Consider the following 57,671-nt stretch of genomic DNA (forward strand, 5'->3'; position numbering starts at 1 on the left):
CCAGTAGTTTCATTCGTTCACCCGTATCAGTGTATTGTCAGTCCATAATTCCATGTGTACTTCATGATCTAATAATTCGAGTTCATACGCATATTTAAAATACAATGCTAGACCTTGTTGCTCTTTTTCTCCAAAATCATACCATAATTGCTGAAAATAATGTTTCCAATACGCATGATCGCCGCCCATTTTTTGCTGAGCTTCTTGAATCACTGGATTCAGATCAGCGATAGAACGTTGTTTACTTTTCACTAATTGTTGCGCTGTTTCGGTTACAAACTCAGGATATGTAGCTGCAAATTTCTTGTTAACAGCCCATACAGCAAAAGTCATACTGAGTCCTGTCCATGACTTCCACTCTTGCCCTAAATCGGTCACAATATAACCTGTTTCTTTTTGTGCCGCTGCAATAGCATGATCGCCAATCAATAATGCTGCATCTGCTTGTTCCATCATTTCATCCAAACTTGGATCCATCGAAATATATTCTGGTGTCAATTGATAACGTTTATGCAGAATAATTTTGAGTAGATTGATCGAAGTAGCTGACGTATTGGTCAGTGCGATCGTTCCATTTCCCAGTTCCGCAATAGGCTTTCTGGAAAACAGAAGAATCGATCCGACTGCATTTTTAGCACTCACTGATAGATCAGGCAATAACCAGAAATCAGATGAACGCGTACCATAAGCAAATGAGGACACAGGGGTAAGATACAATGTTTCTTCTAACAAACCACGATTCAAGTTAGCAGGAAGATCGCTATGAATCTCTGCGGGCAAGGATAGAGCCGACGGATCAAAATGATGATACACCGGCCAATCGTTTGTATATTCTATTTTACCAATTTTGAAAGGCTGTTCAAAACTTTTCACGACCATTCCCCCATCGTTCAAATAATTGATGTTCGATGTCCAGAATATCGAGCACCTTGCCAACCATGAAGTCGACCGTATCATCCAACGTTTTCGGACGATAATAAAAAGCAGGCATAGCCGGAACAATACTCACGCCCATACGTGCTAGTTTTAACATATTTTCTAAATGTATCGCTTGAAGCGGAGTCTCTCTTGGTACTATAACCAGTTTACGCTCCTCTTTAAGCACCACATCTGCTGCTCGTGTCATTAAGTTAGCAGACATTCCTCCTGCGATATTCGCCAGAGTGCCCATCGAACAAGGAACAATGATCATTGCTTTGACCCGAAATGATCCACTCGCTATCGTAGCTCCGATGTCTGCAAAGGAATGATAGACTAATTGTGCTGACCATGTACTGAAATACTGCTCTAGCATTTCTTCCCGGCTTGAGGCTTCCCAGTCCATCTCTTCTTTAAGTACGCGCCAACCCGCATTCGAGATCACTAGATGAACAGTATAACCGAGGGATAATAATACCTCGGTTAGTCGAATGCCATATATCGAACCACTAGCACCTGTAATTCCTACAATATAGCGTTGATTCGCTGTATGTTCTGTAGAATTTACCACCACTGTTTCACCACCAGATCGATCAATGTAAATACAAATACGATCAGACTCAGCGTACTATTTAATGTAAAGAATGAAGTCTGCAAACGACTTAAATCTTTAGGTGTCAAAATATAATGTTGATAGAATAAGATAGCAAGTGCAATTACAGCGCCGGCGAAATACCACCAACCCAATCCTGCCATAATACCAATCGCAATCAGACCGACTGCTGTAATCACATGGAATCCTTGTGCAATTTTGAGCGCTCTAGCAATACCAAAGCGACTTGGAATCGAATATAACCCTTCTTCACGGTCAAATTCTTCATCTGCACAAGCATAAATCACATCAAAACCAGCTGTCCAAAATGTAACTGCAATATAAAACACAATCGCTGTCCAGCTAAAATGACCGGTTACTGCAATCCATCCACCTAATGGAGCTAGACCCAGCGTCATACCCAGTATCACATGACAAAGCCATGTAAAACGTTTGGTGTAGGAATAGATCACCAGCATGAAGATAGCAATCGGTAATAATTTCAACGCTAACGGATCTAACTGTGTCACTGCCCAGAAAAAGATCACTAATGAAATCAGTGTAAATAATACCACTTCACTTGAACGCAACAGACCTGCTGGAATCGCACGCATCATTGTACGTGGATTTTTGCCATCAAATACCTGATCTATGAGACGGTTAAGACTCATCGCAGCTGTACGTGCTCCGATCATCGCTAACAAAATCCATCCAATCTGTGACCATAAAGGCAAATGACCATTAATCACATAGGATCCTAAAATTGCTCCCATAAAAGCAAAAGGCAACGCAAATAGCGTATGCTCTATTTTAATCATTTCTAAAAATACTTTAAATTTCTTAAACATTCTACTTCTCCTTGATCCCAATATGAAGTGCCGCAATACCACCTGTTAAGGGGTACGCCTGAACATTATCTAGCCCAACATCTCGGAAAATTTGCGCCAGTTCTGCACGTCCCGGGAACAGCTTGAGTGAATCAGGCAGCCATTTGTATTGCTCGTAATGTTTGGCTACAAGTTTGCCCATAAGTGGCAATAAGTTTTGGAAATAGAAATAATACAGCCCTTTAAATGGTTGCCATGTGGGTTTGGATAATTCTAAACAAACTACCATACCCCCAGGTTTCACAACACGCTGCATTTCTTTTAACACTTGAACCAGATCTGGTACATTACGTAATCCGAACCCTATTGTGACATAATCAAAAGAATTATTTTCGTATGGAAGATCCATTGCATTCCCTTGAGTCAACGTAATATTATCTTTCCAACCATCACGGTTGATTTTGTGCTGACCAACTTGCAACATATTTGGACTGAAATCTAACCCTTTGATTTGACCCGTACCGCTAGCTTCAGCAATACTTAGTGTCCAATCACATGTTCCGCAACACACATCCAGCGCCGAAGTCCCTGGTTGCACGTTCATCTTTTTCATTGTAAATTTGCGCCATGCTTTGTGGCGACGGAAACTGAGCAAATCATTCATCATATCGTATTTTGGAGCAATAGACTCAAAAACAGATTGTACAAATTGCTCTTTAGGTTTGACAGCTTCTGGTTTACTCACGATACAATCACCTCATTTTAAAGTAACTACTTTGGGAATATTATGATTTTAACTAAAAGACTTAGCGATTTTTAGTCGATGCTATATCCTGATAAGCCTCTGTCAGCTGTACAATTTCAGTCTGCAATTCAGCATAACCGGCTTGCGCTAGACGTTGCTTAATATCTGTCAACACAGCATTTAATTCTGAACGAAGATGTTCATTGATCTGATACGTCTGGTTCCATTTATTCCAATGGTCTGTAGTGACGGCATCACTCATCAGATTCTCTTTATTTTGCTCTTGTACATGTGCAAGCACTTTATACAGAGCATAGCTACCAAAAGGCCCTTGTTCTCCATGTGCGCGTGTCAATTCATTAGCTAGTATCTCTGCACGACTAAAATCAACCAATAATGCTTGCCATAATTCAGCTACTTCTGTAGGAATATACGGTGTAAACAAAATAAACAGCTCCATTTTAAGCTGTGTCAGCGACTCTACATATTGCTCTGCTGTAAATTGTTCACTTTGAACATTGTGATACAGATTCATCTTGAGACGATTTGTTTCACAAATGGCTGCACTTAGTAATGAGATCATTTCAATCTCGCCTGCTTTGGACAACAATTCGTAAAAACGACTACTGAAAAAGTCACCTGCTAACACATTTAACTGTCTAGCACGCATCGCTTCTTCTTCTTGATGAACAGCCAGTGTATCGATCATATCATGGGTATCCATTGCCATCTGTACAATACCTGCTACAAGGGGGAATAATTCTCCACGATGTGAGACAGTATCATCCTGATCTTTCATATTCAAAAAGGCATGAAGTAAATGTACACGAGTGTCTGGAAACTCGGGAACTCCTGTATGCTTTTGAATCATATCGTATTCTGTGTATTTTCGGGATGTTTCCAACAAACGGTATGGTTTCATCTCAGCCTCCGACGCCTTTATAGTGCAAGTCTTTATTTTCACAAACATAGTATAGCCTAAAAGATATCTTTTCAGCCATTTCAGTTCATTATACCATATGTTTTTTTGACAAGACAGGGCTAGTGAAGATTTGTAAGTTCATTCATGACATAGAAAAATACTGGTTTCCTCAACCTTAATCAACTATTAAACATGAGGAAGCCAGTATTTAAGTGCATTACGTATTCAAGATTAGATGCCATATTGATTATACTTCTGTATCCATAGAGCCATGTTTAGTCATGACTTCCGCTTTACCACGCACTTTAATCGCTGATGTATTCTCTGTAAATTGAACAACCATAATTTCGCCTTTGTCCAATTTCTCTGTATGATGAAAACGAGTATCACGTCCACGAGTCAAGCCAATTACCTGTACTCCGTTATCTTTGGCTTTGATCACAATATAGTCACTATTGGTATAATTATTGTCTGGTGATTCCATAAATGTTATCCCCTTTTCGTATTCAACGTAGATCAGATATGGAAAAGACCGTGAACATGATCGTCACGGTCTTTCCTGCACATGGAATATGTAATAACTTATTTAATTCCATCTTTCAATGCTTTACCAGGTTTAAAAGCCGGGATTTTGCTAGCTGCGATATCGATCTCTTCACCTGTTTGTGGGTTACGTCCTTTACGTGCAGAACGCTCACGAACTTCGAAGTTACCAAATCCAACTAATTGTACTTTATCACCACTTTGTAGTGCACCAGCGATAGCTTCAAAAACAGCATCAACTGCTTTAGTTACGTCTTTTTTCGGCAAATCAGTTGTTTCTGATACTTGCGCGATCAATTCGGATTTGTTCATATGTTTCACCTCCTAAAGTATTTGTATCGATTGCTCCACTTGCTGCTAGGTTTTTCGTTTGCACGAAATATACGTAAACACCGCGGAATTTTCGAAAATATCACCAACTGCCTATAGAGCGCAGAAGGCGGAACAAACCTATAGTAATATACTCACCCTTTAATTTCAAGCATTTTACGCTTTTTTATCTACCAATCACTCAGATCTTCGTTTTGTTGCTCCATTTGTTTGCGAATCGCGGCTTTCAGCCGATCTTCTGGAACTTCTACCGTCAAATCACCGATCACTTTGGCTTGACATGACAATCGTACACCCTGACCGATCAAAACTCCTAATTTGCGTGTTTCGGCAGGTTCTGCTGTTGAAATACATGATTGATTCTCTTCATCATAGGGATGAGCAATATTCACTTTGCACATCAAACAAGCGGCTTTGCCATCGCAACGCACAGCAATATGAACGCCTGCTTTACGTGCGGCTGTAAGTACTGTGGTTCCTGAACTGACCTGTATCGACTTACCAGATGGCAAAAAGGTGATTTGAGCTTTGTCTGTTCTGGACATTATTTTCTCCTTTTAACCGTTTATTCCAGCTAATCTACGTATACGCTGCATAAATTGAGGATGAAATCCATTATGTTGAATGATCTGTTCAATCAGTGTTGCATGATCCTGTGATTGCTCACGAATACGCTCACTAATAGGTTCATAACGATCCGGTCGATCACGCAATAGATTAAAAATCAACTCATGGGCTAAAGGCATCAAATGAATACTACCACCTGATTCTAGCGTATATACAGGAGCAGCAGGATAAAGCACAGGCTCTACATGCACACGATAATAGGACTCTCTGGCTCGAACTTCAAATCCACCTACCAATTCGATTGTATAAGTACCTAACTGATAATGGCTTAATGTTGAGCGATAGGTTCTTGTCTCGTCAAGTATTGGTTCATCCAAAATAGAGAACTCACTCGACAATTGTTTGTGAAGCGTATCTATCCGAATCTCATCGGTATATAAATCAATATCGCGTGGAGCTTTGTCTAATTTCACACCATGCAGTAAAAGACCACAGCTTCCACCAAGCAACCATGGAGATTGCTCCTCCAAAGGTTGAAGCAGACGAACAAGCTGCTCCAGAGACGGTATCAGCTCTTTTTTCTGCTGTACCTGCTGCTGCGTTTCCACCATGATTTCCTACTCCTTCCTGTGCAAAAAGAACGAAAGGATGATATCTACCCCGTCGTTCCTGCCTATTTCTTTTTTTAGGAATGCCATTGTTGCCATGTTTCTAGCTTCATGACTTCCATTTCATTTTTGGGATTACGTCCCATTAACGTTTCTACTGCTGTACGAGGATCACTCTGCTCAAATAACACATGATACAATTGCTCAGCTATCGGCATTTGTACATTGTATTTTAAAGAGATATCCCGTGCTGCTTCAGTCGTACGTATACCTTCAACAACCATATTCATCGAAGCCATCACTTCATCGAGTGATTTGCCTTGACCTAACATATAGCCTGCTCTCCAGTTACGACTATGTTGGCTACTAGCTGTGACCATCAAGTCACCGATCCCGGCAAGTCCTGAAAAGGTTAATGGATTCGCACCCATTTCACTACCTACACGTACCATTTCAGCAAGTCCACGAGTCAACAAAGCGGCTTTGGCATTATCACCAAATCCAAGACCATCGACCATTCCTGCGCCTAGCGCAATAATGTTTTTAAGTGCACCTGCAAGCTCTACACCAACTAGATCTAGATTGGTATAGACACGGAAATAATCTTCATTCATAAATAAAGACTGTGCCGCCGCTGCTGCTTTGGCATTGTGAGAAGCAACCACTACCGTAGTCGGTAGACGTTTCACCACTTCTTCGGCATGACTAGGGCCAGATAGAACAACCACATCTGACTCTAAACAGCCTAGTTCTTCGCTGATGACAGTAGACATGCGTTTCAGTGTCTTAGTTTCAAACCCTTTGGTCGCATGAATACAGAGCATATCAGGATGGTAATAAGGCTTAAGATCACTACATACTTGACGCATTGCTTTGGAAGGGGCAACAATCACAACTGCTTTTGTTCCATCCATTGCAGCAGCAAGATCAGAAGTTGCTGTAATTTGAGTGGACAGAACTGCATCTGGTAAATACTTTGTATTGGTGTGCTGTTGATTCATCTCGGCAACTTGCTCTTCACTACGCGCCCATACGGTTACTTGTAGACCATTGTCTGCAAGCACAGAAGCAAGCGCAGTTCCCCAACTACCAGCTACTAGAACGGTCACTTTTTCAGACAACTTTGTTTCCTCCCTTGTCTGCTTTGGATCCGATTTTGTTTTCAGTGCCTTTGAATATTTTGACAATATTCGTCTGATGGCGCCATACTGCAAGCAACCAGATAATTACACTGACTGTAACAATCGGTGCAGAATATCCTTGAATCAGTAATACAATAGGCGTTAACGTAACAAAAATTAACGAACCTAATGATACATAACGAGTGATCACAATCGATGCAATAGCGAATACGCCTGCAATCAATGTTGGAACAATACATAACGTGGCGAGAACACCAATCGTTGTTGCAATTCCTTTACCTCCGCGAAAACGGAAATAGATCGGCCAGTTATGCCCCAAGATAGCTGCAATTCCGCATAAAGCAGGAACCCAGTACATCGTATGTCCGGATAGCCCGATACTGAACCAAACGCCAAGCCAAATAGCTGCCACACCTTTGAGCGCATCTAACAAAAGTACAAATATAGCAGGTCCTTTGCCTAGTACGCGCAATGTATTGGTTGCTCCGGCGTTGCCGCTTCCGTGATCACGGATATCGATTCCTTTCAGCCATTTAGCAATAAGTACGCTAAAGCTGATCGAACCAATCAGATAACTAATAATAATAGCCACGACTGATAAAATCACATGCTTCTCTCCTTAATTATCTGATGCTGATTTTCGGCGTGTAAATATTCGAATCGGCGTACCAATAAAGTCGAACGCCGCACGAATTTTATTTTCCAAATAACGCTCATACGAAAAGTGCATCATTTCAGGTTCATTCACAAAGACAATTACTGTTGGTGGCTTAACTGCAACCTGAGTTACATAGTTAATACGCATCCGTTTCCCTTTATCTGTCGGTGGAGGATTGATAGCAATCGCATCAGAGACTACATCATTTAATAAATGAGTTGGAATACGTAGTGCATGTTGCTCAGCTACTTGTTGCACAACCGGTAATAATTTGTGAACACGTTGCTTCGTCAATGCAGACAAGAATACAACAGGAGCATAACTCATAAATAAGAAATGATCACGGATATTGGATTCAAATTGACGCATGGTTTTGTCATCTTTTTCTACAACATCCCATTTATTTACTACGAAAATAGCTGCTTTTCCTGCTTCATGTGCATAACCTGCTACGTGTTTATCCTGGTCAATAATACCTTCTTCACCATTGATAACCGTTAACACTACATCTGCACGTTCAATCGCTTTCATCGCACGCATGACACTATATTTTTCTGTATTCTCGTATACTTTACCACGTTTACGCATACCTGCTGTATCAATTAATACATAACGTTGTCCGTCACGCTCAAAAGGAGTATCAATCGCATCACGTGTTGTACCTGCTACACTACTTACGATAACGCGTTCTTCACCCAAAATCGCATTGACCAACGAAGATTTACCTACGTTAGGACGACCGATTAGAGCTACACGAATTACATCATCGCCATACTCATCATCAACAGTTTCAGGCAATTCTTTCACTACAGCATCTAGCAAATCACCCATACCGCTACCGTGACTTCCTGAGATTCCGATTGGCTCGCCAAATCCTAAATTATAAAATTCATAAATATCATTCATACGACCCATGTTATCTACTTTGTTAATAGCAACAATAATCGGTTTACCTGAACGATAGAGTATTCCAGCTACTTCTTCATCGGATTGAGTCAATCCGCTTTTGACATCACACATAAATACGATAACATCTGCTTCTTCGATCGCAAGTTCAGCTTGCATCCGAATCGACTTCAGCATCATATCTTCCCCATCTAATTCGATACCTCCGGTATCAATCACACTGAATGCTTTACCATTCCATTCAGATGTTCCATAGATACGGTCACGCGTAATACCAGGCTTATCTTCAACAATAGCTAGCCGATCACCGATCATGCGGTTAAATACTGTGGATTTCCCCACATTCGGGCGGCCCACGATTGCAACTACAGGTCTTGCCATACGATCCATTCCTCCTGTTCATTCTTTCCGCTTTTCATCATAGCAAAAAACATTGCACTTGGCTAACATTATGATGAACTTTACGACTGTTTCATTTATTCCTTTAAAACCAATAATCGACGAATCCATTGCGGATTCGCCGATTGATTGAGTGACTTTTACTAGAAAGGCGGTCGCTTGACTATCAATGGACCGTCCATAAAAAGCCCGTACTATGATTTAAATAATGAAGTGAGAAAATCACTCGCTATCGTTTTAAAGTTCAAAACAGTGCAAACATTATTAAAACGTTAATGTTTGCTTAAGCGAGGAAATCACTCGCTCATGATCACTTAAATTTGCTTAATTTGTCACCAAAACGTTCGCCAAGAGTGATGCTTAATCCTTGGTTGCTTAGAGATACGTTAGGGTTGTTCAATTCTTCTTGTTTAGGAGCTCTGTCGCCACGGTTGTTGCTGCGTTCTGGTTTAGCAGATTGTGCAGGAGCTTCTTCTGTTTCTTTGATACTCAAGCTAACACGTTTTTCTTCTGTGTTAACATCAAGTACTTTAACAGAAACCGTTTGTCCTTCTTCAAGAACTTCTTGTGGAGTACCGATGTGTTTGTGAGAGATTTGAGAAATATGAACCAAACCTTCTACTCCTGGAGCGATCTCAACGAAAGCACCAAAGTTCACAAGACGTTTAACTTCACCAGTTACGATATCACCGATGTTGAATTTGTCAGAAGCTGAATCCCAAGGTCCTGGTTGAGCAGCTTTGATACTCAAGCTGATTTTACCTTTTTCAGGGTCAACACGAAGTACTTTTACTTTTACTTCGTCGCCTTCAGACAATACATCAGATGGTTTGTCTACGTGATTCCAAGCGATCTCGGATACGTGAACCAAACCGTCTACGCCGCCAACGTCTACAAAAGCACCGAATTGAGTCAAGCGTTGTACAGTACCTGTCAATTCTTGTCCTTCTTTAAGACTTTCCATCACTGTGTGTTTGTTAGCTTCGTATTCAGCTTCCAATACATCTTTTTGTGAAAGAATGACTTTGTTGTTTTCGCGATCCAATTCTTTTACTTTAACGCGCAATGTGCGTCCTTTGTAATCGCTGAAATCTTCTACGAAATGACGTTCTACCATAGAAGCCGGGATAAAACCGCGTACGCCAACATCAGCAACTACGCCACCTTTAACCACGTCTGATACAGTCACTTCAAATATTTCGCCTGATTCAAAGTTCTTTTCAAGAACTTCCCAAGCATTTTCGCTGTCAATCGCACGTTTGGAAAGAACCAATTTCTCTTTCTCATCGTCGATACTTACAACTTTACATTCTACTTCTTGTCCTACTTCAACAGCTGCAGAAGCATTGTCTACTTGTAGTGAAGAAAGTTCACGGATCGGAATGATACCGTCATATTTATATCCGATGCTTACATAAGCTTGGTTATCTTCAATTTTGACGATCGTTCCTGTGACAGTGTCACCTTTGTTCAGTGAGACGAACTGATCAAGCGCCTCCTGGTTTGTAACTTCGGTAGTTTCTTGGTTATTATTTTCTTCCGACATGTCAATGCCCTCCTCAATTCAAACCCCATTTATTTAAACCCGCAAAATGCAGGGTTCAAAACTTCATTAAACATTATTGATTTTCTTGAATTAATTGGCGTATCGCTAGCATAATCTTGTCTGTTGCTTCATCTACAGTACCTATTGCCCCTTTACCCCGATAATCATCGAGATTAATAGGTGGACCATAGACGACTTTCGTTTTGCCGAACAGCTTGTATTGACCTACAATAGCGACAGGTACTACTGCTGCATCGGTTCGTAGTGCAAAGCTTGCAGCGCCATTTTTGGCAGCAGCATCTCCTGCATTACGACTACCTTCAGGAAAAATCCCCAATACACCGCCTTCACGTAAAATCAAAAGGGATGTTTTGATCGATTCTTTGCTTACACCGCCACGTTTGACAGGATAAGCACCGAGCTGTCTAATCAATGGACCCAGAACAGGAACTTTGAATAACTCTTCCTTTGCCATAAAGCGAACTTTACGGTTTAGCAGAATGCCTACAGTAGGCGGATCCAAATTACTAATATGATTAGAACAAAGTAATACTCCACCTTGCTCGGGAACGTGCTCTTTACCTACAGCTTTAAGTCTAAATAGAAAAACATACAAGATGCGTAAAATGGTGCTACAGATGGTATATACCATGAATCAGACTCTCCCTGACTGCACACTCTGTGCCATTGCAATAATACTCTCGACCACTTCTTCAATAGGCATGAAAGTAGTATCAAGCACTGTGGCGTCTTCTGCACAAACGAGCGGAGAAAATTCACGCTGTTCATCCAATTGATCGCGCGCTGCAATTTCACGTTCAAGTTGCTCTAATGTAATACTTTCCGAAGCATTCATTTCTGCGTATCTGCGTCTTGCTCTTTCTTGTACAGTAGCAGTCATAAAAACTTTGACTTCTGCATCCGGAAGCACATGAGTACCGATATCGCGTCCATCCATCACAACGCCTTTACGCAAAGCCATTTGCCGCTGTAAAGCTGCAAGCTTCACTCTCAGCCCCTCGATTTGCGCATATCGTGAAACAATCCGGTTTATGGCAAGGCTACGAATATCTGCTGTAACGTCTACTTCATTAGCAAGGACTTTTTGACCTTCTTCATCCGGTATTAATTCAATCACCAGATTTTGTGCCTCTTGAAGCACTTCTACAGTATTTTCTGGATCGATATTTCGTTCTAACATATGCCATGTTACTGCTCTGTACATTGCACCGGTGTCCACATATACGTAACCGAGACGTTTAGCTACCAACCTGGCTATTGTACTTTTACCAGCCCCAGCAGGGCCGTCAATCGCAATGTTCATTTTCCCGCTATGTTCTAATCCTTGGCGCACCAATCGGGAATCCCCCTCAACACTTCATACTACAACTCACTAAAAAAGCAGGCATTGCCTGCGACAAGCAAATTATACCACAGTACAATATAACATGCAAAAACCATACGTCAATTAAAGCACTCTAAAATCGAATTGACGTTCAAAACAATACCTTATCATTTTTTGTCGATCCATTTCCGATATCACAGTGTACTCTGCTAAATATCTAGGAGTCAGCGATGTAGAATCAATCACACTCATCACTCTGGCTGTTAAAGGAATATGATCAATCTTGCCATTTTTCATATGAAGCAATAACCAACATTCTAGCAGATCATTCTTCTGTATTTTATTCATGATATCTGTTGTAAAAGAAAGACCACCTGCACTTACGTTGTCCGTAATAGCCACAAAGCGATGATCTTCTTTTTTGATTGCAACTTCGATTTGAGCTTTGACACGCAAATATTGCCGTCTTTGAACCACTGAAATTTCTTCTTGATGAGGTTTGCGAATACGACTGAATGAAGAGGTAGAATCGAAGCCTGTTACGATGGTGCTAAAATAATGTTTGATCTCATTATCAATCAAATAATAAGCATACAACTCTTCACCTAAGACTAATTTTTTAACAGAAGAAGACTTTTTGTGACTGAGCTGTCCAATATACAAAGAATCATCATCTACACGTCCTACGATCGCTTGATAAATCTCTGTCTGATCTCCTTCTACCGCTTGAAATTGAAAATAAATAATATCCCCCGATTGAACCGACATACCTTCTTCCTCCTTGAACAATATCCAACCATTTCTACTGATACCCTGATGTGATCAACACCGTTTATAGTTATACGAATTATACCATTTTGCGCTATAAATGATACGTATTAATTTGCCACTTTACACAAAAAAAAGCAATCAACCTTCTCTGCACTATAGCAACAGATCGATTGATTACTTTTTATGAAAATACTACAAGTTAACTTCTTCCTCACGTTTGATAAAGCGGAAAGGTGAACGGTTACTTGCTCTTGTGATCTTACTCATTCCTCCATACCAGAGAACGATCATCAACGGAATAATGTACCATAACCAATATTGGCTCATCATATGCAAAATCAAATCATATAATCCATGCCAGAAAATAGGAAGTATTAATCCTAAAGCAAGGAATATATTACGTTTACGCTTTGTTGTCGTAAATTTGGCTTTGCCGATATAATCGCCCATAATCACTCCAAATAAAGCATGTCCGGAAACAGGAAGTAATCCTCTTAATAGTAAAGACATGACTGACATGGAATTGTATAAGGCATATAGTACATTTTCTAATGTCGCAAAACCAAGTGATAGTGCGACAGTATAGAGTATTCCATCATAAGGTTCATCGAACTCTGTATGGTTATACAAAATATGATAGATAATAAACCATTTGGCGAATTCTTCGACTCCTGCTGACGTTAAAAATGAAAATACATAAGGACTATCGCCGAGTCCAAGCACCATAGTCCGTTGTATGATCATAAGCGGAAATACGATAGCTACGCCCAAGAAAAAAAATTTGATCACCAAATGGAGTGGTTCTGGTTCATATCTGTCCTTGAGGTAAAAATAGATCAACAGAGCAATACCCGGAGCTATTGCTGCCATCATGATCGAAAATAAAGACACTCGATATTCTCCCTCCATTCTTGCGTAAACCCCGTCCGACGTTGTGCCAAATGCTGATACGATTAGGAACTCCTTCCGGTCGGTTCACGCTATACATACGAAGGATATACCTGAAGTGCCTTTATATAAGGCTTAGTCGTTACGATCAAAATGTTCACAGATTGTTGCGATTGCATTTTCAGCCATGACGACTTTGCCGTATTCTTCTAAAACAGCTTCTGTTAATGATGTGGTATCACCAAACTCAGCCAATACAGCGATCAATGCAGCATGTTTTGTTAGATCTACATCAGCTGGATCCATCGTCAAAATCCATTTATCTTTATAATGGTACAGCCGTCCGGCTTCAGTGACATTTTTGGAGAGAGTATGAGCTGCTTCAATAAGAACTTCAAAATCTTTGAAAGAGTACGCTATAAAATCAGTTTCTTCAAGCGTAACTTCCATTTCATATATTTCGTCAGCCATATCTTCTTCATTGATCGTGCCCAAGTGTTGGTCATACTTGCCACGCGTCACGATAACAACCATTCCTTGTGCAGGAAGTGCAAATACTTCCACTGCAAGCGGACCGGTAGCATCAAATCCAAGCTCGCTATAAGCTTGATCCATCATTTCCGTAAAAAGATCATGGACTTTAGGAATTTCCTGCCACATGTCTTCTTTTTGAATTCCACGCTCAGTGAGATCATCAAACGTAAGGAAAATCCGTATTTTGTCTGAGCTCAATCGTTCTATTTTCATAATAGGATCCCCCTTGGAAAACATAGGTCATAACCGCTATATTAGTATAGGTTATGTCACTGCCTATTCATATCGATGATAAATATAGCAATGCTATATTAGGTATGTTACCATTTATTATCCTTAAATGCACGCACTAAAACGCTTGATTACGAATAATACATAGGGTAGACTATTTTGTCTCAAAAATGTTTCAGTGACTACCTATTTTGTTTAAAGAATAGTTTGTGCTTTTTAGGTCTTGTCCTATTTATAGCTAGATTGTAACTTATTGTTTTATATTTGTGGTTGACCTTGCACAGGGTTTAAGGATTTAATTTACATATGCGGTATTTTGCACCACCGTGTTTTTGATGATGTTATTTTCTCACAATTCAGACAGAAAAGAGCGTGAATGTATGTTTAAAAAAACAGCAAGTTGGTTGTTGTTATCTGTGATTATATTGTCTGCTTGTAGCAATCAAGCACCGGCAAATACTACAGAAACACCTACTACAAGCACAGAACAAAGTAATACTAGCACTCCAGCGGCAACAACACCTGAAAGTAGCGAGACAGCTACATCAGAGACTCCGGCAACTCCTGCGACTTCTACAGAAGGAACGACAACTGGACAATCTTCTGAAAGTACATCTGCCAAAGACAGCGAAGCTACAGCTCCTGCTGAATATACATATCATATGAACAAAAATTATGATATCGTACCTAACAAAGAATCAAAAGAAACGCCTAAAAAAGTGATTCTTTTAACTTTCGATGATGGTCCGAAAGAGAAAAAAATGATCGACAGCATGATGGATACGTTAGACAAACATAATGCTAAAGCGATTTTCTTCGTTAACGGCTATCGAATCAAAACTCATCCTGAATTGCTGAAATTGATTCATGATCGTGGTGGAATTATCGGTAATCATACACAAGATCATATCGTGCTCAAACATGAATCCAAAGCCAAAGTTACTCAACAAATCGAGGACACTCAGAAGCTGATCGAAGATACGATTGATGAATCACCACGCTTCCTTCGTGCTCCAAATGGTGCTACTAATGATACTGTGCATGCCTTAGCGAAAAAACATAATATGCTGTATATGAACTGGTCTGTAGGTTCACTGGACTGGGTAAATCAAAAAGATCCAGATGCTGTGATTTCTAACGTAATGGATCAATTACATTCAGGCAGTATTATTTTGATGCATGAATTGCCATGGACTGTCGAAGCATTGGATGAACTATTAACCAAACTTGAAGCCAAAGGATATACTTTTGTTGATCCGAATGCGATTGAGCCTAAAGCGCGTTAATATCATTCTTTTGAACAAATAATGAAAAAGCAAGAGTTACAGTGTAATAACTGTGACCCTTGCTTTTTTTGTTGGATGAATTGATGTGTTCAACATTCATGAAGTTATAAACCGGAACGACCTGCTAAATTCTGAAGCCAATACCAATTCGGCATAAATCCAGATAGCTTAATCCCCCACCATAACAACATAATCGTCAAGGCAACAAACAAGAAAATAAGATAACCATAAAAAAACTTAGCAATTTTGATTTTGCGAGATGGATAAATTGTACTTCGAGGTACATATTCTTTATCTTTTTCGTTCTCTTCTTCATCGGTTTCGCTAACTTCGCCTGTTCTAGATCGTGTCAATACCCCTTGTTCATTTACAGCTCTACGAACGGTATGTGCAGCATTCTTTTTACGACCTGCTGGTAAACGAATACGGCCTCCTGTAAGAAGTCCTTCTTCGCCACTACTGTATTTGGCTACTCTACTGGATTGTTTTGTTTCTCGTGTTGTTGCTGTATTACTATAACGTTCTAACCTACTTAGGCGCTCGCTCATTTTTCCCTCCGCAATGAAATAATTAGACCGGATATCAGGTCAATCGCAAAGTGACATAATATAGGTGCCCACAATGTTCCGGATTCAATATATATATACCCAAGTGCGTAGCTACTGACGAATACCCAAGCTGTAGGAATCCAATGTCGTAGATAACGGAAATGAATAGCTGCAAATATAATGCTAGTCCAATAAGGACCTACTGCATATTGAATAGCTCCACGGAACAAAATCTCTTCGCAGACCCCTACCAGTAGTGTAATGATAATAATATGCCAGATTGGACGATTTTTGAAGATCATTTCGTTAATTCCGCCATCGTCCATACTATTTTCAGGCAAGACTTTGGAAATAAACAGATCAACAATTAACATTAGCGCTGCAAGTCCTAATCCCCAAAAAATAAATGTAAGCTCTTGTGGTAACTTTAACAATGTGAATGGATTACGACCTTGTAACCATATCCATATCAGTCCCACAAGTAGTGTTAATCCTTGAGTTAAATACAAATTAATCAATAATAATTTATCGGTTAATTGTTCAGGTTGTACTCGTTTGATCTTAAATGAACGAAACTTGCTTTTTTTCATAATCACAATCCTTTAGCTACGTAAAATAGTGTATCTGTCTATTATATCATTTTATCGGATACAAGCTTCTATCTCTGCTCCTAATTATTTACGATTGTATTATCTCACATCTTTACGTTCGAATACATTTGTCGTTTCAGATAAAATTCATTTTGGACTTTTGTTATGACTTTCTCACTTTGCTGTATTGACATGATATGTAACCCATGTTACATTATGAAAAATTAAATGATTCTAACGTCTATGAAGGAAAAAAGGTACATGATGGTTTTCAGAGAGCCGATGGTTGGTGCAAATCGGTAAGCCAAATGTTATCTTTGAGCGATCCTGAGTCACTGTATTGAACTCAAGTAGGTACAGTCGGTTGATCCCGTTAGCGATCCGGTCAATACATTGACCATAAGGCTGATTCTTGTGAAAGAACAGCGAATTAGGGTGGTACCACGACAGCTCTCGTCCCTTTGCTACAGTAGTAGTGTGCGGATGGGTGCTTTTTTTGTATGATTTTCACTTTCATGCGGTAGTGCGTTCACTCATTGAACTCGCCAAAAAGAATGTGTACGATAGATATTAGCATAGCATAGCTGTTTTCAGCGCTGACAGCAGATGCGAGTGTTTATATAAATGACAAATAACGATTGTACAGAGACTGACCATTTTGGAGGAGGAAAGAAATTATGTTTAAGGTATTGGTATCAGACCCGATTAGTGATCTAGGAATTCAGCAATTGGTAGACGCTCAAGATATTATTGTGGATAAGCAGACTGGACTTAGCGAAGATGAATTAGTGGCTATTATTGGCGACTACGATGCTTTGCTTGTACGTAGTCAAACAACTGTCACTAAAAAAATAATGGACGCTGCCACCAAGCTCAAAGTCGTTGGACGTGCAGGTGTAGGCGTAGACAATATTGATCTGAATGCTGCAACAGAACGCGGTATCATTGTTATCAATGCACCAGACGGTAATACAATCACTACCTGTGAACATACTTTTGCAATGATGATGGCTCTAGCTCGTCATATTCCTCAAGCATATGCCAAAACCATCGGCGGTACTTGGGATCGTAAATCTTTCCTCGGGGTTGAACTTCGTAACAAAACGTTAGGTGTACTCGGTATGGGTCGCATCGGTAGCGAAGTGGCGAAGCGTGCCAAAGCATTCGGGATGGAAATTTTGGGATACGATCCATTCTTAACGCAAGAACGTGCAGATAAAATGGGTGTAACTTTAGCCAGTGTAGACGAAATTATCCGCAATGCTGATTTTATGACGGTACATACACCGTTAACGCCAGAAACAAAACATATGATCTCTACTGCTCAATTTCAGGTCATGAAAAAAGGCATGCGTATTATTAACTGTGCACGTGGTGGGGTTATTGATGAGACGGCTTTAATTACAGCTGTGAATGAAGGTATTGTAGCTGGTGCTGCTTTTGACGTATTTGAAAGCGAACCTCCTCAAGCCGATCATCCATTTTTGAGTCATCCTCAAATTATCGTAACTCCACATTTAGGTGCATCTACGATTGAAGCACAGGAAAATGTAGCGATTGATGTATCTGAGCAAGTATTGCACATTTTGCGTGATGAGCCTTTCAAAAATGCTGTTAACATGCCTCCAGTCGCAGCAAGTGTGATGAACAAATTGCAACCTTACTTCTCCCTCGGTGAGAAATTAGGTAGCTTTGCGGCTCAAATGGCAACACAAGCGATTCAAGAAATTCGTATTGATTATGCAGGTGACCTATCTGAAGTCGATACTCAACCGTTGACTCGTTATATTCTAAAAGGTATTCTTTCCCGTCATATGGGAGACGAAGCAAATATCGTGAACTCGATGCACCTTGCTAAAGTACGAGATCTCAACGTGATCATTACAAGTGCTCCATCGACGAAAGGCTTTACTAACTTGATTACGGTGAGTCTTAAAGGACAAAACGGCGAAGAACCTCGTGTTGCCGGTACATTGTTAGCTGGTTATGGCGAGCGCATCGTGCGCATCAATGATTATTCTGTCGATGTATTGCCAAGCGGTCACCAAATTCTTATCTCTCATACCGATAAGCCAGGTATTATCGGTAATGTGGGTTCACTACTTGGTCAAAAAGATGTCAATATTGCATCCATGCAAGTAGGACGTAAGCAAGAAGGCGGCGAAGCAATTATGATCTTGACGGTAGATAAAGATGTCAACAAAGATGTATTATCTGCACTTGTCGACTTGCCTAACTTGAACAAAGCACAAGAAGTGGTATTGGTATAATTTATAGTCTAAATAAAAGAAAGCTGCTTGATACAAGATATTATTGTATCGAGCAGCTTCTTTATTTTGTCCATTATCTTTAGAATATTATTTATTTTGTATATACAAAAAATCCCCTTCTAGCTTTCAGCGTTGAGATCATTGAATGATATCTCTTTTTTCACTGTCTACTGGGAGGGGATGATACTCAAAATCAAATCTGATTAGACTTCATCAGGATGCTTAATCGGAAGTAATAATGTAAATTCAGTACCTTTACCTAATATACTATCCGCTGTAATACTTCCATGATGGGCTTCTACGATATTACGTACAATCGCAAGACCTAGACCTGTACCGCCAGCTTCGCCGCGTACACGAGCTTTGTCTGCTTTGTAAAAACGTTCAAAAATAAAAGGAAGATCATCAATCGGTATTCCTGCACCTGTATCTTGGAATACGACACGAATCACTTCTTTTTCTTTATGAGCGGTTACTGTAATGATGCCACCGGCAGAAGTATGACGAAAAGCATTATCTAGCAAATTGGTGAAGATCTGCTCTAACCGATCAACATCTGCATACAACTGTAGAGAATCGTCTCGTACAAAGTTCAGCTTGAGCTCTCGTTCTTTGGCTCGCACTGTAAATTTACGATATACCCGATCCATCAATTCATTCAGATCAATCTGATCGAAGTTCATATCGATATGTCCGGCTTCCATACGCGCTAGATCCAATAGATCCTGCACCAATCTCCCCATACGTAGAGATTCATCGTAAATGACCTGCACCAATTCATCGCTTTCTTCTTTGGATGTTGCCATCCCATCAAGCAATGCTTCACTATACCCTTGAATCATCTGTAATGGTGTACGAATCTCATGAGAAACATTAGCGACAAAATCACGTCGCATTTTCTCTGCTTTCACTTCATCCGTTACATTACGAAGCACAGATACCGTTCCACGTACATCATCTCCTGAGTACAACGGAGCCATATTAACAGACCAGACTTGTTGTTTGACATGGATATTCGAACTTTGATCCTGACGTTCACTTATCACACTCTGGAACATCGGATACAATGGTTCGGGCACTTTGGTATCCGCTGTGATTCCATCTTGTTCTTGACGTTCCCAGCCTGCTTTGTGCCATGTATCCATAATCATTTCGCCTGGTGGATTATGCAGAATCATATTTCCAGATTTATCGAATGTAATCACAGCATCTCCCATACTGCGGAGTATACTTGCCATTTGTTCTTTTTCCAGTTGTAAATTCTGAATATTCTTTTCCAATTCTTCTGCCATATGATTAAAGGCGCTCGCTAATTGCCCAATTTCATCACTAGTTTGCAAAGAAACACGTGTATTGTACTTTCCTTTGCGAATCCCGTCTGCGGCTTGAATTAATTGCTGCATCGGTTGTGTAATTTTGGTCAATAAAAAAAGAGCGAAAAAGGTAGTCATCGAGAATCCTACGATAGAGACATAGGTAAATAAACGTTTGATTGAACCGGAATTGGTAAATGTGCTATCAATATAAGGCAACAAAAATAAACCAAGTGTTAAAAGTACACAAGCCACTAATGCGCTAATCGTCAGCCACAACTTACCGACAAGCGTTCTCCAGAAGTCCACTTACTTTGGAACCTCTAACTTGTAACCAACGCCCCATACCGTAGTGATCATTGCGGCTGATTCAGGTGATACTTTATTTAGTTTTTCACGCAACCGTTTTACATGGGTATCTACAGTACGCAAATCACCAAAAAATTCATAATTCCAGACATCTTTGAGCAATTCTTCACGTGAAAAGACTTTATCCGGTGATACCGCTAGAAAATGTAGCAATTCGTATTCTTTCGGAGTCAAGCTAATCTCATGCCCACTTGCAGTGACACGATGCGCATCATGCTCAATAATCAAATTCGGGAATACAATATTATTACTTGAATTGTTTTCTTGAGACAGATAAGCGGTTGCTGAAGAACGACGCATAATCGCTTTGACCCGATAGATCACTTCGCGCGGGCTAAATGGTTTGACCACATAATCATCTGCACCGACTTCAAATCCTTGCACACGGTTCACTTCTTCGCCTTTGGCGGTTAGCATCAATACCGGTGTTGATTTCACTTGGCGTAAACGACTACATACTTCGATTCCATCTATACCGGGAAGCATCAAATCAAGCATAATTAATCCGTAATCTTCTGCGACTGCTTTGCGTAGAGCGGCTTCACCGTCTTCCGCTTCATCAATTTCATAACCTTCTTTTTCCAAATACATGCGTAGTAAACGGCGAATACGTTCTTCGTCATCTACCACTAAAATGCGATTCATCTGGTCACTCATTCACTAAAGCCTCCTAGCTGTCATCAATGGATATAAATGATCTCTATGTTATGCTTTACCGCTGCTTTTTAGCTTATCAATTTCTTCTTTGGTCAAATGGCGATAAAGACCACGCTTCAAATTACCGATCAGTAACTCGCCAAAAGAAATACGTTTCAAACGAACTACTTTATGAGATAACGCTTCAAACATACGACGAATCTGACGGTTTCTACCTTCATGAATCGTTACACGTATCGTAGCTTGTTTCTTCTCTGTATCGATATCATAATAATCTGCTTCAGCAGGTTGAGTCATACCGTCTTCCAATTGAATTCCTTGGCGGAACTTCTCTAGTGCTGTACCGTGTGGTACGCCTTCTACGGTTACATGATACGTTTTGGGTACATGATGTCTTGGATGAGTTAAGCGATTAGCTAATTCCCCATCATTGGTCAAAATCAAAAGACCTTCTGAATCATAATCCAGTCGTCCTACAGGATATACACGCTCACGAACACCTTTAAGATAATCGCCTACAATTTTACGTCCTTCTGGATCAGAAGCACTTGTAATTACACCTTTAGGTTTGTTGAACATAATGTATACTTTTTTCTCCGCAGCAATTGATCGTCCGTTGACAATAATCTCATCCACTGTTGGATCTGCTTTGGTTCCAAGCTCAGTTACTACTTCGCCGTTCAGAGTTACCTTACCCGCAACAATTAACTCTTCACATTTGCGTCGGGAAGCTATACCTGCTTGTGCTAATATTTTTTGCAATCGTTCCATAATAGTTAATTCACCTCACACTAATGATACTCATCTATGCACAAAATCACAAGACACTCCCCAAGTTTATTGTGATTTTAGGGAGTTTCATGTGATTTTGAAAGGATATATTTAAAAGGAAAACTGTCGATTCAATCCATATAGATCGCTTCTTATGAAAGATGAATAAAATCTGCCATCGATTGAATCTGCAAACCTTCTGGCTTTGCAGGAACAAAATGAGGTAAATGAGGTACAGGTTTCTGCACAATATTAGACTCCACATGGCTATGAGCGGCTTCTTCCACTTCTTGTAGTGTCTGTAACTTCTTGAATTGAACAGTCTTCGTCACGCCAGGAATCAGATCAAAGAAGTTATCACTAAAGATTCCTTCATTTTCGCTAGATAACCAGACCTGACGTGCTAATACATCAGTAGTCAATTGATAGGCAACCACACCATCGACTTCTGTTTCTACGATCTGAAGATGTGGCTGTTGCAATGATAGCTCAGGCGCAGACACAAAGTAAGCGATCTCTGCATGAATCAATTGATCTTCATGCTCCAATTCGGCTACCAGTATCGCTTCAGCTGGATGAACATCTCCAAGTAACTGTTCTGTCGTCACAGACAATACTTTGATCGCTTCTCCACCTGCAAGTGTAAGAGATTGCGGCATTTCTTTGTACAACGTTCCATCCAGTCCAAGTACTTTCACGCGTACAGTGAGTGACTTGGGTGCAATCAGATCCGAAACTAGATGAATATCAACTTTGCCTGAGACCGATTGATCAATCGAGATCAAAATATCTTCAAAGCTACGTTTGGCATAATATTGAACTGCTTTCCAGCGACCATAGTAATCCATACTTGACCATGATGCTACAGGCCAGCAATCATTCATTTGCCAGTATAATGTTCCCATGCAATAAGGTTTACGACGACGATGAGCTTCAATCGCTGTTTTCATCGCTTCGGCTTGCAGAACTTGACTCATATATAAGAAGGAAGGGAATTCTTTAGGTGCTGGTAAATATTTATCCATATATTCTTTGATTAGTCGATTACCTGCACCATTTTTCTGATGACGTAGCATTACTTCAGATTCCAATTCCAAATCTGATTCTTCAGCATACGTACGAACAGACTTGTATTCTGGGAACGATTGAAAACCGTACTCACTCATAAAGCGTCCAATATATGTGTTGTACCGCTCAAATGGTTCGCTGTTATGCCATACTCCCCAATAATGAATATCTCCAGAATCTGTAATACCATGAGTATGCTGTTTTTCGTTATTTGTCACTGCAACTATAGGTGAAGAAGGCCAATACGAGATCCCTGGATGTTCGGTTTGCACGACTTCTGGTAATAACTCATGGAACAGTGCTTCATAATCTGCCCAGATTTGAGTACGTTGTTCTGCATTATAATCTTTTTTCCAACCCCAACCGCCATCTTCCACATATTGAGACCAAGCTGAATCAATCTCATTATTACCACACCAAAGCACAATACTTGGATGATTGCGTAGACGACGAATATTATCTTCTGCTTCTGCTTGCACACTATCTAAGAACTCTTCATCCCCCGGGTACATACTACAAGCAAACATAAAGTCTTGCCATACCAGAATACCGTACTCATCACAGAGGTCATAAAACTCATCATTTTCATAAATACCGCCGCCCCATACACGCAGCATATTCATATTCGATTCCACAGCAGTCACAATCTCATGACGATAGCGCTCTAATGTCACTCGTGGTGAAAAGCTGTCATTTGGAATATGGTTAGCTCCTTTGGCAAATACCGGTACACCGTTCAGTTCAAAATAAAACGAAGTTCCTGGATAATCAGGATGTGGTTCGGTAACCAGACGAATAGCGCGAATACCTGTGCGTTCTGATTTGACAGCTAGTGTCTGATTCTGCTCTAACACTTCCACTGTAAACGTATACAGATAAGCATCGCCGAGTCCTCTAGACCACCACAATTTAGGATTATTTAACGTTAAAGGAATCTGTACAGCATCTGTACCTTCAGCCAAAGTTACAATCTGCTCCCAATTTTGTCCGTCAGCATAAACACGCAAATTAACCTGACGTTCTTGTTCGGAATAAATTTGCACAACTGCTGTTAGATCGGCAGATTCAGCATGCACTTGATTTTGACGAATATATACATTTTCGATACGCACATCTGACCATGCCACTAATTCGGCTTCACGCCAGATTCCACTCGTAACAAAACGTGGACCCCAATCCCATCCATAATGATAAGGCGCTTTACGAGCAAAAACGCTAACTCTTTTGTCTCCTAGCTCGCCAACTTCAGATTGATCATTGGTTGCCGGTAATCCGTAACCTAAAGCTTCAAGCTTCGGTAAGTCTTCCATAATCGGGGAACGGAAATGAATACGAATATGATTGGCACCTAATCGGATGTAAGGCTTCACATCTGCACGCCATGTACGGAACATATTATCGGCTGACAATACATGTTGTTCATTTACATATACTTCTGCATAGGTGTCCAAACCTGCAAAAACAAGTTCAATATGCGAATGATTCATCACATTTTCTTCGACATCAATTGTTGTTATGTACTCCCAGTCCTTTTTATCAATCCATTGCACGTCTTTCTCATTAGTACCATAAAAAGGGTTCGAAATTTTACCATTATCTAATAAATCAGTATGCACTGTCCCTGGCACAGTAGCTGGTAACCACTCTGATTCATCGACAGCTTTGAAAGTCCATTGCTTTAACGATTGACGAAATTGTAGCGCTTGCAAATTAGTCATAAGACAAATTCATCCTTCCAATATTAGGTTATGAGTACACCTTACTACGACTAGATTTAAGAAGCAAATCGGCTGATATGCTATAACGTCTATGTTGCGGTATTTCATTACTAAATACGGCAGTTTGCAATAGAATACACCGTTTTTCTATTTTATATACTAGCTTATCCCATCTATTTGGCTATCTGTATTTCATCTGTAGTATTTACCATATTTAAGCGTTATTTTAATATCATAATTAAAATAAATATTGACAAAGAAAACGCTTGGATTTAAAGTTTGAGAGTCATTGTATGATAATGATTATCAATTTCATTCTATCTAAAAGGAGAATTAACGTATGAAAAAATTGTTGTTACCATTAATGATGGTGATTGTGTTGGTATTAAGCGCATGTGGTAATGCGTCGGAAAAGCAGGCAACTACAGGCAATACAAGTTCTTCAGAAGCAAGCACTTCTACTCCAGCAGCTACAGGTACCATTACATATCAATCTGAGACAGGCCCTGTAGAAGTTCCAGCTAACCCACAACGTGTTATTGCTTTAGCAGGTTATGCAGGCAACTTGATTGCTCTTGGTGTTCCACTGGTTGGTGTAGATTCATGGACAAAAGCTGATCCTAACTTTGCAGAACAATTAAAAGATGTCGCTGAAGTATCAGATGAAAATATAGAAAAAATGATTGAACTCAAACCTGATTTGATTATTGCTGCAAGCGATACTAAAAACATGGATAAATTAAAAAAAATTGCTCCAGTTGTTGCTTATACGTATAACAAAGTCGATTATTTGAAACAGGTTGAAGAAATCGCTAAAGCGGTGAACCAAGCAGATAAAGGCGCTGCATGGATCGCTGATTTTAAAGAACGTGCACAAAAAGCAGGTACAGAAATCAAAGCTAAAATTGGCGATGATGCTACTGTAACCGTGATGGAAGGCGATTCCAAGCAACTCTATATATTCGGTAGTGCTTGGGGACGTGGTACTGAGATCATTTATCAAGCAATGGGTCTCAAAATGCCTGATAAAGTGAAAGAAATGACCTCTGAAAAAGGATATTATGATCTATCGCTTGAAGTATTACCTGAATATCTAGGCGATTATGTATTCTATAGTAAAGACCCGAGCGTAGATGCTTCATTCCAGAATACAGATACGTACAAAAATATTCCAGCGGTTAAAAACAAACATGTATTTGAAGTCGATGCACGTGGATTCTATTTCAATGATGCGGCATCTTTAGATTATCAGTTAGACTTTATTACGAAATCGTTGCTAGGTCAGTCTTAAATCTAAATTACAAATGAAAAGAAGGGGCGCCTAGCGTTCCTTCTTTTCTAAATACAGAGAAGGAAACGATCCGTATAATGAAAAATGATATGACTGCAAAACATTTCCGTTCTTTTCTTATCAAATTGGTACTGATGATATTATTATTTGTTGTTGTGTTCGTCGTCGCTATTATGGTGGGTGCTAAAAGTATCTCATTATCTGATATCTGGAATGCGATATTTCATCCTCAAGTGACCGGTGGAGATATCTCTATTATTCGTGAACTTCGTCTTCCACGCGAAGTTGCAGGTGTCTTGGTAGGAGCAGCACTTGCTGTGGCTGGAGCGATTATGCAAGGATTAACTCGTAATCCTTTGGCTGATCCCGGGTTGCTTGGATTAAGTTCCGGTGCGAATGCAGCACTTGCTATTGCTTTAGTTTTTTTACCTTCGATTGGATATTTTGGTATTATGATCGCTTGTTTTATCGGAGCAGCGGTAGGTATGCTTCTCGTATTTGGATTAACCGCTATTCGTAAACGCAACATGTCACCGCTACGTATGGTGCTAGCAGGAGCAGCCGTTTCAGCTTTATTATCTGCTGTGGCTGAAGGAGTTAGTCTACAATTCAAAATTTCGAAAAGTGTCACGATGTGGACATCTGGCGGATTGATCGGTACAACATGGGGACAGATTCAAAGTATTACACCTGTTATCGTGATCTGTATTGTGATTGCTATTCTATGTTCAAGACAACTCACTATCCTTAGCTTGAATGAGAGTACTGCTGTAGGATTAGGACTGCAAACGCAACAGATCAAAATGGTGTTGTTTGTATTAATTACATTACTTGCAGGTGCATCCGTCGCATTGGTTGGAAATCTAGCTTTTATCGGGCTAATGATTCCTCATCTGGTACGTATGGTTGCAGGTACTGATTATCGAACAATTTTGCCACTATCTGCGATTGCAGGCGCAACATTTATGGTATTTGCAGATACATTTGCACGCATGATCAATGCTCCTTTTGAGACACCATTAGCAGCGATTGTCGCGATTATAGGTCTACCTTTCTTTCTACTGATTGTACGTAAAGGAGTGCGATCATTATGATAAAACAATTACAACCTGCCCGTTACCAAAAAATGATTCTTGTTGTATTCACCGTTGTTATTTTGATTACGATGGTAATAGCTTTGAGTGTTGGGTCTTCTTCGGTATCGTATGATCGGCTGATTCCAACATTGCTTGGACAAGGTACTTTTGTAGATGAGTTTGTACTCTTTTCTATTCGATTACCCCGTATGTTGGTGACTTTACTTGCAGGAATGGCACTGGCTTTGTCTGGTTGTGTATTGCAGGGAGTCACCCGTAATGAACTTGCTGATCCGGGTATTATCGGGATTAATGCAGGAGCAGGTCTAGGGGTTACTGTATTTTTCTTATTTGCACCGCTTGAAGTGGGGACGTTTGTCTACATATTACCTATCGTGGCTTTTTTAGGGGCATTGATTACAGCGATATTCATTTATCTATTTTCGTATAATCGTGTAGAAGGCATGCAACCGATGAAGTTTATTATTACAGGTGTTGGATTTTCTCTCGCCTTATCCGGTGTAATGATCGTATTAATCTCCTCCGTAGATCGGGTAAAAGTCGATTTTATTTCAAGATGGTTAGCTGGCAATGTATGGGGAACCGATTGGCCGTTTGTCATCGCTCTATTACCGTGGCTGATTATTCTGACTCCCTTTATACTGTATAAATGTCGCTCTCTGAATCTGTTAGCGCTAAATGAAGGTACTGCGATTGGTGCGGGGGTACCGATTCAAAAAGATCGTATTTTACTCATGTTAGCTGCTGTGGCGCTTGCTGCGTCTGCCGTATCTGTAACAGGCGGTATTGCTTTTATCGGACTGATGGCTCCCCATATCGCTAGAGCGCTTGTCGGGCCACGTCATCAATTGTTTGTGCCTGTAGCTATTCTGATCGGTGGATGGTTATTACTGGTTGCAGATACGATCGGTCGCAACTTGTCTGATCCTGATGGGTTGCCCGCGGGGATCGTTGTAGCCTTAATCGGAGCTCCTTATTTTCTTTATTTGCTATTGAAAAAGTAAATCCTAACAAAAAAAGCAAAAACCATTTCGGATATTCTCGAAATCGTTTTTGCTTTTTTCGTTTATGAGATGATATTGCTCGAATCGTATCCTTTATATGAGGATATACGATTTAGTCTTCGATCGATGTATCTTTGGAAGACGTGGATGATGGTAGTGTAGTCTCTTTTGATGATGATTGCTCTGTACTCGAAATAGATTCTGAAAGAATATCTTCTGCAATTTCAGTTAGTTCTTCACCTAATTCTTCTAGCTCTACTATATCTTCACTATGCACTTTCTCTTCCAAACGATCGAATAATAACTGTGTTTCCCCTTCTAAATCATCTGCATTTTCAAAAGCAGACGCATCAGGGAGTTCACGAATATTACCAAGACCAAAGTAATCCAAAAACGATTTGGTTGTACCGTATAAAATAGGTCGTCCAATCGCTTCAGCCCGTCCTGTTTCTTGAATCAAATCTTTGTTCACTAACGTATAGATCGCACGCTCTGATTTGACACCACGAATTTCTTCAATCTCGATACGTGTAATCGGCTGGCGATACGCTACGATAGATAACGTTTCAAGTGCGGCTTGAGATAATGAAGAACGGGAAGGCGAATATGCCAATCGTTCATAATATTCCGCATGGGCACGTATCGTTGATAACTGATACCCTCCTGCAATATTAACGACTTGAATCCCCCGTCTTGCTTTCTTCAGATCAGCTTGCAATTCTTCGATAGCGATCTGTACCGTTTGTACCGGTTGATCGGTTACTTCTGAAATTTGCTTCGCATTCAATCCTTCTTCTCCAGCCAGAAATAACATACCTTCAATAATCGACTTCAATTTCTGGGACTTCATTGTTACTTATTTCACCTCTCCACTCCATCACGATATCGTCAAAAAGCCGGCTTTGGTAGCAGGAAATTTGCTTCATTTTCATTAATTCCAGCACAGCCAAAAAAGTCACCACGATCTCATGACGATACATTTCCTGGTGTAGCAGTTTGGAAAACAACAAGCTTTCTCCTTTACCTAATCCTTGAAAACGGGTAGAGACTTCACGTATCCGATCTTTGACCGAAATCTCATCACGCTGAATCCTTGTGACTTGTGTACGACGAACGACTTTACGAAGCGCTTTGCGAAAAGCTTCCATCAAGTCTAACGTGTGCAGTCCTTCTACTGGATTCACATCATCTTTTGGCATAAAAGCAGTTAAGTCTTCCGGTTCTTTTGTGAAAATCAGACTACGCTCGGTTTCCATTTCCCGTAAATGAACCGCAATTCCCTTGTACTTACGGTATTCTACCAGCTTGCGTACCAACTCTGCACGCGGGTCCAGATCGTCTTCCTCATAATAATCAAAATCATCCATCTCTATCACAGGCGGACGTGGCAATAGCAACTTGCTTTTGATTGACAATAATGTCGCTGCCATCACTAGAAATTCACTGGTCACTTCAAGTTCCAATTCTTTCATGCTATGAAGATATTCCAGATATTGATCTGTAATTTTGCTGATCGGAATATCCTGGATATTAATTTCGGATTCATCAATTAAATGAAGCAACAAATCGAGCGGCCCTTCAAACGTTTCCAGTTTGTACAGTACAGTCGTCACTGGACCACTCCTCTTAATCAATAGATTCTCATCTCTTATTGTATCTCAATCGCGCACTTTTCACAGTATATATTCAGCAAAAAAAGGGCAAATCCTGTTTCTGCCCTTTTTTTGCTTTCTATTTGATTATTATACGGTACATCTTATTTCATCATTTTCGTTAAATTCGCCATTTCGATAGCTGCATTTGCGGAATCCCAGCCTTTGTTGCCTGCTTTGGTTCCTGCACGTTCAATCGCTTGCTCGATACTTTCAGTCGTTACAATTCCGAAAATAACAGGTACACCTGTTTTTAAATTAATAGCAGATACGCCTTTGGCGACTTCATTACATACATAATCATAATGGGTAGTAGAACCACGAATCACAGTTCCCAGTGTAATGACTGCATCGTATTTTCCACTTTCAGCCATCTTTTGTGCAACTAAAGGAATTTCAAATGCTCCTGGCACCCATGCCACATCAATATCATTTTCAGCGGTTCCGTGACGTTTGAGTGCATCCAGTGCTCCGCCTAGAAGTTTGGTCGTAATAAATTCATTAAAACGTCCAACAACAATACCAAATTTAAGATCCTGCGCGATTAAATGTCCTTCAAAAATATTAGCCATAGTGTTCATCCTCTTTTCGATAAATTAGTTAGTATGAAGCGTTGGAGATGTCTGTTCCAAATAGGTAATTAACGCTTGAATGCTGATCAATTTGAGCTGATGTTGTGTTGCGATCTTCTGTAATTCTGGCAAACGTGCCATCGTACCATCGGTATTCATAATTTCACAGATCACACCGGCAGGTGGAGCATCACATAAGCGAGCCAAATCAATAGCGGCTTCTGTATGTCCTGCACGTTGCCGTACACCGCCTTCACTCGCAATCAATGGAAACATATGACCTGGACGGCGAAAATGAGATGCTGTTGCTTCTGGATCGGTCAGACCGATGACGGTCATGGATCGCTCTTGTGCAGAGATTCCTGTAGATGTACTGATATGATCTACAGATACTGTAAAAGCCGTGCCATGATAATCGGTATTTTGCGCAACCATAGGAATCAGTTCTAGCTCTGTCGCACGCTCACTCGTGATCGGAGCACATACCAGACCACGACCTTCAGTGACCATAAAATTGATGACTTCAGGAGTCGCACGATCAGCTAAAGCGATAAAGTCGCCTTCATTTTCCCGATCTTCATCATCAACCACGATAATCACTTTTCCTTGCTTCAAATCTTCTAACGCTTCTTCGATAGAATGTAAGTGGGTAGATGCATGATTCATTGATATAACCTCCTTTTGAACTCTCTCGTGCTTATACTGCCAAGCGCTTGCTGTAAGATATTTTGCTTTGCAAAAATCATTTTTTATTGAACTCTTTCGCGCTTATACTGCCAAGCGCTTGCTGTCAGATATTTTGCTTTGCAAAAATCATTTTTTTATTGAACTCTTTCACGCTTATACTGCCAAGCGCTTACTGTAAGATATTTTGCTTTGCAAAAATCATTTTTTATTGAACTCTTTCGCGCTTATACTGCCAAGCGCTTACTGTAAGATATTTTGCTTTGCAAAAATCATTTTTTTATTGAACTCTTTCGCGCTTATACTGCCAAGCGCTTACATATATCCATTTTCCTGCAAAAATTGACTGGTGATTGATGGCTTTTTCTGATGGGTTGCATCATTAGCTGTATTCGATTGGTACTGTAATAAATGTTCGACATATTTACCAAGCACATCACATTCAATATTGACCATGTCGCCTGCTTTGCGGTAAGCAAGCACTGTTTCTTTAAGCGTATGAGGAATAATCGAGATTGTAAACGAAGTGCTGGTTACCGATACTACCGTTAAGCTGATTCCATCGACTGTGATTGAACCTTTGGGAATGATATAACGAAATAAATCATGATCTGTCGGTGCAATCTGGAAAATCACAGCATTCTGGTTACTCTGTATCTGCTCAATATGCGCTGTTCCATCGACATGACCTTGTACAATATGCCCTCCAAAGCGTCCGTTAGCGATCATCGCCCGCTCTAGATTAATCGGACTGCCTGTCGTCAGTTCTTTAAGACTGGACGACCGATAAGTCTCTGGCATTACGTCTACTGTAAACATCGAACCTGCAATCGTGGTTACTGTTAAGCAGACCCCGTTACATGCTACGCTGTCTCCAATTTGAAGCCCGTCCATAATACGTGATGCGTTAATACCCAGAACCATCGTTTCACCACGTCGTCCATTTTGTCTCAGTGTTCCTATTTCTTCGATCAATCCGGTGAACATAGATAGATATCCTCCTTTCGATAAAGCTGATCTGCTCCAAGGTTATAGGTGATGATAACGTGGTAATCCACTGATATAAACATTGTCCTCTAACGTCTCTATTTCGAGTTCATCTAAAGTGACTGCTTGATTCATTTTTTCAAATCCGTCAAATGCAAAAGTGGATAATGTACCCCCGATAATTTTGGGAGCAAAAAATAAAGTGATTCGATCGATCAATCCAGCTTCAAGCATCGAACCGTTCAGCGTACCTCCACCTTCTAACAGAATCGAAGATATCTCCAGTTCGCCAAGCTTTTTCATCGCAAAAGGAAGATCCACATACGGGCCGCTACCACAGATAATGACTGTGATTCCACGTTCTTGTAGTTCATGGATACGATCTCGATTCGCTTGATATGTTGTGACAATAATCGTAGGAGCCACTTCTGTATTTAATAACTTGGCGGTATCAGGAATACGAAGTTGCGAGTCAATCACAATTCGAGTCGGCTGAAGACCTGTCACTTCTGTACGTGTGGTCAGCTCAGGATCATCAGCCAATACTGTACCAATGCCTACCATAATGCCTTGATGACGATGACGCATCGTATGAACGATCGTACGAGCATCGCTATTGGATATCCATTTACTATCCCCTGTGCGAGAAGCCAGACGACCGTCTAACGTACTGGCTGTTTTGAGCGTTACGAAAGGTAGCCCTGTTGTAATATATTTGTTAAATGTTTCGTTCAGTCGTTCTGATCGCTTAGCCAGTACTCCTGTCACCACTTCAATCCCATGACTGCGTAGCTTTTCGATACCTGAACCAGCTACCTGTGGATTCGGATCTACTGCTGCCACCACAACCCGCTTCACTTTTTCTTTGATCAGACGATCACTACAAGGAGGCGTTTTGCCATAATGACTGCATGGCTCTAATGTCACATACGCTGTTGCACCTTCTGCTTGATCTCCTGCCATATTGAGCGCATGGACTTCAGCATGTCCGGTTCCACGTTGTAAATGGGCTCCCATGCCGACAATTCTGCCGTCTTTGACGACTACGCAACCGACAACAGGATTGATATCTGTCTGCCCTTGAGCCTTTTCTGCTAAATCTAGTGCTAGTGTCATGTAAAATTCATCATTGATTACGTTCATGATTAAGGGCTCCTTCGATACAATAGATCTTTCATACCGCACCATGCAATAGATCATCTATACGGTAATGATTTCACATATTCGTATCCTCATATTTAGTTACTATTCATAATTTAATAACTAAATTATAAAGGTTAAAATGATACAATGACAAGCAAAAAGCCCTGTAAACCGGAATAATATCCGAATGTTTACAGGGCTTAACATCTTCATGTATAGGAGTAAGAATGGAATGTGCTTATTTGATGGCGATCGTATGTCTGTAAATGTACAGCACAAAACTGTATATCTACTATCGGCTCAGCTTGATCCACTGATCCAATATCAACATATTTTCAATATATAGACTATCATCAGAGACCAAATAAACCTGTTATCCACAGATTATTGCTTCCTGAAAATAGTAAACTATACACTCAAATAAGTGCATCTTAATTCAGAAATCGCTATGCAAGCGACTTCTGTATCCCTCTCCCATCCAGACTATACTGTCGGCTCCGGATTCTCACCAGATCCACCGTCTATGATTATACAACACATAGCCGGGTCACGGACTTAGAGACCTATACAAACTTGATCTCAACACCGCCGGTGGGGAATTGCGCCCCGCCCCGAAGGATAACGTATGAAATTATAATCACGATTTTGCTGTGATGCTGAAATCATATCATCGAAACAATTAAAAATCAAGAAAGCTCCATTTCTACCTTTTTTGTAGATAGTCATTATGAATATTATTCTTTTGAAAATGACTTGTCGCATGACTTGTCTATTACTAATATTGTATAATAAATTGACTTTTTTATAGTTAGATAATGTATGTTGTCACCCATTGTAAGTTCTTTATTATTCACATAGAAAGGTGCTTGATGATGCTATTTATCCACAAAAAGCTTATTCGCAAACTAACTACACCGTACATAGAAGCCAATACGCAGATCTGTTATGCCCAGTCTCAAAGTTTTGCCTCCTATTCTAGTAAAACGATATTGCTCCTAAATCATGATAAGCTAATCATTTTATTTCTTAATTTTTTCTCATCAAAAGTCATACATACTCTAGAGATTCCAGTGACTGATCTACAGGAGCAGAATTATAATACAGGCAGTTTGCTGGATGCTTTATGGTCATTTCAAAGTAACGGTCAACGCTGGCGGTTTCGAATCATCAAAAAAATCTTGCCACTCGGCACCATGCAACAAGACTTTTTAGATTTTTTGCAACACCATATTATTCGTTAATCCAATATAAAAAAACACCTATACATAAGCTCTGTCCAAAAAAGCAGATCATCTATAGGTGTTTTTTGAGTTCATGATGTGCTAAATAGAATAACTACAGTTTACTAGGCTTGATAAGCGATATGTCCATTAACAATGGTCATCTTAACTTGAGTCTGTAACAAAGACTCTGAATCTGTTGCGATATCTCGATCCAGTACTGTAAAATCAGCAGCTTTGCCAACTTGAATACTACCTCGCTCTTGTTCTTCGCCTGCCGCTTGTGCACTACCGACTGTAAATAAATGTACAGCTTCCGCTATAGTCAGTCGCTCCTGCGGTAAATAGCCTTCTACAGGCTCTGCACTATGAGGTTTGCGACGAGTGACAGCCGCATGAATACCAAGCATGGGATCAAGTGGCTCGATCGGTGCATCACTTCCACCAGCACAGATTACGCCTGCGTCTATTAACTTTTTCCAAGCATACAAATAATCTGTACGCTCTGCACCCACACGTTCCATCACCCATGGGAAATCACTGGCTACAAATCGAGGCTGAATATCTGCAATCAGTGGCAATTGAGTCATACGCTTTAGCAATAATTGATCCAGTACTTGAGCATGAATAAATCGATCTGGTAAATGGGAAATGCCTTGTAGTGGATGAGCTTCCATCGCCGATAAAGTAAGGTCAGCTGCTCCATCCCCAATGGCATGTACCGCAATCGGATAACCAAGCGAACGTGCATACGATGTAATTTCATTCAATTGAGCAGTTGTATGAATTGCCATTCCTCGTGTATGAGGTGCATCGCTATACGGTTGTTGGAGTAGCGCCGTACGTCCACCAATCGCTCCGTCTGAGAACAATTTGGCTGCACCAATGCGCAACCATTCATCTCCGTCCCCTGCTCGTAAGCCCAATGCTTGCGCTTCTTGTAAATGAGTATAAAAAATCAATTGATGTGTTCGGAAATGTAGCCCTTCTGCATGCAATTCACGATAAATCTGCAACATGGTCTCTATACTTCCCAAAAACCGTAAATCTTCCGTATGTGACGCTGTTAATCCCAATCGAAGCGCATCCTGACAAGCGCGCCGAATCGCTTCTTTTTTGGTATTATAATCAGGTTCTGGTTGTACTGCGGTAAAAGCCGCTGAAGCTTCTTCATAAATCCAGCCATTTAATTCTCCTGCTTCATCACGACCATAGGAGCCTGCTTCAGGATCTGGTGAAGAAGAGGTCACTCCTGCTCTGGAAAAGGCTAGACTGTTGCCTAGAAAAGCATGAAAACACGTTCTCGTCAGGTAAATAGGATGCTCTGTTGTAATCTCATCTAGCTCTGTTCGTAAAGGTGGAATCGGTGGGTTAAAGTTATTTTCATTCCAGTTCAAGCCTACAATCCATTGCCCTGCTGGTGTCATAGCTACACGCTGACGAATCAGGCTGATCATTTCTTCTTTGGATGTCACTTCTGAGAAATCGAGCATCGATAACTTCATTCCGTGCATCGACAAGTGCATATGAGAATCCGTTAATCCGGGCAAGACATAAGCACCATCCCAATCCACTTGGTGATAGTCTTTGCCAGACAACTGTAGTGATAATTCTGAAGTGGTACCAACCGCTTGAATAATGCCATTGTCTATGTAGATTGCATCTGCATCGGGTTGAAGATGAGTGCTAAATGCAAATGTTCCATGTGTAAATAATGTGCCTGCCATTAATCATTCTCCTTTATTTCATAGATCTATTTATTTAATGTACTTGATAGAGTTTTCTTTAGCAATCATATACATATTGCTCACTAGATGTTGCCCTCTATATGAAGTCGACAAATCCAAATCTTTTTCTTTTACAAGACAGATCACATGTTTACGGTACTCAGGATGTTCACGTTCTTCTTCTAATGTATGCTCTGAAATGATGACTTTTAGCACCTGTCTGCCTGATACAAAAAATAGTGGGCATGAAGAGATCGTATCTGTTTTGACATACACGGAAATAATAAAAATAATCACTAATAAAGAAAGAGCTACATTCATGATCGATGAATAATCTAATGCAATACGAGGCAATAATAATGTGATCAAAAAGAAAGAATATTCGCTAGCCGATAATTTCTCAAAGTGGCGCACAGCGTATTGATTTCCGACCTTTTTAGACAATAACTTTTGTTCTATACCAGCCAGCAACCATACAATCACAATCCGGTACAATACAATAGACAACACCAATACAATGATGATAAACAGTGCTTCACCTGTCCATTGATGAGCAAACCATAACGCTACATTTTTCTTCTGAAGCCATGAAGGTAGAAGATTATTTTCATACAAAAATCCAGCGACAATTAAAAACAGAAGTGGAAAATAAGCGGTTATCCATAAAATAAGTTGCTCTTTTTTAGACCACATTATCAGTCTCCTTCTCCAATTTGTAAATTATGAATCATTCTCCAATGGATCTATATCCACAGCAATACTAAAGTTTTTAGTTAAAAAAGATTGTTTTATTTTATCAGCAAAAAAATGAATTAAAGTGGTTGGTTTTTGATCAGGTTCATATTTGATTTTGTAATGTTCCAGATCCAGAAATGAATATAACTCCCAGATCGCGGCATATTTTTTTCTATACTCTTCTGCTTTTTGAGCATTTCGAGGTAACCTTTTTCTAATTAATTTCAGCTCATCACATCGTTCTTCAAAATTATCCTCTAACGCTGCTATATTGTCTGCGCTCAATTGTGCCAGACTTCTAGAATACACATGTTGCTTGCAATGTTGCTCAAATATGTCTTTATTGGACTCTTCTGCGGCAAAAAAAGGAAGATTCACAATTTGATGCAGATTATAATCTCTAGCTTCGTTAATATGATCACGATAATCAAACATATTTTCAAAAGATAACAGATTGGAAATATAGATCTCATTATTGAAGATAAAAAAATCTATTTTCCCACCTAATTCTAACAAATCATCGCTGACAAAATGAAACACATTGGAGTCTTTTATCGCTAATCTTCTCTTTTTGGTTCCTACTTTGGGTTTACGATAAAAACAACAATATACTTTATGTTGTTCTATATCTAATCGTATGATTTGAAAATGGGTATCCCGTTCTTCGATACTTTGATCTGTTTCTGTTAATGCATGCAGTAGACCGTTTTTGCGAGCATTCAATGTACTATGTTGTTCTTGGATCACTAGCTTAGCCAGTTGCTCATTTTTTTGTACTTCCAAATGATAATCACTGACCGCAAACTTAGATTCATCACCTTCTGGTTGCTGAAAGCTTTTAAAAGAACGAATTAACTGATCTTTTAACCAGCTGGTGACTTCTTCTGCTAATGTAATCACTTTGCTCCGGTAATAATGGTCAGCTTCTTTCTCTTTGCGAACAACAAAAAGTTTGAGATCGATTTGAGATTGCTTCTCCTCGTTATCGCATGCTATTAAAAGCTGTACAGGATGTTCAGCATGATTAATATTCATCGGCTCGCCTTCCTTTTTTATCCAATTGTTTCGATACATACCATTATTCACATCAAAGGGAATAAAGTCAAAATGAATAAAAAAAGAACCTGCTCTCTAAAGAGAACAAGTTCTTGATGATAAAAAAGTGAAGCTATTGTTATTGAAAAAAGCTTACGCTTCTACAATTGCAACAGTTTCCATTTTGTCGCTGCCTTTAAGAGCATCAACATATTCCAAACCTTTAACTACTTTACCAAACACAGTGTGTTGTCCATCCAAGTGTGGTTGTGGTTGGTAGCAGATGTAGAACTGGCTTCCGCCTGTATTGCGTCCTGCATGAGCCATAGCCAAAGAACCGCGCTCGTGTTTGTTCGGGTTGATTTCGCAGTTGATTGTGTAGCCTGGTCCACCAGTACCTGTACCGTTAGGGCATCCACCTTGAGCTACGAAACCAGGGATTACACGGTGAAATGTTAATCCGTTGTAGAAACCATCATTTGCTAATTTTTCAAAGTTAGCAACCGTATTCGGTGCATCTTGATCAAACAGGTCGATAACGATCTCTCCACCGTTTGCAAGTTTGATGTTCGCTTGTTTAGACATAATATAATAAATCTCCTCTCAATTAAAAACAGAAATTAGGACGCATGCCTCTACTTCACCAGAGTACGATTAAGCGAGAAATAGATCTGTAGGACAGCATCCTCTTTAGTTTACTATGAAAAGCGATTCTGCGCAAAGGCATGTTCACTTCTTTTTCGCTACATTCCGTTCATGATACCGATATATAGAGTCACCATCTGTACAATCATGATAAACATTTTCATACATTAGATACTAATCATATAAATAAGATTCAGTCTCTACGTAGTGATCGTTGCACGAGTTAGACGAGCTGGAATCACATCATTACTTGTAATATCTTCAAATGTTTCCCGCTCTACAATCACATCACTTTTGCCGTCTTTAACTAATACGACTGCCGGGCGACGAATACGATTGTAATTGCTTGCCATAGAATAATTATAAGCCCCTGTACATGCTACTGCTAACAGATCGCCTGCTACAGGCGAAGCCAGTTCAATATCCCAGATGAGCATATCGCCACTTTCACAACATTTACCAGCGACCGATACCAATTCTGTTGCTTCATCATTGGCACGATTGGCAATCACAGCTTCATATTTCGCTTCATACAGAGCTAGACGTGGATTGTCTGTCATACCGCCATCAACCGATACATATTTGCGTACATTGGGAATATCTTTGTTAGACCCTACTGTGTATAACGTTGTTCCTGCATCCCCAACGATACTACGACCGGGCTCTACCCAGATTTGCGGTAATGCTCCTTCTAATTTGGAAAAGTGCTCTTTAACCGCTGTGGTGATTGCTTCTACATATTCAGATACTTGAAGCGGCGTATCTTCGGATGTATAGCGAATACCGAATCCACCACCCAGATTAATGACTGTAAATGAAATGCCTTCTTGTTGCTGTACTTCAAGTGCAAATGCAGCTACACGTTCAACCGCTACTTGAAAACCATCCACTTCAAAAATCTGTGATCCGATATGAGAATGAATCCCTAATAATTTGACATGTTCCAGTGAATGAGCTTCTTTCACCGCTTGATAAGCTGTTCCGTTCCCGACGTCGAATCCGAATTTGGAATCTTCTTGACCGGTTGAAATGTATTCATGGGTATGTGCTTCTACACCCGGAGTCACCCGTAACAGAATATTAGGCATCATTTTTTTAGAAGCAGCAATCGCATTTAACACTTGTAACTCCAAAAAGTTATCGACAACAAAGCAACCGATCCCTGCATCCAAAGCCATTTCTAATTCATCTGGCGTTTTGTTATTTCCGTGAAAATGAATGCGTTCAACAGGGAATCCTGCTTGCATTGCTGTATACAGTTCTCCTTCGGATACTACATCCATCGACAATCCTTCTTCTTCTACAATCCGGCACATTGCCATCGTGCAGAATGCTTTGCTAGCATACGCCACTTGAAAAGTTAATCCTGATGCTTGAAAAGCTTGCATATACTCCTGACAACGACTACGAATTAAATGCTCATCCATAATATATAAAGGCGTACCATATTGTTCTTTAAGTTGAACGGTATCACAACCACCGATCACAAGATGACCTTGATCATTAATTTGACTTGTTCCATGTAAATACATCTGTTGTCCTCCGTTCATTCACTTGAAGTGTATAGTCAGTATAACCATTGTGCATATTATAGCAGAATGGACTATTTTGCTGAACATTTGTGTTTTATGTGAGATTCCAATGAATGGATTCGCTTATTAATGTACTTACATATGGAAAAAATAAGCATTTACGTCACTTCAAATAAGATGCTACTATTCTTGAGAGAGACACTCTAATATACCGTTAAGTCAAGGATTTTAAACATTTAGGGTACTAACAATTGTATATCATTTTTCTAGAGGAGGATGGCATTGAAAAAGATTGGATGTCTTATGCTTGCATTTATACTATTTGTCCCTACTCTGCTGTTCCAAAGCCAAGCTGAAGCAGCAAGTAGCACGGTAGTTAACCCGTCTGTCACGTATACATATGCAGCCATGACCCGACATATTCAGTCATTGGCTCAGAAATATCCTGACTTGATTCAGTACAAATCTATTGGTAAAACCAAGTATGGTCGTGATATCTGGGCAGTTGGACTTGGGCATGGACAAGCAACTGTATTTATTAACGGTTCTCATCATGCTCGTGAATGGATGACAACGACAATCAATATGTACATGTTAGAACAATATGCGATAGCGTATACCGCCAATCGACCTTTTGAAGGATATAATACTCGCCAAATTTTAGATCGAACCACCATTTGGTTTGTACCGATGGTTAATCCTGATGGAGTAACTTTGCAACAACAAGGAACAAGTGCTTTTCCGGCTTCGGTTCGACAAGCTTTAGTCAAAATGAATGGGGGTAGTACCAACTTCAAACGCTGGAAAGCCAATGCACAAGGTATTGATCCGAATCGTCAATATGATGCATATTGGAGCACGATTGAAGATAATATTCCATATCCATTTTGGAAAAATCATAAAGGAACCACTGCTGTACAGACTGCTGAAAATCAAGCAACCACTTCATTCACCTACGATATTGATCCTGAAATTGCTGTATCGTATCATTCAGCCGGTCGTATTCTGTACTGGAACTTCCATACGCTTCCGCAGAATCTAAGTCGAGATAAACGTTTGGCTAATATATTTACTACGTTTACAGGTTATCGCCAAGTACGCCCAAATAATAATCCTTCGGGTGGCGGATATACCGATTGGTTTATCACTACATTTGGTAGACCTGCTTTTACACCGGAAATCGGCATCAAAACAGGTGAAACCAACTTGCCCCTATCTGCTTTTAACGAAGAATGGCGACGAAATAAAAAAATCGGACTTTGGGTTGCGCAAGAAGGCTATTCACTCTGGTTGAAAAAGAATCCAAATACACCTGCTTCACCGACCACACCAACGCCACCACCATCTAATCCGTCACGCCGATCTTTAAATGTCACTTTAGATGGAGTGAATGTCAAAAAAGAAATCCCTGCTTTTATTCAAAATAAAGTCACGTATATCTCATACAAACCTTTGCTGACTCCATACGGATTTGCTTTTTTCTGGGATCAAGCGAACCAGACCATTACAGCAACATCCAGTGCTTCCGGTACAGCTACATTTACATTGAATCAAAAAGCAGCGGAGATCAACGGCGTATCGTCAACTCTTCAAGGCACACCAATAAATCTAGACGGAACTGTATATGTCCCAACATCATTAATCAGTCAGCTTACAGGCATAGCCGTTAATATTAATGACAAAGGCGATACCTTAACACTAACCAGTCCAGACACTGCCGCTCCATCACCAGCAACAGAAATAACAACAGAAAATTCCAACCCTTCTCCAACACCTACACCAGAGTCCGTACCCAATCAACCCACAGTAGCCCCTGACCCTGATGTAGGAGAATCATAAGTTTATCAGTATTTTCTCCATCTAACTCAAACTCTCTCAAATACTACACCCTTTCCATATCATCTAATAACGAAAAAAGCTTCCAATCCTATAAATAGGATTCAGAAGCTTTTTCACATGACCATATCCTCTATTTACTCCCACTGCACTACCTGCCAACCCACCAAAAAGTTGGCGTTTATCTCATGACTGTGCTCCCACCTCGGAGCGAAAGGAAAATAATTGTTCTGAAAGTCGCCTTTGAAGTGGAATCCCGACTGCCTAGCAGTCCAATCAAGGGATTCCATTTCGCCAGCGACGGCAAGAATAATTCTTTTCCTATAGCGGTCTAACTCCCCCGCCCAGCCATCTTCAACCCAACCACATTCAATTACATTTGAGGAATAATCGCCAATACCAATTTCAAGAACTGATCTCGAACACGGTCTGCTGTCTCCATGACTTCATCATGAGATAACGGTTGATCCAGAATACCTGCTGCCATATTGGTAATACAAGAAATACCGAGAACTTCAATCCCTGCATGACGCGCTACAATCGTTTCTGACACGGTAGACATACCTACTGCGTCTGCGCCTAATGTACGGAGCATAACGATCTCAGCAGGCGTCTCATACGTTGGACCAAGCAATCCAGCATAGACACCTTCTTGAATTTTTAATCCTTGTTGTGCAGCTGTTTCTTTGAACACCGCACGTAGACGACGGCTATACGCTTCTGACATATCAGGGAAACGTACACCTAGAGCCGAATCGTTAGGTCCGATCAATGGATTGCGACCTGTCATATTCAAATGATCGCTCAATACCATCAAATCACCTGGCTCATACGAAGTATTTACTCCGCCAGCTGCGTTGGTTACCAGCAATGTAGAAATACCCAATTCTTTCATCACACGTACAGGGAATGCCGTTACTTCAGGGCCGTATCCTTCGTACATATGGAAGCGACCTTTCATCATAACAACAGGACGACCTTGAATCGTACCTAGCAATAATTCGCCTTCATGACCTTCTACAGTCGATACAGGAAAATGTGGAATCTGATGATAATCAATCGCTACGCTATCTTCGATCAAATCCGCCAACACACCTAATCCTGATCCCAAAATAAGTCCGATCTCTGGTTTGATATCACTTTGACTGCGAATATAAGCAGCTGCTTCTTGAATCGTTGCTTGTGTAATAGTTGTCATTAAAGTATCCTCCTTGAATATCTATGCTATATAAAATGAATATCTTAAATCCGTAGTCAGATCAATCTTACTTTAATTTATCTAAAAAGCTTTCTCCGTGCAATGGACCACCTGTTCTAAAATTATCTGCGATCGTTGCACCGATATCACTGTACGTCGTCCGGATGCCTAGATCAACAGATTGTTGTAGTGATGGACTGTAGACTAACAAAGGGACATACTCGCGTGTATGATCGGTTCCTTTGTGTACCGGATCATTCCCATGATCTGCGGTAATAATCAGCAAATCTTGTTCACCGATAGTAGATAATATATCAGGTAACGCTTGATCGAATTGTTCCAGTGCTTTGGCATATCCTAGTGGATCACGACGATGTCCATATAACGAATCAAAATCAATCAGATTGGTGAACAATAATCCGTTAAAATCTTGGCGTAACACGTCCATCGTCACTTGAATTCCATTTTCATTACCACGGGTAGGATGGGTAGCTGTAATCCCATGCCCTGAGAAAATATCATTGATTTTGCCAACAGAAATAACATCGTATCCAAAATTCTGCAATGTGTTCAATACCGTAGGTTCAGGTGGATTGACAGCAAAGTCACGACGGTTCGCTGTCCGTACAAATTGCCCAGGCGCTCCGCGATAAGGACGTGCAATAATACGTGCTACCGAATGTTCAGGCGACATCGTAAGTTGACGTGCTATCTTACATGCTTCATACAGTTTATTCAGTGGAATAATATCTTCATGAGCCGCAATCTGCATCACACTGTCAGCAGAGGTATAAATGATCCATGCTCCACTTTTCATCTGTTCTTCCCCGTATTGTTCAATCATATCTAACCCTGCACCTGATTTGTTACCGATTACACGTCTACCGGTAAGTTTCTCTAGCTCAGTGATGAGATCCTGAGGGAACCCGTGTGGATACGTATTAAAAGGAGAACTGATTTGCAAGCCCATCATTTCCCAGTGGCCGGTCATCGTATCTTTGCCAATAGAGGTCTGTGCCAGTTTACCATAAGAAGCTTGTGGGTGTTCTGCTGGCTCAAGGGGTGCCAAAGACGTAATATTCGCCAGCCCCAATTGTTGCAAATGAGGAATCTGGATCTCTGGAACTTGTTCCAAAATATGACCTAATGTATGTGCACCTTTATCACCAAACTTCGATGCATCAGGTAATTCGCCAATTCCTACGCTATCCATCACGATAACGCTAATTCGTTTAAAACGTGTGTCTGATTGTGTCATGATCAATGCCTCCTTATTCGATGATGAATCAGGTTACATTGGCACGCGGATGATGAGCTTCATACACATCTTTCATATTCTTCTTGGATACCTGTGTGTAAATCTGAGTTGTGGAAATATCAGCATGTCCTAACATTTCTTGTACCGAACGCAAATCGGCTCCACTCTCTAACAGATGGGTCGCAAAAGAATGACGCAATGTATGAGGTGTAATATCTGCCTCAATCCCAGCTTCACGAGCATACTTTTTGATCATTTTCCAAAAGCCTTGTCGTGTAAGTCTTGTGCCAAGCTGATTCACAAAGAGTGCCAGTTCTTCAGGATGATTACGAATGAGTTGCTGACGACCCTGTTCTATATATTCACCTACACGCTTCACGGTGACTCCTGTAATCGGAATAATCCGTTCTTTGCCTGCATTATTCGCACAGCGTAAAAACTTCAAATCCAGACGCACATCGTCCACATTGATCGAAATCAGTTCAGAAACGCGTATCCCTGTAGCATATAACAATTCCAGCATCGCACGATCACGTCGACCTTGCGGTGATTGGCGATCAGGTGCATCAATCAAATGTCCGACTTGTTCAATCGTCATCACATTCGGTAGACGCTTTTCTGCTTTGGGCGCTTCCATATGTATTGAAGGATCTTGCTGAATCATGCCCTGTCTCACCAGATACTGGCAGAATGAACGGATCGAAACAGTCATCCTTGTAATCGTGGATGATGCTTTGCCCATCTGTCTCATTTCTCCTAGGAAAAGGGCGATATGTGTTTTACGAATTTGATCGGGTAATTGCAAATCACGTTGTCTAGCAAATTCCAGAAATTGATTCAAATCTCGTCGATACGATTCTAATGTATTTCGAGATAATGCTTTTTCTTCCGTCAAATAGCGGATAAATGTCTCTAAATGTTCATTCATCAGAAATCAGGTCCCTTCATAGGAATGGTTACGGCAAAAAGACTCTCTCCCGAACAGCCAAATATCGGGCGAGAGTCTCTGGTATCCATTTTAGTTGTCAGGTTTTTCGTCTTTGTTGATATCGTTTTTGTCTTTACAACGATAACAAATTCCGTAAAAATCGAGTCTGTGGTCCAGAACCGTGAAATCGAATTCTTTATCCAATCGTTCTTCTAGTGGTCCTAGCCAATCTTCGCGGATCTCATCCATACTTCCGCATTGCACGCATATAAGATGATGATGATGGTGCTTGCTGGTGTCGGTACGCAAATCATAACGCGCTACACCGTCACCGAAGTTGATTTTTTCCACGACATGCAGTTCACTCAGAAGTTCAAGGGTACGGTAAACAGTGGCAAGACCGATTTCGGGAGCTTTCTGCTTCACTAACATGAAGACATCCTCTGCACTTAGATGATCTTCTTCATTCTCAAGAAGCACTCGAACGGTGGCTTCCCGCTGGGGCGTTAATTTATAACCTTTGGATTGTAATTGCTGTTTAATCTTATCGATCCGTGCTTCCATTCTATACCTCCCCCTGTGGAAATCACTGCATCGTGTAAATGCTCACTTCTATTATTATAGGGGGAATTCTTTGACAAAGTCAAACTTTTTAGAACACGTGTGTTTGCTTCCAATTCAAAGCAAATCCCTGATTTTGTAACGTCTATATTCTGTTCTCTGACTTCGCCATAACTTTGCCATATGTTCCGCCGCCACCTGAGCTTAACTGTAGTTCCCCGCTTCTTGCTTGTACAATCAACAAAGCAATTTCAGCACCTACGATATCTGTTAATTGCTCTATAGAAGTCTGATGTAAGATATTCATCTCTGTACCGTATTCTGCAAGCAAACGGTTCATCTTAGCAGGCCCTAGCCCTGGAATAAACGACAATGGCACCTGATAATGATACGGTGGACAATGAGCATTCACAACAGGTTGCTCACGATCGGCAATCTGTAGAATCCGATCCATCACACCTACAGTAAGCTTGGTACTACCGCAATAAGGACAACGCTCAATCGCAGGAGAAGCATCATCTATAATACTGTTGCAGTTGGTACAATACGTACGATGGTATTTACCAAGTCTAGGATCAAGTCCGTAATTAGCCATAATATGGCGCCCGTTTTCTCCTCGAAGTACAGCTACCCATTCATCAAAGCTTGCTTCACGCATCGCAAAAAGGTTGTATTCACGTCCAATTTTGCCAAGCGAGTGAGCATCTGAATTGGTAAGTAACGGATACGGATCAAGTTCACTAATATAACTGGACATTGTCGTATCTGCACTTAGTCCCAGTTCTCCACCATCGATGCTATTCAAGTCCAATACTTCACTCATCTGCGCTACGGTACTTCCATAGATGCCTTTATGCGGAGTAAACATATGAGCAGGCATAAAAATACCATTTCGTTGTTTGACTTGCTCTTGCAGTTCCTGAAAAGACACATGTAGACGTTGAGAGCTTAATTGAACATTTTTCATATGCTTGCTCATCCATTGACTAAAGTCCGTGATTGTTGCTAGATCGCGAAAATAAACCAGCACATGAGCTTCATGATAACCAGGCTCACGTATCTCGATTTCTGAACCGAGTAGAATGGTAGTATCTTGATAACGAATGCCACCACCAGCGATTTCAACCATTTCACCGCTGGCAATATAGTTACGAATATCTTGTTGTACTCCAGGTGAATGACAATCGATAATTCCTGTTAATCCGATTCCTTTGCGTTCTGAAGATTCTTTGGCGATATTAGCAAAAGTCAGATTACGGCTACCACTGATCTTCACCGGTTGTCCATCTTCACTTCTACCGATATGAATATGAAGATCAGCATAGATCGATTGCAATTCACTCACAGACTAGGTTTTCCTGTAACTTTGATCAGATGCCAAGCTTGTACCGCCATAATCGTCTTCGCATCGCTAATACGTCCTTCACGAATCTGTTCATATGCTTCTTCAAGTGTAATCTCGGTCACTTCTAGAAATTCATCGTCATCTGGATTTAGCTCACCTGCTTGTAGATTTTCAGCAAGATAGAGATGGATAATCTCATCTGCAAAGCCCGGCGATGTATAAAAAGAGTTCAACAAAGTCACTTGCTCACAGCGATATCCTGTTTCTTCTTCCAGTTCACGCTTGATAGCTTCCTCCGGCTGTTCCCCTTTTTCCAATTTGCCCGCAGGAACTTCCACTTCGGTACGACCGAGTGCTTGACGATACTGCTCTACTACAAGCATACGATCGTTATGAATAGCCAGTACTGCTACCGCTCCTGGATGGCGAACGATCTCGCGCTTACTCGTATTTCCATTTGGAAGTTCTACAGTATCCACTTGTAAAGATATGACTTTCCCTTCAAAAATCGATTCGGTGGATAGTGTAATCTCGTCTAAAGCTTTATTCGCTGTCATCTCAATTCCTCCACGTATCATTTATCGTTGAATGCTATGTCGTCTTATTTCCACTTCGTTAACTGGGATGTTTCACGTACAATTTCAGTTACTAGATGTGCCGCACGTACTAATTCGTCTTTATGAATACGCTCATCTGTTGTATGAATAAATTCATAACCGACCGCTAGATTGGCTGTTGGAATTCCAAAGCTATTGAAGATATTAGCGTCACTGCCTCCACCGGTATGGAAAATATCATTCGGTACACCTAATTTACTTGCGGCACGTTGCGCCAATTGAACAACAGCATCATCTTCTGTAAATTTGAAGCCCGGATATACAATCACACTTTGAAATTTACCTGTAGCGCCAAAATCTGCACATGTATTTTCAAGCGATGCTTTCATCGCTGCTAACTGTACTACTACTTTTTCGTGCACCAGACTGCGTGCTTCTGCTTCCAAGCGTGCATAATCGCAAATGACATTGGTCGCTTCGCCACCTTCGAATTTACCAATATTCGCAGTCGTCTCGTGATCGATTCGTCCTAATTTCATTCGTGAAATCGCTTTGCCTGCCACTTGGATCGCACTAATGCCATCTTCAGGATTGACACCTGCATGAGCTGATTTGCCGAAAATCTCCATCACGATACGTGCTTGCGTAGGCGCAGCAACCGCAATCGTTCCTACTGTTCCGTTAGAATCCAGCGCATAACCGAAATCTGCATCCACGAGAGATGAATCCATAGAACGTGCGCCCATCAGACCGGATTCTTCACCTGCGGTAATAATCAACTGAATCTGACCATGCTCTATATTTTGTTCTTTTAACACTCGAATCATTTCAAAAAGAGCAGCGATGCCTGCTTTGTCATCTGCTCCTAAAATGGTATCCGTTGAGCTGGTAATATAACCTTCTGCATCCATCACAGGCACGATTCCAATACCCGGTTTTACCGTATCCATATGAGAAGTAAAAAATAATTTAGGAATAGATTTATCCGTATTAGCCGGTAGTGTCGCAATCAAGTTACCTGCGGCATGACCTGTTTTGGCAGCTGATTCGTCTTCAATAACGGTAAATCCAAGTGCAATTAGCTTTTCTGTCAAACGATCTGCGATTGCACGCTCTTGTTTGGTTTCACTGTCTATTTGTACAAGTTCTTTAAATTCTTCAATTAAACGGGATTCAGATATCACAATATTCGCTCCTTTGAGTTTACGTAAATATACACATATTGCAGTGACTCCTTTTGCAAAATAGCCTTATAATCGGTATGATGAAGAGAATGGGTTCTGTTGACCGATCCCTATTTTATAGACATAAAGGAGTACACTTATGGAAAAGAAAAAATGGTTCAAAGTCTTTATTTATATCATGTTGATTGCAATGGTCGGTTCTACTTTACTGATGGTCATTCAACCGTTTTTATAAGGATAATGGTTCTTCCGGCTGTGCATACTCAAAATGGCGCATAAAATGTGGCAATATCTCCTGTGCCACTTGCTCAACGGTAAAAGTACGGCCGGTAATATCTTCAAGCGAAGTCACTCCATATTGTTCAATGCCACAAGGAACAATACCGCTAAACCCTTCATTTTGAATCCCCGAAGAAATATTAAACGCAAATCCATGACTGGTAACAAACCCTTTACGATGACGACATTTATTAAATTTAATGCCTATCGCCGCGATTTTGAGATCACCAATCCATACGCCTGTATATTCTTCTTTGCGTCCGGCTTCAATGCCTTGTTCTGCTAAATAATCAATAATCACCTGTTCCAATGTTCTCAGATATCGGTGTGGATCTATGCCTTTGGCGGCATCCAGTAACAGAATCGGATAACCGACTAACTGTCCGGGGCCATGGTATGTAATATCACCGCCTCGATCAATCTGAAACAGTGTAATGCCTCGCTTTGCCAGCTCTTCTTCGTTCCATAACAAATGCTCTGGATGACGCTGAGAGCCAATAGTATACGTCGGTGGATGCTGAAGAAGCAGAAGGTGTTCCTCTTGCTCACCGGTATCAACCCCGCGAACAATCTCCTTCTGCTTCTCCCACGCTTGCGCGTAATCCATCGAGGGCGTATAGGAGACTTGAATGAATTTACTCATATGCAGACACGTCCCTTCCCTGATGACTATTCTATTGTTGTGTACCTTTTATCTTAATTTACCGTATTCAAGTTCTTAATACAACTTTGTATCGGTATTATAACTTTCCAAATTATCTTTAACACGTTGTAAGAAACGTCCGCAGATGACACCATCGAGAATACGATGATCTAAAGACAGACATAGATTAGCCATCGAGCGAACAGCAATCATATCGTTAATCACAACTGGTTTTTTGACAATCGATTCAAAGGTCAAAATCGCTGCTTGTGGATAGTTAATAATCGGATACGACAGAATCGAACCAAATGAACCTGTATTATTAACCGTAAATGTACCGCCTTGCATATCGTCCAATTTGAGCTTGCCATCACGAGTACGGCGTGCCAAATCTTCTACTTCATGCGCAAGACCTGCGATATTTTTTTGATCCGCTTTGTGAATAACCGGGGTCATGACTGAATCTTCTGTACCTACAGCAAGCGCAATATTGATATCGCGTTTGACGATAATTTTATCCACTGCCCAGACAGAGTTCATAATCGGATAATCTTTAATCGCGTTCACAACGGCTTTGAGCAAGAACGATAGATACGTTAAGTTAATACCTTCTTTACGCTTGAACTCATCTTTTACTTTGTTGCGCAGCATCACGAGGTTCGTTACATCGACTTCGATCATTGTCCATGCATGAGGAATCTCGGATACACTTTGACGCATATTACGTGCAATCGCATTACGAAGTGGCGTGACATTGATCAAATGTTCACTTTGACCTAATTGATTCGCCTGATCTTCTTCCATCACGATCTTAGCAATAGCTGGTGTCTCTGATAAATGAATACCTGAATGACGCACTTGATATTCTGTGGAAGCCGCAGGCATACTTGCCGCTGTCGGTGCAGTCGTATTACTTGGTGTTGAAGGCGCTTGTTGGGCTGCATTGCTATTATTGGATGCTGATGCTACAGGAGCATGAGCAGTTCCATTTTCTAATGCTTTGAGTACATCACGACGAGTCACACGTCCACCTGCGCCTGTACCTTGAATACCAGATAGATTCACTCCATGTTCAGCAGCAAGAGACTGTACAGCAGGGGAATAGCGTCCACTCATCGATCCATTTCCAGATTCAGCAGAACGTGGAGCAGAACCAGCAGGACGTGTTGATGCTACAGGTGACACAGATGGTGTCGTAGCAGGTGTAGCTACTGTCTCAGCAGGTAGATCATCATGCACTGTAATTTCTGGTGAAGCGGGTGCAATATGGTCGGTATCCGCTGATGGAGCTTGTTCGGTAATGATCTGACAGATCACTTCACCCACTGCTACTTCTTGACCTTCTAATGCTATAATATCGCCCATAATTCCTTCTAATACAGAAGGAATCTCAGCATTTACTTTATCGGTAATGACTTCACAGATCGGTTCATATTGATCTACAGATTCACCAGGCTGTTTGAGCCATTTGGCAATCGTTGCAGATACGAGAGATTCCGCAAGTTGTGGCATAACCACATCTGTCGGATTTCCTTTTGCAGACATATGATTTCACTCCTAAAGGATTAGATATTTTGCTAGGCAAACATCTTTTCACATTTTGTATAGATACGCTAGATATCAATCCGCGCTATCGTTGTTTATTTTAAAATAAAGCAAGATCACGCATAGCGACTTTGACTTTATCTTTGTTAAGCATAAAGAACTTTTCTTGAGGTGGGTTAATTGGCATCGGTGGTGTGTCTGGCCCTGCAAGGCGACGAATCGGCGCATCCAGATCGAATAGACATTCTTCCGCAATAATCGCTGCTACTTCTCCACCTACACCGCCTGTCAAATTATCTTCATGCACGATCAATACTTTACCTGTATGACGAGCTGCATCAATAATCGCTTGGCGATCCAATGGCTGAATCGTACGTAGATCCAGAACATGGCTAGTAATGCCTTCTTCTTGTTCTAACTCTTCTGCCGCTTGCATAATAAAGTGTAACGGTAAGCTATAGCTGATGACGGTAATATCATCGCCTGAACGTAGCAGATTCGCTTCACCGATCGGCACCACATAATCATCATCAGGTACATCACCTTTGATCAATTTGTAGCATTTTTTATTTTCAAAAAAGAGTACTGGATCAGGATCGCGGACAGCGGCTTTCAGTAGACCTTTAGCATCATACGCTGAATAAGGGGCTACAATCTTCAAACCTGCTGTACCAAAAAATACCGACTCCATACATTGTGAATGATACAGACCACCGAATACACCGCCACCAATAGGGGCACGGACAACGATCGGACAACTCCAGTCATTGTTGGAACGGTAACGAATCTTCGCTGCTTCACTAATAATTTGATTGGTTGCTGGCAACATAAAGTCTGAATACTGCATTTCAGCAATAGGTTTCATGCCGTACATTGCCGCTCCAATCGCAACCCCTGCAATCGCAGATTCTGCAAGCGGAGTATCCAATACACGGTCTTCGCCAAATTGTTCTTGTAACCCTTTGGTCGTGGTAAATACTCCACCTTTAAGCCCTACATCTTCTCCCAAAACAAATACATTATCATCCAGCGCCATTTCTTCTTTCATCGCTAGACGAATAGCATCAATATATTCCATCATCGCCATTACTGATTACCCTCCTCATCGCCTGCAAACACATGCAGTAATGTATCTTCAGCACGCGGATAAGGGGCATTGTCCGCATATTCCGTAGCTTCTTTCATGATTTGAACGTATTCTTTGCTTAGTTCTGCATCTTGCTCTTCACTCCAAATACCGCAGTCGATCAGGTATTTTTTATAACGAGGCAAGCTATCTTTTTTCCAATTCTCATCGACTTCTTCTTGAGTACGATAAGCTAGATCATTATCTGATGTAGAGTGTGGGGAAAGGCGATATAACATCGCTTCAATCAATGTAGGACCTTCACCGTTGATCGCACGTTCACGCGCTTCTTTGGTCACACGGTACACTTCTAACACATCATTACCATCCACTTGGACACCCGGGAATCCGTAACCCAGTGCACGATCACTAATTTTACCACTGATCTGCTTATGTGCAGGTACAGAGATCGCGTACTGGTTATTTTGACACATCATAATCACTGGCAATTTATGTACGCCAGCAAAGTTACAACCTTCATGGAAATCACCTTGGTTACTTGAACCTTCGCCAAACGTGACAAAAGAAACCAACTTTTTCTTTTTCATTTTGGCGGCAAGTGCTACACCGACTGCATGAGGAACTTGCGTCGTTACTGGGCTGGAACCTGTCACAATACGTAGACGTTTGCTACCAAAGTGACCTGGCATTTGTCGTCCACCACTATTCGGATCTTCCGCTTTGGCAAATGCAGACAACATCAATTCGCGTGCTGTCATACCGACAGACAGAACGAATCCATAATCACGATAATACGGTAAAAAATAATCTTCTTCCCGATCAAGAGCAAATGCAGCACCGACTTGCGCTGCTTCGTGTCCAACACCGGATACGTGGAAATTGATCTTACCTGCACGTTGTAGTAAATGACAACGTTCGTCGAACTTACGTGCTAAAAGCATATATTTGTACATCTCGATCGCTTGAGCGTCGGTCAATCCAATTTGTTCATGTCTAGTTTGTTGGTCAATAGTACCTTCCGCTTTCATAGCAGGTACCTCCTTAAAATTAGACAAGCTCCGTATTAGAGATGGCTTGTCATTTTGATAAAAATAGAAGATTGTACAACATGCATCCGTCACTACAACAACCTTGATCAGTTATTTTAAGCTACTGGAACAGATTATTCAACAATCGGATAATGAAGCTTCAAGTACAGGTTAGTGCTTGTCTTAAAACCTGGTACTAAGACTTGAGCCTAAACCTATTATAATCACATCCCGGGCAAAAAGAAAAGACGGATTTCTCCATCTTCGCTTATGCATCGTTGTATATAGGGTCAAAAAGAGTAAAAATCAGACTACATTCCGAGCGCTTTGCCATCTACAGCTAACATTGCTTCGCCTAAAATTTCAGCAAGTGTTGGATGAGCATGTACAGTCTGAGCCACTTCCCACGGCGTTGCATTCAGGAATTGAGCTAATGCCGCTTCACTGATCAAGTCTGTGGCTTGTGGTCCAATAATCTGAACACCTAATAAATCATCGGTATTGCGATCTGCAATGACTTTCACAAAACCGTCACTTTCTCCGTAGACCAATGCTTTACCGATCGCTTTGAAAGGAAACTTGCCTACTTTGACATCGATTCCTTGAGCGGTAGCTTCTTGTTCTGTGATGCCTGTACTTGCGACTTCTGGACGTGTATACACGCAACGAGACACTTGAAGCGGATTATAATGGACTTCTTCTCCGCAGATATGATTGACTGCGGCAATGCCTTCATGACTTGCAGCATGAGCCAATTGCAGTCCTCCAATCACATCACCGATTGCATAAATATGAGATTCTGTCGTTTGCATTTTGCTGTTTACTTTGATAAATCCGTTCACAATCTGTACATCGGTATTCGCAAGTCCGATACTTTCAGCATTCGCTTGACGACCGATCGATACGAATACTTTCGATACCGTTAACACATGCTCTTGTTCTTGATGACGAATCGTAATCGATAGCTCCTGTTGATCCGCTGCTGGCGCATATGTATCTGTTAACAGGGTTGCATCCGTATAGATCGTTACACCACGTTGTTCTAACAATTTACGTAATTCGCGAGCGACTTCTTGATCTTCCGCAGGCAGAATTTGAGGAGCGGCTTCAACCACTGTAATCTTCACGCCAAAATCATTTAACATCGAAGCCCATTCCATTCCGATCACACCACCGCCAACAATCAGCATGGATTCAGGTAAAGATTCCAATTGAAGTGCATGATCACTATTGAGGATCAATTGACCATCTGCTTCTAGACCTGGAAGTACACGAGGACGTGATCCTGTAGCGATAATCAGATTTTTGGAAACGACCGTTTCCATTTCGCCATCTTCATATTCCACAGCCACTGCCCCACTTTGCGGAGAAAAGATCGATGGGCCTATAACGCGCCCTTTACCTTGTACCACTTTGATTTTATTTTTACGCATCAAATACTGTACGCCTTGATGCAATTGATCGACAATACCTTGTTTGCGAGCCTGTACTTTGGCAAATTGTAATGTAATATTTTCAGCGGCTATACCGTAATCTTCACTGTCTTGCATCAATGCATAGACTTCTGCACTACGCAGTAAGCTTTTGCTTGGAATACACCCACGATGCAGGCAAGTTCCGCCTAATTTATCCTGTTCGATGATGACTACTTCTTTACCTAATTGAGCAGCACGAATAGCAGCGACATAACCGCCTGTTCCTCCACCTAGTATTGCGATATCACAATTAATTGTCATGGTTAATAGTCACTCTCTTTTCTATATAAGTACAATCTTTATCATTAAGTAGGCTTGACCTGTCATACTTACACATACTCTAAGCCGCAGGTAACAGTGATCATCTATAATGTATGATCTGATTTAAGGCACGTCTATTCTACCATATCTTGAGCATTGTTAACATGTAGGGTGTAAAGGTAGCTTATTCGTACAACGCATCACGTAAACGACTAGACATTTTCGGTTGTTGTGCATTCGCTTTAAGAAGTGCTGTACGCAGGCGTTTATTTTCAGCTGAAACGGTCTGTAATGTATGCAATAATTGTTCAATTAAAGGAGTATCTGCTGCTGTCCATTCTGATCGTGTTAATAACTCATTTAATTGTTGTTCCAAAACTGTACGTTCTTCTTCCGTCATGATGATTCTCCTCTGTCATACATTATTATTCATCATTGTGTATACCTATTACGTTTGATTTATTTTTAAAATATGATGTTATGGTAACAGCAACAAACCGGGCAACAGTATGCGCCCGGTTCAATAGTAAGTTACAGAAATGCGAATTAGGTACGCTAACCATACCTTTTATAGTTCCACAAATGATCATAATCGTCAATCTATTTACGTGACTACTAGATAGATCATACTCTTAATAAGCATCGGGTGTAAATAACCCTTGCTTGCCTTGAAGCTTCACTAACGCTTCTGCAAAAAAGTAATCTCCATAAATAATCGAGACATTCAAATATTTCTGCTCTGGATAATGCACCGTTCCTTTGGCAATTAATCCTTCGCCACCTATTTCTTTCGAGGAAAATTGTTCATACAATCCTTGCACGATCAATTCCCCTGCGCGCTGATAAAACGATTGTTCATTTTCCGGTACATGACGAGCCAATTCTAACAATCCACTAGCGGCGATTGCTGCGGCGGATGAATCCCATGCAATACGATGTTCATCCGGTGCTCGAAAATCCCAAAAAGGTACAATCTCTTCGCCTAATTCAGTCAGAAAAAATTGCGCTGTTTGCTTGGCAATATCCAGATACCGTTGTTCTCCTGTATAGGCATAAGATAACGTAAATCCGTGAAGTGCCCAAGCGGTTCCTCTAGCCCATGCCGAACCTGGCGCGAACCCTTGTCCACCATGTTCTTTCAACTTTTCCCCTGTCCAAGGATCAAATTCAACTGCATGACAGATGGAATGATCTTCCCGCACAAATTCTTTGGCTACGGTATCTGCATGTTCCATAGCAAGTGCTTGATAACGAGGGTCTCCTGTTTCTTTGGATGCCCAATATAACAAAGGAAGATTCATCATACTATCTATAATTGCCACTCCACGTGTATCCATCAAAGGAGAACCAAAATTCCATGCCCGAATATAACGACCACGTACATTATACCTTGCTGCTAACAAATTAGCCGCTAACAATCCACGACGACGTGATTCTGTGTTGCCTGACAATCGGTAATGGGCAACACCGCTAAGTAACCATGTGAATCCAAGATCATGATCGACTTTTTCAGGATCATGAAGACATTGTTCCAGTTGTACTTCACAACTTTCCGCCCAGGATGATAAGGCGCTACTTCGCTCTGTAGCCTGTTCGCCAGTAGACATTTCTTTATCGTAGGCTGAATCTGCTTCTGTGGCTAACGTTAATGACGAAGGTGTCGATTGAACTAACCATAACAATCCCGGCCAAAAGCCTGCTGTCCACCACTCTGCTTCTCTACGATCATATTCACCTTGTTCAGCAACATGGGGAAAATGGTCTTGAATCGCTTGTGCGGTGGTGGATGTTTGTTGAACGACCCAATTCCATGCTTCACTTTGCCAGTGAGTAGGTGCTGTTGTATTCATATCGTATCCCCTTTGCTTTTGACAGGAGTATGTCCTGTATACAATTTGTATAGCTTCAGAAAATAGCTTTTGTACTGATAGCCTAACATCTGTGATACTTCATCTACCGTCCCATTGCCTGCGGTAATCCATTCTTTAGCACGTTGCATTTTGACCCGTGTCGCATATTCAATAAACGTCTCACCTGTTTCTTTTTTGAACAAACGGCTGAAATAACTGGCATTCAAATGTAAATGTTCAGCCACTTCTT

The 57,671-nt window shown here is 40.8% G+C and carries 59 protein-coding genes, 1 riboswitch and 1 other annotated feature (2 of these 61 cut by a window edge); of the genes, 8 read left to right on the plus strand and 51 right to left on the minus strand.

What is annotated here, in order from left to right; all coding sequences use genetic code 11:
• The 19 genes from PaeCFBP13512_RS00515 to PaeCFBP13512_RS00605 all read right to left on the minus strand — a co-directional run.
• Nucleotides 1–13, minus strand: the beginning of a protein-coding gene (locus PaeCFBP13512_RS00515; RefSeq protein ID WP_137220633.1) for a polyprenyl synthetase family protein. 962 nt of this gene lie to the left of the window's left edge; only the first 13 of its 975 coding nucleotides appear in the window; the start codon lies at nucleotides 11–13; its stop codon lies beyond the left edge, outside the window.
• Nucleotides 10–879: a menaquinone biosynthesis protein gene (locus PaeCFBP13512_RS00520; protein ID WP_137220857.1), complete on the minus strand. Its 870-nt coding sequence runs from the start codon at nucleotides 877–879 to the stop codon at nucleotides 10–12. Before PaeCFBP13512_RS00520 ends, PaeCFBP13512_RS00515 begins: the two co-directional genes overlap by 4 nt.
• Nucleotides 860–1,492, minus strand: coding sequence for a UbiX family flavin prenyltransferase (locus PaeCFBP13512_RS00525; RefSeq protein ID WP_371748179.1), 633 nt, complete (start codon nucleotides 1,490–1,492; stop codon nucleotides 860–862). The genes PaeCFBP13512_RS00520 and PaeCFBP13512_RS00525 overlap by 20 nt, the downstream gene beginning before the upstream one ends.
• Nucleotides 1,483–2,358 carry a UbiA-like polyprenyltransferase gene (locus PaeCFBP13512_RS00530; RefSeq protein ID WP_069327914.1) on the minus strand — a complete coding sequence of 292 codons (876 nt, stop codon included), beginning with the start codon at nucleotides 2,356–2,358 and terminating at the stop codon, nucleotides 1,483–1,485. The genes PaeCFBP13512_RS00525 and PaeCFBP13512_RS00530 overlap by 10 nt, the downstream gene beginning before the upstream one ends.
• Nucleotide 2,359: 1 nt before the next feature.
• A complete protein-coding gene (locus PaeCFBP13512_RS00535) occupies nucleotides 2,360–3,082 on the minus strand; it encodes a demethylmenaquinone methyltransferase (RefSeq protein ID WP_137220634.1) in 723 nt (240 codons plus the stop codon).
• Between the two features lie 61 nt (nucleotides 3,083–3,143).
• Nucleotides 3,144–4,004, minus strand: coding sequence for a heptaprenyl diphosphate synthase component 1 (locus tag PaeCFBP13512_RS00540; protein WP_161594175.1), 861 nt, complete (start codon nucleotides 4,002–4,004; stop codon nucleotides 3,144–3,146).
• 247 nt (nucleotides 4,005–4,251) lie between these two features.
• Nucleotides 4,252–4,488 carry a trp RNA-binding attenuation protein MtrB gene (mtrB, locus tag PaeCFBP13512_RS00545; RefSeq protein ID WP_069327911.1) on the minus strand — a complete coding sequence of 79 codons (237 nt, stop codon included), beginning with the start codon at nucleotides 4,486–4,488 and terminating at the stop codon, nucleotides 4,252–4,254.
• A gap of 98 nt (nucleotides 4,489–4,586) precedes the next feature.
• Nucleotides 4,587–4,859, minus strand: coding sequence for an HU family DNA-binding protein (locus PaeCFBP13512_RS00550; RefSeq protein WP_069327910.1), 273 nt, complete (start codon nucleotides 4,857–4,859; stop codon nucleotides 4,587–4,589).
• Between the two features lie 188 nt (nucleotides 4,860–5,047).
• Nucleotides 5,048–5,422: a 2Fe-2S iron-sulfur cluster-binding protein gene (locus tag PaeCFBP13512_RS00555; RefSeq protein ID WP_137220636.1), complete on the minus strand. Its 375-nt coding sequence runs from the start codon at nucleotides 5,420–5,422 to the stop codon at nucleotides 5,048–5,050.
• Nucleotides 5,423–5,434: 12 nt separating this feature from the next.
• Nucleotides 5,435–6,055, minus strand: coding sequence for a hypothetical protein (locus PaeCFBP13512_RS00560; protein WP_069327908.1), 621 nt, complete (start codon nucleotides 6,053–6,055; stop codon nucleotides 5,435–5,437).
• A gap of 74 nt (nucleotides 6,056–6,129) precedes the next feature.
• Complete coding sequence (locus PaeCFBP13512_RS00565; protein ID WP_069327907.1) at nucleotides 6,130–7,173, minus strand: NAD(P)H-dependent glycerol-3-phosphate dehydrogenase; 1,044 nt, start codon at nucleotides 7,171–7,173, stop codon at nucleotides 6,130–6,132.
• Nucleotides 7,166–7,801 carry a glycerol-3-phosphate 1-O-acyltransferase PlsY gene (plsY, locus tag PaeCFBP13512_RS00570; protein ID WP_137220637.1) on the minus strand — a complete coding sequence of 212 codons (636 nt, stop codon included), beginning with the start codon at nucleotides 7,799–7,801 and terminating at the stop codon, nucleotides 7,166–7,168. The genes PaeCFBP13512_RS00565 and plsY overlap by 8 nt, the downstream gene beginning before the upstream one ends.
• 12 nt (nucleotides 7,802–7,813) lie before the next feature.
• Nucleotides 7,814–9,139 (minus strand): ribosome biogenesis GTPase Der, encoded by a 1,326-nt coding sequence (gene der, locus PaeCFBP13512_RS00575; protein ID WP_069327905.1) that lies wholly within the window; start codon nucleotides 9,137–9,139, stop codon nucleotides 7,814–7,816.
• Nucleotides 9,140–9,467: 328 nt separating this feature from the next.
• Nucleotides 9,468–10,703 carry a 30S ribosomal protein S1 gene (gene rpsA / locus PaeCFBP13512_RS00580; protein WP_069327904.1) on the minus strand — a complete coding sequence of 412 codons (1,236 nt, stop codon included), beginning with the start codon at nucleotides 10,701–10,703 and terminating at the stop codon, nucleotides 9,468–9,470.
• A gap of 73 nt (nucleotides 10,704–10,776) precedes the next feature.
• Nucleotides 10,777–11,355, minus strand: coding sequence for a lysophospholipid acyltransferase family protein (locus tag PaeCFBP13512_RS00585; protein WP_137220638.1), 579 nt, complete (start codon nucleotides 11,353–11,355; stop codon nucleotides 10,777–10,779).
• A 3-nt stretch (nucleotides 11,356–11,358) separates the two neighbouring features.
• Nucleotides 11,359–12,060 (minus strand): (d)CMP kinase, encoded by a 702-nt coding sequence (gene cmk / locus PaeCFBP13512_RS00590; protein ID WP_137220639.1) that lies wholly within the window; start codon nucleotides 12,058–12,060, stop codon nucleotides 11,359–11,361.
• A gap of 111 nt (nucleotides 12,061–12,171) precedes the next feature.
• Nucleotides 12,172–12,816 (minus strand): flagellar brake protein, encoded by a 645-nt coding sequence (locus PaeCFBP13512_RS00595; RefSeq protein WP_069327901.1) that lies wholly within the window; start codon nucleotides 12,814–12,816, stop codon nucleotides 12,172–12,174.
• A 195-nt stretch (nucleotides 12,817–13,011) separates the two neighbouring features.
• Nucleotides 13,012–13,710 carry a glutamic-type intramembrane protease PrsW gene (gene prsW, locus PaeCFBP13512_RS00600; RefSeq protein WP_069327900.1) on the minus strand — a complete coding sequence of 233 codons (699 nt, stop codon included), beginning with the start codon at nucleotides 13,708–13,710 and terminating at the stop codon, nucleotides 13,012–13,014.
• Nucleotides 13,711–13,842: 132 nt separating this feature from the next.
• Entirely contained in the window at nucleotides 13,843–14,454 is a 612-nt protein-coding gene (locus PaeCFBP13512_RS00605; protein WP_069327899.1) for a genetic competence negative regulator, read from the minus strand.
• 398 nt (nucleotides 14,455–14,852) lie between these two features.
• Between PaeCFBP13512_RS00605 and PaeCFBP13512_RS00610 the strand changes: the two genes are divergently transcribed.
• Nucleotides 14,853–15,758, plus strand: a complete 906-nt coding sequence (locus PaeCFBP13512_RS00610) for a polysaccharide deacetylase family protein (RefSeq protein ID WP_137220640.1) — start codon at nucleotides 14,853–14,855, stop codon at nucleotides 15,756–15,758.
• A gap of 104 nt (nucleotides 15,759–15,862) precedes the next feature.
• On the opposite strand, the gene PaeCFBP13512_RS00615 is transcribed toward PaeCFBP13512_RS00610, so the two are convergent.
• Both PaeCFBP13512_RS00615 and PaeCFBP13512_RS00620 read right to left on the minus strand, forming a co-directional pair.
• A complete protein-coding gene (locus PaeCFBP13512_RS00615) occupies nucleotides 15,863–16,306 on the minus strand; it encodes a hypothetical protein (RefSeq protein ID WP_069327897.1) in 444 nt (147 codons plus the stop codon).
• Nucleotides 16,303–16,896: a type II CAAX endopeptidase family protein gene (locus tag PaeCFBP13512_RS00620; RefSeq protein WP_137220641.1), complete on the minus strand. Its 594-nt coding sequence runs from the start codon at nucleotides 16,894–16,896 to the stop codon at nucleotides 16,303–16,305. The genes PaeCFBP13512_RS00615 and PaeCFBP13512_RS00620 overlap by 4 nt, the downstream gene beginning before the upstream one ends.
• A 234-nt stretch (nucleotides 16,897–17,130) precedes the next feature.
• Nucleotides 17,131–17,360: a binding site (T-box leader), on the plus strand.
• Between the two features lie 213 nt (nucleotides 17,361–17,573).
• On the opposite strand from PaeCFBP13512_RS00620, the gene serA reads away from it, so the two are divergent.
• A complete protein-coding gene (gene serA / locus PaeCFBP13512_RS00625; RefSeq protein ID WP_069327895.1) occupies nucleotides 17,574–19,166 on the plus strand; it encodes a phosphoglycerate dehydrogenase in 1,593 nt (530 codons plus the stop codon).
• Between the two features lie 203 nt (nucleotides 19,167–19,369).
• Here serA and PaeCFBP13512_RS00630 read toward each other — a convergent pair whose 3' ends face one another.
• The 4 genes from PaeCFBP13512_RS00630 to PaeCFBP13512_RS00645 all read right to left on the minus strand — a co-directional run bounded on the left by PaeCFBP13512_RS00630 (nucleotide 19,370) and on the right by PaeCFBP13512_RS00645 (nucleotide 25,062).
• Nucleotides 19,370–20,788 (minus strand): HAMP domain-containing sensor histidine kinase, encoded by a 1,419-nt coding sequence (locus PaeCFBP13512_RS00630; RefSeq protein WP_069327894.1) that lies wholly within the window; start codon nucleotides 20,786–20,788, stop codon nucleotides 19,370–19,372.
• Nucleotides 20,789–21,505 (minus strand): response regulator transcription factor, encoded by a 717-nt coding sequence (locus PaeCFBP13512_RS00635; RefSeq protein ID WP_069327893.1) that lies wholly within the window; start codon nucleotides 21,503–21,505, stop codon nucleotides 20,789–20,791.
• Between the two features lie 48 nt (nucleotides 21,506–21,553).
• Complete coding sequence (locus PaeCFBP13512_RS00640) at nucleotides 21,554–22,276, minus strand: pseudouridine synthase (RefSeq protein ID WP_069327892.1); 723 nt, start codon at nucleotides 22,274–22,276, stop codon at nucleotides 21,554–21,556.
• A 152-nt stretch (nucleotides 22,277–22,428) separates the two neighbouring features.
• Complete coding sequence (locus PaeCFBP13512_RS00645) at nucleotides 22,429–25,062, minus strand: beta-mannosidase (protein ID WP_137220642.1); 2,634 nt, start codon at nucleotides 25,060–25,062, stop codon at nucleotides 22,429–22,431.
• A gap of 340 nt (nucleotides 25,063–25,402) precedes the next feature.
• Between PaeCFBP13512_RS00645 and PaeCFBP13512_RS00650 the strand changes: the two genes are divergently transcribed.
• The 3 genes from PaeCFBP13512_RS00650 to PaeCFBP13512_RS00660 all read left to right on the plus strand — a co-directional run bounded on the left by PaeCFBP13512_RS00650 (nucleotide 25,403) and on the right by PaeCFBP13512_RS00660 (nucleotide 28,454).
• The gene (locus PaeCFBP13512_RS00650; protein ID WP_137220643.1) at nucleotides 25,403–26,353 is read left to right on the plus strand and encodes an iron-hydroxamate ABC transporter substrate-binding protein; all 951 of its coding nucleotides are present in this window, start codon (nucleotides 25,403–25,405) and stop codon (nucleotides 26,351–26,353) included.
• An 89-nt stretch (nucleotides 26,354–26,442) separates the two neighbouring features.
• Nucleotides 26,443–27,447 carry a FecCD family ABC transporter permease gene (locus PaeCFBP13512_RS00655; RefSeq protein ID WP_137220644.1) on the plus strand — a complete coding sequence of 335 codons (1,005 nt, stop codon included), beginning with the start codon at nucleotides 26,443–26,445 and terminating at the stop codon, nucleotides 27,445–27,447.
• Entirely contained in the window at nucleotides 27,444–28,454 is a 1,011-nt protein-coding gene (locus PaeCFBP13512_RS00660; RefSeq protein ID WP_137220645.1) for a FecCD family ABC transporter permease, read from the plus strand. The genes PaeCFBP13512_RS00655 and PaeCFBP13512_RS00660 overlap by 4 nt, the downstream gene beginning before the upstream one ends.
• A gap of 112 nt (nucleotides 28,455–28,566) precedes the next feature.
• Here PaeCFBP13512_RS00660 and scpB read toward each other — a convergent pair whose 3' ends face one another.
• From scpB to ribD, 6 genes are all read right to left on the minus strand, one after another.
• Nucleotides 28,567–29,304 carry an SMC-Scp complex subunit ScpB gene (gene scpB, locus PaeCFBP13512_RS00665; RefSeq protein WP_137220646.1) on the minus strand — a complete coding sequence of 246 codons (738 nt, stop codon included), beginning with the start codon at nucleotides 29,302–29,304 and terminating at the stop codon, nucleotides 28,567–28,569.
• On the minus strand, nucleotides 29,273–30,067 hold the full coding sequence (locus PaeCFBP13512_RS00670; RefSeq protein WP_069327888.1) for a segregation and condensation protein A: 795 nt from the start codon (nucleotides 30,065–30,067) through the stop codon (nucleotides 29,273–29,275). The genes scpB and PaeCFBP13512_RS00670 overlap by 32 nt, the downstream gene beginning before the upstream one ends.
• A gap of 143 nt (nucleotides 30,068–30,210) precedes the next feature.
• A complete protein-coding gene (ribH, locus tag PaeCFBP13512_RS00675) occupies nucleotides 30,211–30,678 on the minus strand; it encodes a 6,7-dimethyl-8-ribityllumazine synthase (protein WP_137220647.1) in 468 nt (155 codons plus the stop codon).
• Between the two features lie 24 nt (nucleotides 30,679–30,702).
• Nucleotides 30,703–31,344: a 3,4-dihydroxy-2-butanone-4-phosphate synthase gene (gene ribB / locus PaeCFBP13512_RS00680; protein ID WP_083243508.1), complete on the minus strand. Its 642-nt coding sequence runs from the start codon at nucleotides 31,342–31,344 to the stop codon at nucleotides 30,703–30,705.
• A gap of 333 nt (nucleotides 31,345–31,677) precedes the next feature.
• Nucleotides 31,678–32,349 carry a riboflavin synthase gene (gene ribE, locus PaeCFBP13512_RS00685; RefSeq protein ID WP_137220648.1) on the minus strand — a complete coding sequence of 224 codons (672 nt, stop codon included), beginning with the start codon at nucleotides 32,347–32,349 and terminating at the stop codon, nucleotides 31,678–31,680.
• Nucleotides 32,350–32,391: 42 nt separating this feature from the next.
• Nucleotides 32,392–33,492, minus strand: a complete 1,101-nt coding sequence (gene ribD, locus PaeCFBP13512_RS00690; protein ID WP_137220649.1) for a bifunctional diaminohydroxyphosphoribosylaminopyrimidine deaminase/5-amino-6-(5-phosphoribosylamino)uracil reductase RibD — start codon at nucleotides 33,490–33,492, stop codon at nucleotides 32,392–32,394.
• Between the two features lie 462 nt (nucleotides 33,493–33,954).
• Nucleotides 33,955–34,115, minus strand: a riboswitch (FMN riboswitch).
• A gap of 447 nt (nucleotides 34,116–34,562) precedes the next feature.
• On the opposite strand from ribD, the gene PaeCFBP13512_RS23440 reads away from it, so the two are divergent.
• Complete coding sequence (locus PaeCFBP13512_RS23440; RefSeq protein ID WP_241669241.1) at nucleotides 34,563–34,733, plus strand: hypothetical protein; 171 nt, start codon at nucleotides 34,563–34,565, stop codon at nucleotides 34,731–34,733.
• 104 nt (nucleotides 34,734–34,837) lie between these two features.
• On the opposite strand, the gene PaeCFBP13512_RS00700 is transcribed toward PaeCFBP13512_RS23440, so the two are convergent.
• The 5 genes from PaeCFBP13512_RS00700 to lysA all read right to left on the minus strand — a co-directional run bounded on the left by PaeCFBP13512_RS00700 (nucleotide 34,838) and on the right by lysA (nucleotide 40,386).
• Complete coding sequence (locus PaeCFBP13512_RS00700; RefSeq protein ID WP_137220651.1) at nucleotides 34,838–36,439, minus strand: amidohydrolase; 1,602 nt, start codon at nucleotides 36,437–36,439, stop codon at nucleotides 34,838–34,840.
• Between the two features lie 30 nt (nucleotides 36,440–36,469).
• Entirely contained in the window at nucleotides 36,470–37,132 is a 663-nt protein-coding gene (locus PaeCFBP13512_RS00705; RefSeq protein WP_137220652.1) for a hypothetical protein, read from the minus strand.
• A 27-nt stretch (nucleotides 37,133–37,159) separates the two neighbouring features.
• Nucleotides 37,160–38,209, minus strand: coding sequence for a Kiwa anti-phage protein KwaB-like domain-containing protein (locus tag PaeCFBP13512_RS00710; protein ID WP_161594176.1), 1,050 nt, complete (start codon nucleotides 38,207–38,209; stop codon nucleotides 37,160–37,162).
• 153 nt (nucleotides 38,210–38,362) lie between these two features.
• Nucleotides 38,363–38,794 carry a peptidylprolyl isomerase gene (locus tag PaeCFBP13512_RS00715; protein WP_069327881.1) on the minus strand — a complete coding sequence of 144 codons (432 nt, stop codon included), beginning with the start codon at nucleotides 38,792–38,794 and terminating at the stop codon, nucleotides 38,363–38,365.
• A 260-nt stretch (nucleotides 38,795–39,054) separates the two neighbouring features.
• Complete coding sequence (gene lysA / locus PaeCFBP13512_RS00720; RefSeq protein ID WP_137220654.1) at nucleotides 39,055–40,386, minus strand: diaminopimelate decarboxylase; 1,332 nt, start codon at nucleotides 40,384–40,386, stop codon at nucleotides 39,055–39,057.
• A 282-nt stretch (nucleotides 40,387–40,668) separates the two neighbouring features.
• Here lysA and PaeCFBP13512_RS00725 point away from each other — a divergent pair, with 282 nt between their 5' ends.
• Nucleotides 40,669–42,225 carry a M14 family zinc carboxypeptidase gene (locus tag PaeCFBP13512_RS00725; RefSeq protein WP_137220655.1) on the plus strand — a complete coding sequence of 519 codons (1,557 nt, stop codon included), beginning with the start codon at nucleotides 40,669–40,671 and terminating at the stop codon, nucleotides 42,223–42,225.
• A 370-nt stretch (nucleotides 42,226–42,595) separates the two neighbouring features.
• On the opposite strand, the gene PaeCFBP13512_RS00730 is transcribed toward PaeCFBP13512_RS00725, so the two are convergent.
• The 7 genes from PaeCFBP13512_RS00730 to PaeCFBP13512_RS00760 all read right to left on the minus strand — a co-directional run bounded on the left by PaeCFBP13512_RS00730 (nucleotide 42,596) and on the right by PaeCFBP13512_RS00760 (nucleotide 49,253).
• Complete coding sequence (locus tag PaeCFBP13512_RS00730; RefSeq protein ID WP_137220656.1) at nucleotides 42,596–43,420, minus strand: purine-nucleoside phosphorylase; 825 nt, start codon at nucleotides 43,418–43,420, stop codon at nucleotides 42,596–42,598.
• A gap of 67 nt (nucleotides 43,421–43,487) precedes the next feature.
• The gene (locus PaeCFBP13512_RS00735; protein ID WP_137220657.1) at nucleotides 43,488–44,678 is read right to left on the minus strand and encodes a phosphopentomutase; all 1,191 of its coding nucleotides are present in this window, start codon (nucleotides 44,676–44,678) and stop codon (nucleotides 43,488–43,490) included.
• Between the two features lie 28 nt (nucleotides 44,679–44,706).
• Nucleotides 44,707–45,606, minus strand: coding sequence for a site-specific tyrosine recombinase XerD (gene xerD, locus PaeCFBP13512_RS00740; RefSeq protein WP_069327877.1), 900 nt, complete (start codon nucleotides 45,604–45,606; stop codon nucleotides 44,707–44,709).
• 90 nt (nucleotides 45,607–45,696) lie between these two features.
• Nucleotides 45,697–46,170: a ferric iron uptake transcriptional regulator gene (fur, locus tag PaeCFBP13512_RS00745; RefSeq protein WP_069327876.1), complete on the minus strand. Its 474-nt coding sequence runs from the start codon at nucleotides 46,168–46,170 to the stop codon at nucleotides 45,697–45,699.
• A 142-nt stretch (nucleotides 46,171–46,312) separates the two neighbouring features.
• Nucleotides 46,313–47,512 carry an endonuclease Q family protein gene (locus tag PaeCFBP13512_RS00750; protein ID WP_137220658.1) on the minus strand — a complete coding sequence of 400 codons (1,200 nt, stop codon included), beginning with the start codon at nucleotides 47,510–47,512 and terminating at the stop codon, nucleotides 46,313–46,315.
• Nucleotides 47,509–48,069 (minus strand): NUDIX hydrolase, encoded by a 561-nt coding sequence (locus PaeCFBP13512_RS00755; RefSeq protein ID WP_137220659.1) that lies wholly within the window; start codon nucleotides 48,067–48,069, stop codon nucleotides 47,509–47,511. Before PaeCFBP13512_RS00755 ends, PaeCFBP13512_RS00750 begins: the two co-directional genes overlap by 4 nt.
• Nucleotides 48,070–48,113: 44 nt before the next feature.
• Nucleotides 48,114–49,253: a M20/M25/M40 family metallo-hydrolase gene (locus PaeCFBP13512_RS00760; protein WP_069327873.1), complete on the minus strand. Its 1,140-nt coding sequence runs from the start codon at nucleotides 49,251–49,253 to the stop codon at nucleotides 48,114–48,116.
• Between the two features lie 139 nt (nucleotides 49,254–49,392).
• On the opposite strand from PaeCFBP13512_RS00760, the gene prli42 reads away from it, so the two are divergent.
• Nucleotides 49,393–49,488: a stressosome-associated protein Prli42 gene (gene prli42 / locus PaeCFBP13512_RS00765; protein ID WP_137220660.1), complete on the plus strand. Its 96-nt coding sequence runs from the start codon at nucleotides 49,393–49,395 to the stop codon at nucleotides 49,486–49,488.
• On the opposite strand, the gene lipB is transcribed toward prli42, so the two are convergent.
• The 8 genes from lipB to PaeCFBP13512_RS00805 form a co-directional block, all read right to left on the minus strand.
• Nucleotides 49,483–50,175: a lipoyl(octanoyl) transferase LipB gene (gene lipB / locus PaeCFBP13512_RS00770; RefSeq protein ID WP_137220661.1), complete on the minus strand. Its 693-nt coding sequence runs from the start codon at nucleotides 50,173–50,175 to the stop codon at nucleotides 49,483–49,485. The genes prli42 and lipB overlap by 6 nt on opposite strands.
• 75 nt (nucleotides 50,176–50,250) lie before the next feature.
• Nucleotides 50,251–51,720 (minus strand): dihydrolipoamide acetyltransferase family protein, encoded by a 1,470-nt coding sequence (locus tag PaeCFBP13512_RS00775; protein WP_137220662.1) that lies wholly within the window; start codon nucleotides 51,718–51,720, stop codon nucleotides 50,251–50,253.
• Nucleotides 51,721–51,820: 100 nt separating this feature from the next.
• Nucleotides 51,821–52,807: an alpha-ketoacid dehydrogenase subunit beta gene (locus PaeCFBP13512_RS00780; RefSeq protein ID WP_069327870.1), complete on the minus strand. Its 987-nt coding sequence runs from the start codon at nucleotides 52,805–52,807 to the stop codon at nucleotides 51,821–51,823.
• Nucleotides 52,807–53,835, minus strand: a complete 1,029-nt coding sequence (locus PaeCFBP13512_RS00785; RefSeq protein ID WP_069327869.1) for a thiamine pyrophosphate-dependent dehydrogenase E1 component subunit alpha — start codon at nucleotides 53,833–53,835, stop codon at nucleotides 52,807–52,809. Before PaeCFBP13512_RS00785 ends, PaeCFBP13512_RS00780 begins: the two co-directional genes overlap by 1 nt.
• A 311-nt stretch (nucleotides 53,836–54,146) precedes the next feature.
• Nucleotides 54,147–55,571 carry a dihydrolipoyl dehydrogenase gene (gene lpdA / locus PaeCFBP13512_RS00790; protein ID WP_137220663.1) on the minus strand — a complete coding sequence of 475 codons (1,425 nt, stop codon included), beginning with the start codon at nucleotides 55,569–55,571 and terminating at the stop codon, nucleotides 54,147–54,149.
• 184 nt (nucleotides 55,572–55,755) lie between these two features.
• Complete coding sequence (locus tag PaeCFBP13512_RS00795) at nucleotides 55,756–55,971, minus strand: hypothetical protein (protein ID WP_069327867.1); 216 nt, start codon at nucleotides 55,969–55,971, stop codon at nucleotides 55,756–55,758.
• Nucleotides 55,972–56,203: 232 nt separating this feature from the next.
• Nucleotides 56,204–57,421 (minus strand): glycoside hydrolase family 88 protein, encoded by a 1,218-nt coding sequence (locus PaeCFBP13512_RS00800; RefSeq protein ID WP_137220664.1) that lies wholly within the window; start codon nucleotides 57,419–57,421, stop codon nucleotides 56,204–56,206.
• A protein-coding gene (locus PaeCFBP13512_RS00805; RefSeq protein ID WP_161594177.1) for a response regulator transcription factor crosses the window boundary here: on the minus strand, nucleotides 57,418–57,671 show its 3' end. It continues 1,357 nt past the right edge of the window; 254 of the gene's 1,611 nt are visible here — the last part of the coding sequence; its start codon lies beyond the right edge, outside the window; the stop codon is at nucleotides 57,418–57,420. The genes PaeCFBP13512_RS00800 and PaeCFBP13512_RS00805 overlap by 4 nt, the downstream gene beginning before the upstream one ends.

The organism is Paenibacillus sp. CFBP13512 (assembly GCF_005233705.1).
GTDB classification, from domain to species: Bacteria; Bacillota; Bacilli; order Paenibacillales; family Paenibacillaceae; genus Saccharibacillus; species Saccharibacillus nuruki.

Coding starts and splice junctions, on each gene's coding strand:
- lipB (WP_137220661.1), bottom strand. CDS start 50,175: ATGAGTAAATTCATTCAAGTCTCCTATACGCCCTCGATGGATTACGCG.
- PaeCFBP13512_RS00605 (WP_069327899.1), bottom strand. CDS start 14,454: ATGAAAATAGAACGATTGAGCTCAGACAAAATACGGATTTTCCTTACG.
- scpB (WP_137220646.1), bottom strand. CDS start 29,304: ATGAAGTCCCAGAAATTGAAGTCGATTATTGAAGGTATGTTATTTCTG.
- PaeCFBP13512_RS00555 (WP_137220636.1), bottom strand. CDS start 5,422: ATGTCCAGAACAGACAAAGCTCAAATCACCTTTTTGCCATCTGGTAAG.
- serA (WP_069327895.1), top strand. CDS start 17,574: ATGTTTAAGGTATTGGTATCAGACCCGATTAGTGATCTAGGAATTCAG.
- PaeCFBP13512_RS00635 (WP_069327893.1), bottom strand. CDS start 21,505: ATGAGTGACCAGATGAATCGCATTTTAGTGGTAGATGACGAAGAACGT.
- PaeCFBP13512_RS00530 (WP_069327914.1), bottom strand. CDS start 2,358: ATGTTTAAGAAATTTAAAGTATTTTTAGAAATGATTAAAATAGAGCAT.
- PaeCFBP13512_RS00785 (WP_069327869.1), bottom strand. CDS start 53,835: ATGAAAGCGGAAGGTACTATTGACCAACAAACTAGACATGAACAAATT.
- PaeCFBP13512_RS00700 (WP_137220651.1), bottom strand. CDS start 36,439: ATGGCAGGCACATTATTTACACATGGAACATTTGCATTTAGCACTCAT.
- PaeCFBP13512_RS00780 (WP_069327870.1), bottom strand. CDS start 52,807: ATGGCGATGATGGAATATATTGATGCTATTCGTCTAGCGATGAAAGAA.
- PaeCFBP13512_RS00640 (WP_069327892.1), bottom strand. CDS start 22,276: ATGGAACGATTGCAAAAAATATTAGCACAAGCAGGTATAGCTTCCCGA.
- PaeCFBP13512_RS00550 (WP_069327910.1), bottom strand. CDS start 4,859: ATGAACAAATCCGAATTGATCGCGCAAGTATCAGAAACAACTGATTTG.
- xerD (WP_069327877.1), bottom strand. CDS start 45,606: ATGAATGAACATTTAGAGACATTTATCCGCTATTTGACGGAAGAAAAA.
- PaeCFBP13512_RS00540 (WP_161594175.1), bottom strand. CDS start 4,004: ATGAAACCATACCGTTTGTTGGAAACATCCCGAAAATACACAGAATAC.
- PaeCFBP13512_RS00660 (WP_137220645.1), top strand. CDS start 27,444: ATGATAAAACAATTACAACCTGCCCGTTACCAAAAAATGATTCTTGTT.
- PaeCFBP13512_RS00650 (WP_137220643.1), top strand. CDS start 25,403: ATGAAAAAATTGTTGTTACCATTAATGATGGTGATTGTGTTGGTATTA.
- PaeCFBP13512_RS00715 (WP_069327881.1), bottom strand. CDS start 38,794: ATGTCTAAACAAGCGAACATCAAACTTGCAAACGGTGGAGAGATCGTT.
- PaeCFBP13512_RS00655 (WP_137220644.1), top strand. CDS start 26,443: ATGACTGCAAAACATTTCCGTTCTTTTCTTATCAAATTGGTACTGATG.
- PaeCFBP13512_RS00735 (WP_137220657.1), bottom strand. CDS start 44,678: ATGACACAATCAGACACACGTTTTAAACGAATTAGCGTTATCGTGATG.
- PaeCFBP13512_RS00705 (WP_137220652.1), bottom strand. CDS start 37,132: ATGTGGTCTAAAAAAGAGCAACTTATTTTATGGATAACCGCTTATTTT.
- PaeCFBP13512_RS00610 (WP_137220640.1), top strand. CDS start 14,853: ATGTTTAAAAAAACAGCAAGTTGGTTGTTGTTATCTGTGATTATATTG.
- PaeCFBP13512_RS00520 (WP_137220857.1), bottom strand. CDS start 879: ATGGTCGTGAAAAGTTTTGAACAGCCTTTCAAAATTGGTAAAATAGAA.
- PaeCFBP13512_RS00560 (WP_069327908.1), bottom strand. CDS start 6,055: ATGGTGGAAACGCAGCAGCAGGTACAGCAGAAAAAAGAGCTGATACCG.
- PaeCFBP13512_RS00730 (WP_137220656.1), bottom strand. CDS start 43,420: ATGACAACTATTACACAAGCAACGATTCAAGAAGCAGCTGCTTATATT.
- ribE (WP_137220648.1), bottom strand. CDS start 32,349: ATGTTCACCGGATTGATCGAAGAAATAGGAACACTGAGACAAAATGGA.
- PaeCFBP13512_RS00795 (WP_069327867.1), bottom strand. CDS start 55,971: ATGACGGAAGAAGAACGTACAGTTTTGGAACAACAATTAAATGAGTTA.
- PaeCFBP13512_RS00800 (WP_137220664.1), bottom strand. CDS start 57,421: ATGAATACAACAGCACCTACTCACTGGCAAAGTGAAGCATGGAATTGG.
- PaeCFBP13512_RS00775 (WP_137220662.1), bottom strand. CDS start 51,720: ATGTCTGCAAAAGGAAATCCGACAGATGTGGTTATGCCACAACTTGCG.
- prli42 (WP_137220660.1), top strand. CDS start 49,393: ATGGAAAAGAAAAAATGGTTCAAAGTCTTTATTTATATCATGTTGATT.
- fur (WP_069327876.1), bottom strand. CDS start 46,170: ATGGAAGCACGGATCGATAAGATTAAACAGCAATTACAATCCAAAGGT.
- PaeCFBP13512_RS00620 (WP_137220641.1), bottom strand. CDS start 16,896: ATGAAAAAAAGCAAGTTTCGTTCATTTAAGATCAAACGAGTACAACCT.
- PaeCFBP13512_RS00645 (WP_137220642.1), bottom strand. CDS start 25,062: ATGACTAATTTGCAAGCGCTACAATTTCGTCAATCGTTAAAGCAATGG.
- ribB (WP_083243508.1), bottom strand. CDS start 31,344: ATGAATCATGCATCTACCCACTTACATTCTATCGAAGAAGCGTTAGAA.
- PaeCFBP13512_RS00615 (WP_069327897.1), bottom strand. CDS start 16,306: ATGAGCGAGCGCCTAAGTAGGTTAGAACGTTATAGTAATACAGCAACA.
- lpdA (WP_137220663.1), bottom strand. CDS start 55,571: ATGACAATTAATTGTGATATCGCAATACTAGGTGGAGGAACAGGCGGT.
- ribH (WP_137220647.1), bottom strand. CDS start 30,678: ATGGCTAATATTTTTGAAGGACATTTAATCGCGCAGGATCTTAAATTT.
- ribD (WP_137220649.1), bottom strand. CDS start 33,492: ATGAACGTAATCAATGATGAATTTTACATGACACTAGCACTAGATTTA.
- PaeCFBP13512_RS00595 (WP_069327901.1), bottom strand. CDS start 12,816: ATGTCGGTTCAATCGGGGGATATTATTTATTTTCAATTTCAAGCGGTA.
- PaeCFBP13512_RS00755 (WP_137220659.1), bottom strand. CDS start 48,069: ATGACAGCGAATAAAGCTTTAGACGAGATTACACTATCCACCGAATCG.
- der (WP_069327905.1), bottom strand. CDS start 9,139: ATGGCAAGACCTGTAGTTGCAATCGTGGGCCGCCCGAATGTGGGGAAA.
- PaeCFBP13512_RS00710 (WP_161594176.1), bottom strand. CDS start 38,209: ATGAATATTAATCATGCTGAACATCCTGTACAGCTTTTAATAGCATGC.
- lysA (WP_137220654.1), bottom strand. CDS start 40,386: ATGTATTTACATGGAACAAGTCAAATTAATGATCAAGGTCATCTTGTG.
- mtrB (WP_069327911.1), bottom strand. CDS start 4,488: ATGGAATCACCAGACAATAATTATACCAATAGTGACTATATTGTGATC.
- PaeCFBP13512_RS00585 (WP_137220638.1), bottom strand. CDS start 11,355: ATGGTATATACCATCTGTAGCACCATTTTACGCATCTTGTATGTTTTT.
- rpsA (WP_069327904.1), bottom strand. CDS start 10,703: ATGTCGGAAGAAAATAATAACCAAGAAACTACCGAAGTTACAAACCAG.